We start from the raw sequence: 56,378 nt of genomic DNA on the forward strand, positions 1-56,378 counted from the left end.
CCTCGGCAGTGGAACGGCACAACGGGACGGCCCGGCGTATGAATCCGCACCAAGTCCGCAGAAGCCTCGCGTTTGCGAGGCTTCCCCACGTCCGTCAGACGGTCAGTGATCTGGTCAATGGGATCTATAACTTCTGTCGGGTGAACCGGAGCCTGCGAGTCAAGTTGAATGAACCGGTGGGGCGTCGTCAATATGCGCAACGGACGCCAGCAATGGCCATCGGGATCACGGACACGGTGTGGAGCGTGCTGCGCCTGCTCAGCACCGTGGTCATGAAGAACCCATGTCGGTCATGATTCCAGCCTTCTACCATCTGTTCCCACAGCCCACTTAAACCCGCGTCAGATCCTTCGGCAGCGGCAGGAACTCAATCTCAGGGTGTTGCTCGGCGGTGTACTCCAGATCGTACTTGCTGCGGAACAGCATCACCGGGCGGCCCTGATCGTCCTCCACATGGCGGGCAAAGCGGGCCACACTGCTGGCGTCCCCGGCCAGCCAGCGCACGAGCTGATAACCCGTGATGTTCATTTCCACATCCACGCCGTATTCCTCCTGCAAGCGGGCCTGGAAGACCTCAAATTGCAGGGGGCCGACTGCGCCCAGATACGGGTCACGCGCGCCGTCGGTGGGGAAGAAGGTCTGCACGACGCCTTCCTCGGCCAGTTGGGTCAGGCCCTTCATGAACGCCTTGCGCTTGCCCACGTCCTTGAGGGCCAGCGTGGCAAAGGTTTCGGGCGTGAAGCGTGGGAAGCTGGGCAGCGCGACTTTCGCGTCCAGACTGATCACATCCCCAATCTGAAACACACCGGGGTTGACCAGTCCCACGATGTCGCCGGGAAACGCCTCTTCCACCTTCTCACGGTCCTGGGCAAACAGCGTGTGCGCCTGAGAAAGCCGCAGCTTGCGCCCGCTGCGGGTGTGCGTCACGTCCATGCCGCGCACAAAATGGCCGCTCATCACGCGCATGAAGGCTGTGCGGTCCCGGTGGTGCTTGCTCATGTTGGCCTGCAACTTGAAGATGAATCCGGCAAACGGCGCTTCGGGGTCGCGCTCGCCCAGCGTCGTCTCGGTGGGGCCGGGCGGGGGGGCCAACTCCACGAAATTGCTCAGGAAGTGTTCCACGCCAAAGTTGTTCATGGCACTGCCGAAGAACACCGGGGTCAGCTCGCCCGACAGAAAGCCCGCCGCATCAAATTCGGGCATGGCGGCCTCGATCAGCTCCACATCTTCCTTGAGTTTGGCAGCCAGATCAGCGCCCACCAGCCCGATCAGGCGCGGATCGTCCAGGCCCGCCGTCTGCATCGGGGCGCGGTGCTTGCCGCCGGAAGTGCGCTCGAAGGCCAGCACCTGCCCAGTCTGGAGGTCATAGACGCCCTTGAAATCCGGGCCGTCCCCGATGGGCCACGTCAGCGGCACCGCCGTGATCTGGAGGACATTTTCCAGTTGCTGGAGCAGATCAAAGGGATCCAGTGCCGGACGGTCCATTTTGTTCACGAAGGTCAGGATCGGCGTGTGGCGGTTGCGGCACACCGCGAACAGTTTCTCGGTCTGGATCTGCACGCCACGCGCCGCGTCCAGCACCATCAGGGCGCTGTCAGCGGCGGTCAGGGTGCGGTAGGTGTCCTCGGAAAAGTCCTGGTGACCGGGGGTGTCCAGCAGGTTGATGTGCCGCCCCTCGTATTCAAAGGTCAGCGCTGAGCTGGAAATGGAAATTCCACGTTGCTGCTCAATGCTCATCCAGTCGGACTTGGTGTGGGCGCGGCCTTCCTTGGCCGTCACCGAACCCGCTTCCAGAATCGCGCCGCCATACAGCAGCAGCTTCTCGGTAATCGTGGTTTTCCCGGCGTCCGGGTGAGAGATGATGGCAAACGTCCGGCGGCGGGCAATTTCGGCGTCCAGTGCGGCATTGTGGACCTCGGCGGCCTGTGGTGCGGCAGCCTGGGTCTCCGTCAGATTAGGTTCGGTGGTGGTCATGGGTGGCTCCTGCGGGGGCTTTGTAAAACAGCACCGCTCGTTCTGAGAAGGGGGTAGAACTGGGCGTCCTCGACTCTCGCTAGGGCGGCGGAAGGAGAACGGTCATGCACCTATTCTAGCGCGTCACCGGGGAATCCGTCTGGAGGCGGTACCCGGAAGCATCCCCTGGTGGGTGCCTCCGATTCTGCCCATATCGCTCTGGCCCTGGCTGCGGTATCCTGCGGGTACGTTTCGGGGTTCCTCTATTCCCCTTCGGTTCAAGGCCCCGGCCACTCGCGCACCCGCGCCAGGAGAGTGCCAGCCCTATGTTCCCACCAGAATCCAGTTCACAGCAGGCCCCGGCCACGACCCGTAGTACGGCGCGCGGTGAGGTGGAACGCGCCCGATTGATGAGCGATGTCCGTGATCTGGTCGCTATTCTGCGCCGCCAGCCCAACGAGCTGCTGCCCTTCGAGTGGGTCAAGCATCTGGCCCCGCTGGGCGAACACAGCCTGGGGGTGCAGGCCATCGAGGTGGCCCACATCATCGGCTCGGTGGACCGCTACCGCGAATTTGATCGCCACTATCTGCCCAAGGAAAAGCACCTGGACGAGCGCTGGATCGGCATCCGCAGCGCGCAGCTCCAGGGCAAGGAACTGCCGCCCATCCAGGTCTACAAGGTGGGCGAGCTGTACTTCGTCAAGGATGGTAACCACCGCGTCTCGGTGGCCCGCCGTCAGGGACAGGCATACATCGACGCGCATGTGATCGAGCTGAGCGTGACCGTGCCGCCGGAGGAAAGCGACACCCTGGTGGATCTGATCATCAAGGGGGAGTACGCGCAGTTTTTGCGGGCCACCAATCTGGATGTGCTGGTGCCTGGCCACCGCGAGATCCTGTTCACCACGGCGGGCCGGTACGACAAGCTGCTGGAACACATCCGCACCCGTCAGTATTTTCTGGACCGCAAGCCGGAGCGCGCCGGACTGCCGCCCGTGACCTGGGAGGAGGCGGTGGTCAGTTGGTACGAGCGCCTGTACCTGCGAATCGTGGACAATCTGGACCTGCACCACGTCATGTTCCGTTTTCCGGGCCGCACCGAGGCGGACCTGTACCTGTGGACGATGGACCACCGTTATTTTCTGACCCAGAAGTACGGCCATGACGTGGGCAGCGAGGAAGCCGCCCGCGACTTCGGCAAACGCCACTCGCCCCCGGCCTACAAACGGCTGGGCCAGCGCATGCAACTGCTGCTGCGGGGCAAGCTGGATTCGGCGATGTGATGTATCGGCCCGAATTACGGCAAGCTCTGGCGTTCGCTCCAGAAAGTCTTGAGCTGGGCCACCCGGAAACCGTACCGCTCCAGATTGCGCTGGCTGCCTGAAGCAAAAGCCGTCGTGACTGTAACCAGTTCGCAGGACTGCGCCGCGTTATTCAGGCGGCAGTGGATCAGGGCGGCCTGTAAACCCCGCCCACGGAATTCGGGCAGGGTGGCGGCCCCAGCAAGGTAAGCCACGCCGTTCTGAACGCTCAGGGCAGCAGCAGCGGGTTGCCCGTCTACGCAGGCCAGAAAGCGGCGCACCCCTGCCCCCTCGTTTTCAAGAATCGCCAGCGCCCTCTGGACCGGATCGGTGAAGCCGTAGCCTGCCAGCAGCACAGCATTGAACGTCGCGGTGTCCTCGCCCAGTTTCAATTCGCGCACTTCTACGCCAGCGAACGTGCGGGGCGGTGGAGCCTCTGCCGCCGCGTAAAGCGTCGCGCCCACGCCGACGGGCGTAAATCCCCTGTCAAACAGCGCGGCTCCCAGAGTCGGCGTCAGGTGCGTTGCCCAGACACTGAGGCGAGGGGCAATCCGTTCAGACTGATACACGGACAGCACCTCGTCCAGCTCAGTCAACGTGTCCTGGGTCAGCCCGGAGACCGTGTTGTACCAGGGCAGTTCCGGCAAGGCGCGCACTAATGAGGCCCACAAGCCGCCTCGCCCGTACAGGGTGACGCCGTGCGGATTCCCCTGCAATTTGGAGGCCCGTCGCAATGCGTCCCAGCCCTTCTGGCGAATGGCCGCTTCAAGCCGCTCGATCAGCTCCGGCGTCAGCGGCGGCGTGGCCGTCAATCCTGGCTCTCGCCCGCCAGCACGTATTCCACTAGCGTTCCCACGCCCCACCCCGTCGCCACGTCTTCCTTCGCGGCGTTTCCGGCGATGTCCAGATGCGCCCACGGACGGGTCACGAACTGCTGGAGGAACAGCGCGGCCTTGATGCTGCCCCCGGCGGGGACCATGTCGCTGTTCTTCAGGTCCGCGATGGTGTTCTTGCGGTACGACTTCAGATACGGCTGGTGCAGCGGCAGCTCCCACAGCAGTTCCCCGGCGGCCTCCGCACCTGCCTGTAAGCGGGCCGCCAACGCACGGTCAGAGCTGAACAGCGCGGCCATGTCATTGCCCAGCGCGGCCACCTTCACGCCAGTCAGCGTCGCCAGATCGACAACCTCGGTTGCGCCCTCGTCGCAGGCCACAGCCAGGGCGTCGGCCAGCACCAGACGGCCCTCGGCGTCGGTGTTGGTCACTTCCACCGTTTTGCCGTTGGCGGCGCGGTACACGTCGCCGGGGCGCATCGCGTGCGGCCCCACCATGTTCTCGGCGGCGGCCACGTAGGCGCGGACCTCGGTGCCGTCCGGGATGCTGGCGCGCAATTCGGCCAGGGCGCGGATGGCCCCCAGCACTGCGCCCGCACCGCCCATGTCGTTCTTCATGCCGTACATGCCCGCGCCCGACTTGAGGCTGTAACCCCCGGTGTCGAAGGTGATGCCCTTGCCCACCAGCGCGATAATCCGGGTGGCTTTCCCCTGCGCGGGCAGGGTCAGGCGAATCAGGCGTGGCCCCGTCACGCTGCCCGCCGCCACCGCTGCCAGCAGGCCCATGCCCCGTGCCTCGATGCCACCGCCGTCCCAGACCTCTACCTCGACGCCATGCCCGGAAAGCTTCTGCGCCTCGCGCGCCATCGTCGCCGGATTCAGGTGGTTGGCGGGGGCGCTGACCAGTTCGCGGGCGAAGGTCACGCCTGCCGCCATGCCCCGGATGCGCGCCAGGGCAGCGGCGTCCAGCCCCTCCACCTGAAGCTGAACCTCGTCTTTCTGATCGTCCCCACCCTTGTACCGGCGGTCCTCCCAGCCTGCGGCCAGCGTCGCGGAAGCCAGCGCGGCGGCGTGGTCCGTCGCGGTCACCTTCACCGTCTCGGCTTTCAATTCGCGCGCCAGTTTCGCCAGGGCCGCGCCCAGTTCGCGGGCGTCCTGCGCGTCTGCGGGGGCCAGAGCAAGGGCCGTATCCCCATTCTCGCCGCGCGAGATCAGTCGCACCTCGCCCGCCTCCAGGCCACGGGTCAGGCGTTCGGGCCAGTTCTTGCCAGTCCAGTCCGCGCCCGTCCCGGCGAAGGTCAGCGAGAGGTCGGGGCGCTCCAGCGAATCCACGAGTTGCATGGGGGAAGTAAAGCACGGGTGGGCGTTCTGCGGGAGGCGAAGCACTGGGCCTGAGCATGGTTTCCGCCCACATGTTTGCCGTGCTGGCCGCGCCGTAATGCCTCCGTAATGCTGCTCCCTCACTCTTGCGGGCATGGAGGAACAACATGCTGGTCCATGAGTTAATGAGCGCCCCAGTCGTCGTCGCGCCGCCCTCGCTGCCTTTGCCCGACGCGGCGCACCTGATGAAATCGCGCGGGATTCGCCGCCTTCCGGTGGTGGACGGGTCCCGGCTGGTGGGCATCGTCACAGACCGCGATCTGCGCGAGGCCCTGCCCAGCAAGGTCAGCAGCCTCTCGCCGTGGGAGGCCACCACCCGTCTGGCCGCCGTGAGCGTGCAGGACGTGATGCGCCGCAGCGTGCTGACCACCACGCCCGACGCGGACGCCCGCGACGCCGCCTATACCCTGCTGCACCACCGTGTGGGGGCCTTGCCCGTCATCGACGACGCGGGGACCGTGGTGGGCCTGCTGACCGTCAGCGACGTGCTGCGCGACTATGCCCGCCCGTCCGAAAGTCAAAACGGCACTGAGGCCAGACCATGACCCGCGAAAGCCCCGAAGTCGTGAAAATCCAGGTCCGTGAAGAAGCCCTGCCCCCACAGGAGCCGGAAACGCGCGGCCCGGCCCCCATCGGCACGCTGGTCGTGGTGGCGGTGGTGGTCCTGTCGATCATCTGGCTGTGGATGCTGGTGCTGGGCATTCAGCAGGGGCGGGCCTAGGTGTCGGCTCCGCGTCCAGCCGGCCCACGTCCGGTGAATCAGCGGCTGGACCACCACACGCTGGAAAAGTACGAGAACATCTGGTTCGGCATCGCCACCGTCATGGCGCTCTTTCTGTTCGTGACCGTGCTGGCCAGCTTTTTCAGCGGCACCTATCCGTCCTTGACTGGGGAGGGCGGCCATCACATCACGGGCGTCAAGAACGGGCGGCTGAACCCCAAGAACTTCGCGGCCACGCCGTTTGCCACCCCCGGCCTGCGCCAGAACGCCGACGGCACGTATGAAGCCTTCGTGGTGGCCAGAGCCTTCCAGTTCGAGCCTGCCGTGCTGAAAGTGCCCGTCGGCAAACCCATCACCATCCACGTCACCTCGGCGGACGTGCTGCACGGCTATTTCATTGAAGGCACCAACATCAACACCACCGCCATTCCAGGGCAGGTGTCCAGCTTCACCACCACCTTTCGCCGCCCCGGCACCCTCAACGTGATCTGCAACGAGTACTGCGGGACCGGGCACCACAACATGATCAACGGCGTGAAGGTCGAGGTTCAGGAGCCGTGAGCGGGTCTAAGGGTCAAGGGTCCAGGGGTCTGAGAAAAGACCCTCTGTTCAGCGTTTCCCGCAACCTTCCGAAGGAGCATTCTTTGTGACCACATCTCCGATTTATTCGCCTCACGCCGCGCGCGAAACGCCTGTCATCTCGGACGCGGCGTATCTGGCGAGCCTCAAGAAAGTCACGCAGTATTACATCGTCACCGCGTTTCTGGCTCTGTTTATCGGCGTGCTGATCGGGCCGCTCCAGGCGCTGAACTACGGCGGCATCAACGTCTATGACACGCCCATCATCAAGGGGCTGCTCAAATCGTATTACCAGGGCCTGAGCCTGCACGGCGTCCTGAATGCGCTGGTGTTCACGCAATTTTTCATCAGCGGCTTCCTGTTGTACCTGCCCGCGCGCGATCTGGGGATGCGGATCAACATGAAGTTTGCGTGGTTCACGTACATCCTGATGACGGTGGGATTGCTGACCGCCGCCGTGCCGCTGCTGACCAACAACGCCACGCTGCTGTACACCTTTTACCCTCCGATGGAAGGCAGCCCGGTGTTCTACATCGGCGCGGCGGTCATGGTGGGATCGAGCCTGCTGGTGGTGGGGCAGGTCGTGCAGATGTGGATGCGCTGGAAACGCGCCAATCCGGGCCGCGTGACCCCGCTGGTGGCCTTCATGTCCGTCGCCACCTGGATGATGTGGGCCGTGGCCTCGCTGGGTCTGGTCATTGAAGTCGTGTTCCTGCTGATTCCCTGGTCGCTGGGCTGGGTGGCCGGAGTGGACCCGCTGATCTCCAAGACGCTGTTCTGGTGGACCGGGCACGCCATCGTGTACTTCTGGGTGCTGCCCGCCTACATCGCGTGGTATGCCTTCCTGCCCAACCACGCCGGGGGCCGGATCGTCTCCGAGCCGCTGGTCCGGCTGACCTTCGTGATGTTCCTGCTGAACTCCACGCCCGTCGGGCTGCACCACCAGTACGCGGACCCCAACATCTCGGCCACCTGGAAGACCATGCACATGTTCCTGACCTTCCTGATCGCCATTCCCAGTCTGCTGACCGCCTTCAGCGTGGCCGCCTCGCTGGAAGACGCGGCACGGGCGCGGGGTGGGCGCGGATTGTTTGGCTGGATGCTGAAGCTGCCCTGGGGCAAGCCCACCTTCAGCGCCCCGGTGCTGGCGATGGTCTCGTTCATCCTGGGCGGGGCAGGGGGCATCGTCAACGCCAGTTCCACCTTCGCGCCCGTCATCCACAACACCGCCTGGATTCCCGGCCACTTCCACATCACCGTGGGCACGGCCACCACCCTGACCTTCATGGGCATCTCGCTGTGGCTGATCCCGCACCTGACCGGCAAGCGCATGCCCAGTGTCCGCCTCGCCTCGGCAGCGGTCTGGACGTGGTTTATCGGCATGATGGTCTTTGCGTTGGGGATGCACTGGGAGGGGCTGGTCGGCGTGCCGCGCCGCGCCCTGATCAGCGCCACCGCCCAGAGCGTGTACCGCGACATGCCCATCCAGATTCCGCAGATGCTGACGGCTATCAGCGGCGTGATCCTGCTGGTCAGCGCCGTGATGTATTTCTACGTGCTGTTCCGCATGCTGCTGTCCAAGCGCGTGGATGACGGTGAGGTCACCTCCCCGATTCCCTACAGCGAGGTGATCAGCCCCGCCGGACAGAATCTGGCCGGGGCCAGTGCGCTGGTGCGCTTCACCGAGCCGCTGCTGGCGCTGTGGGGCGTGGCGCTGCTGCTGGTGCTGCTGATGTACGGCCCGGTGATCGCCCGCCTGTTCGCCAACGCTGAACTCGTTCCCGGCTGGAGGCTGTACTGATGTTAGAAGCACTGCTGTTGAGGACAGACAGATGAGCGAGATCAGCAACGAGCGCGGATTTTCAGGCCGCGAGATTACCGCCGCCGTGGTGTTCGTGGTGCTGGCGGGCGTGATCGCCTTTACCTCCTTCAACACCGGAATGGGCATGTCCGGCGGTGCGGGTGCGGGTGAGATGACGGCGTCAGTCGCCAGCGCCCCGGTGAACGGCCAGTCGCTGTACGCCAGCAATTGCGTGGGCTGCCACGGCGCGAATGCGGTGGGCGGCATCGGCCCGGCGCTGGGCGTGACCGCCGCCTGGACGCCCGCCGAATTTGCCGCAGCGGTGTTGCACGGTCAGGCTCCGGGGGGCCGCGCCCTGGCTCCGGTCATGCCGCGCTTCGCCGAGTCGGGCTTCGGCGGCGAGACGGCCACCGACGAGCAGGTGGAGGCGATCCACATGTATGTGAAAAGCCTGCAATAGAGCGGGGCCTGGGATGGGGGGCAAAGAGTGGACGGCTCTCTGCCCCCCGATCTATACTGGTTCAAACAAAACACGGCGGGGCTGGTCCAGGCATGCGGGTGTATGGGAAGCTGGGCCTAGCCCCCCGAACGGGCGGTTCTGGCCTTACTCTCGGAAGCATGACAACTGACAATTTTCCCAAAAGGCTTCTGGTCACGGGTGGCTGCGGGTTTATCGGCAGCAACTTCGTGCGCTACTGGCTGGGCCAGCATCCTGAAAGCCGCGTGGTGGTGTACGACAAACTGACCTACGCGGGCCGCCGTGAAAACCTGGCCGATCTCTGGGATAGTCCCAATCTCTCGCTGGTGGTGGCCGACATTGGTGACATGGACGCGTTACGCCGGGCCTGCAAGGAAAACCAGATTGATCTGATCGTCAATTTTGCTGCTGAAACCCATGTGGATCAGTCGATCCTGGGACCGCTGGTCTTCACCGATACCAACGTGCGTGGCACGCATGTCCTGCTGGAAGTGGCCCGCCAACTGGGCATCCGCCTACATCACATCAGCACCGACGAGGTCTACGGGCACATCCGTGATGATCATCAAAGTGTGGAAACAGATGAACTTGCCCCGCGTAGCCCCTACGCCGCCAGCAAGGCCGCTGCCGATCAACTGGTCCAGGCGTATGCCATCACCTATGACCTGCCGGTGACCATCACGCGCGGGGCCAACAACGTTGGCGCCTATCAGTATCCCGAAAAAGCCGTGCCCCTGTTTGCCACCAACGCCATTCTGGGCGAGGCCATCCCGGTCTACGGCGACGGGTTGCAGATGCGTGACTACGCCCACGTCCATGACCATTGCACCGGCATCGAGACCGTGCTACTGCACGGCCAGATCGGCGAGGTGTACAACGTCGGCACCGGGCGCGAGATGACCAATCTGGAGATGGTAGACATCGTGCTGGACACGCTGGGTAAAGATCATTCGCTGGTCCGACATGTCACGGACCGCCCTGGCCATGATCGCCGCTACAGCATGAACGTGGACAAATTGAAGGCCCTGGGCTGGCAGCCAAAATACGATCCGAAGGAAGCTGTCGCTGAGGCGGCGAAGTGGTATGCCGAGAATCAGGCCTGGTGGGAGCCGATCCGCAGCGGCGAGTTCCGCGAGTACTACGAAAAGCAGTATGCCGAGCGACTGGCTGGAACGCCATCGTGACTGTTCCTATGTCCAGTCGTCGGGGGATCATTCTGGCCGGGGGCAGTGGCACGCGGCTGTATCCGGCGACGCTGGCGGTCAGCAAGCAACTGCTGCCCATCTACGACAAGCCGATGATCTATTACCCGCTGACCACCCTGATGCTGGGCGGCATCCGCGAAATTCTGATTATTTCCACGCCCGAGGACACCCCACGCTTCAAGCAGCTCCTGGGCGACGGCTCGCAGTGGGGGCTGAGCCTGGAGTATGCCGTGCAGCCTGAACCCGGTGGGCTTGCCCAGGCATTCCTGATCGGGGAAGACTTCGTGCGGGGCCATGACAGCGCGCTGATTCTGGGTGACAACATTTTCTACGGCAATGACCTGTCGGACCTGATGACCTTGGCCAGCCAGAAGGCCGAGGGGGCCACGGTGTTCGCCTATCAGGTCAGTGATCCAGAGCGCTACGGTGTGGTGGACTTCGACGCCTTGGGCCGTGCCCTGTCCATTGAGGAAAAGCCCGCGCATCCCAAATCCGACTTCGCCGTGACCGGCCTGTACTTTTACGATGAGCGGGTCACGGAACTGGCGCGGCGCATCCGGCCCTCGGCGCGCGGTGAGCTGGAAATCACGGACATTAACAACCTCTATTTGCAAGAGGGGCTGCTGGAGGTACGAATGATGCGGAGGGGCTTCGCGTGGCTGGACACGGGCACGCACGAGAGCATGCTGGAGGCCAGCCTGTTTATCCAGACCATCGAACACCGCCAGGGCCTCAAGGTGGCCGCGCCCGAGGAAATCGCCTGGAGATCGGGCTGGATCAGCACCGGGGCACTGCTTGAACAGGCCCACAAACTCGCCAGGAACCGCTATGGTCAGTACCTTCTCAAGCTCGCCCAGGAAACACGGAGCCGCCCATGATCGACCTGCCTGACCGTCCCGAGCTGGCCATTCCGCTGGTCACGTCCGTTCTGGAAGCCCTGACCTTCGAGACTTATCCTGCCGCCCCGCAGATTGACGGCGTGTGGGTCCAGGCCCTGAAGAAAAACCGCAGTGAGAACGGCGCGTTCATGGAATACCTGCGCGTGGGTGAATCGGGTGTTCAGGGCCTGCCCGGCCTCCTGACGCCGCGCCAGATCAGCGTGTCGTGGGCCGCAGCGGGCCGGGTCAATGCCTTTCATATTCACGTCAGGGCCGAGCAGAACGAAATCTGGTGTGTGCTGGGCGGGCAACTGGTGGTGTGGCTGGTGGACTGCCGGGTTAACAGTTCCACCACAGGCGTCAGGCGCAGGCTGGTCCTCAGCGGCGAGCAGCCCATGCTGGTGCATATCCCCAGCGGTGTGGCCCACGGCTATGGGGCCGGGCCAGACGGCGCGACGTTGCTGTACACGATGGACGCGCAGTTCGATGCGGATGATCCCAACGAGGGCCGCCTGCCCTGGGATCACTTCGGGGCTGAACTATGGGCCGAGGACCGGGGATGAAAGTGCTGCTGACCGGTGGTGGGGGCCGGCTGGGCACCGAACTGCGCGCCTTGTTGCCGGGGCTGGGAGCCGAGACCCTGGCCCCCACGTCTGCGGAACTGGACATCACCGACGGCGTGCAGGTCATGGACGTGGTACGCCGCGAACGTCCCGACGTGATCGTCCACGCGGCGGCGTATACCGACGTGGGTGGCGCGGAGAAGAACCGCGAACGCTGCTGGGCTGTGAATGTGGAGGGCACCCGCAACATGGCGCACTCGGCCAACACAGTGGGCGCGAAGTTGGTCCAGATCAGTACCGATTATGTGTTCAGCGGCGACAGGGGCAATTATCACGAGGACGATACGCCCGGCCCCGTTGTCAATTTCTACGCCCTGAGCAAGCTGGTGGCCGAGGAAGCCGCCCGCGCCGCACAGCGCCATCTGATCCTCCGCACCAGCTTTCGCCCACGCGAATTCCAGTATCCGGTGGCCTACAGCGACGTGTTCACCGGGCAGGATTACGTGGACATCATCGCGCCGATGATTGGGCTGGCGGTGCGCCATTCCCTGGAAATCGAGAACAGGGTGCTGCACATCGCCACCCAGCGCAAGAGCGTCTACGAACTGGCGCTGCGGCGCAGGCCCGATGTGCGGGAGGGCACGCGTGCTGAGGCGGGGGTGATGTTGCCGGGAGACGTGAGCCTGAACACCGGGCGCTGGGAGCGGCTGCGGCGTCAATGGTCTGCGGAGCCTGTGCGCTTTTAGAGCATTTGACAGAAAAGATGCACCGTCCTGAGTGAAGCTGAAGTGTTTGGGTACGCTCTTCGGAACGCCTCAGCTTCGCCCAGTTCAACAATTATTCCGACAAATGCTCTAGGCGCTGTTTCTTCTCTAGGGCATTTGCTGGAAAAGGTGTTCAATGCTGGCTGGACGAAGTGAATGAATTTTACTGGGCATCTGAGACTGGCACAGTTCCACTCGGGCATACGTCCTGAACCGGAGTGAAAATGACGACGCCGCTAGACCTCTGGCCCACGCTGAGTCAGACCTCTGCTTCTCTGACTGCCCGCAGGACGAAGTGGCCCCGTACCGTTCTGCGAAGCCACTCCATCTCCTTTATCTTCCTGACCAAATTTTCAGACTATTCCACCGTCACACTCTTCGCCAGGTTCCTCGGCTTGTCCACGTCCTTACCCAGCGCCGTGGCCGTGAAGTAGGCCAGCAGTTGCATCGCCACTGCATTGACCACCGGGCTGACCATCTCGTGGGCGCGCGGCACGTAGATCACGTCGTCGCCGTGGCGGGCGTTCTCGGTGTCGCCGTCACTGAGGAACAGGATGACTTTGCCCGCGCGGGCGCGCACTTCCTGCACGTTGCTGATGGTCTTTTCCAGCAGGCGGCTCTCAGTGGCGATCACGGCCACGGGGAGGTTGGAATCGATCAGCGCAATCGGCCCGTGCTTCATCTCGCCTGCCGCATACGCCTCGGCGTGGATGTAGCTGATTTCCTTGAGCTTCAGCGCGCCCTCGTAGGCGGTGGGGCTGTTGACGCCGCGCCCCAGGAACAGGTAATCGCGGGCGTGGGCGTACTTCTCGGCCACGACCTTGATCGCCTCCACGCGCTCGGGGGCCAGCGCTTCCTCCACCAGACGGGGCAACTCGCGGGTGGCCTTGAGCAATTCCGCGCCCTGCTCCTCGCTTAACGTGCCGCGCGTCCGGCCCAGCCACAGCGCCAGCATCACGAAGGCGCTGACCATCGAGGTGTACGCCTTGGTGCTGGCGACGCCAATTTCCGGCCCGGCGTGGATGTACAGCGTGTCGTCCAGCTCGCGGGTCATGCTGCTGCCCTTGGCGTTGATCACACCCAGCGTTTTCGCGCCGTGTTTCTTGGCCTCGCGCAAAGCTTCGAGCGTGTCAATCGTCTCGCCCGACTGACTGACCACAATCGCCAGCGTGTTCTCGGACACCAGCGGGTTGCGGTAGCGGTACTCGCTGGCCACGTCCACCTCCACCGGAATGCGCGCCAATTGCTCGATCAGGTACTCGCCCACCAGCCCGGCGTAAAAGGCCGTGCCGCAGGCGATGATGCTGATGCGTTTGAAGCTGCTGGGATCGAGGTTGATGTCCAGATTGACTTCACCGGTATCGTCGTGCAGGCGGCCAATCAGGGTGTTGGTCAGGGCGGTGGGCTGCTCGTAGATTTCCTTGAGCATGTAGGTATCGTACCCGCCCTTCTCGGCGGCCTCGGCGTCCCAGTCGATGTGTTCGATCTCGCGCTGTTGCTCGTTGCCGTCCAGGTCAGTGATGCGGAAGCCGTCGTCGTTCATGACCACCATGTCGCCGTCGTGCAGGAAGACCATGTTGCGGGTGTAGGCCAGCAGTGCGGGCACGTCGGAGGCCAGGAACATCTCGCCCTCGCCGACGCCCATCACGAGCGGGCTGACCGTTCGGGCCGCGACGATCTCACGGTGATCCACATGCGTGACCACGATGCCGTATGCGCCGCGCACCTGTCCCAGCGCCGTGCGAACTGCCTCGTACAGGTCGCCGCTGTAGGCTTCCTCGATCAGGTGGGCCAGCACCTCGGAGTCGGTCTCGCTCTTGAACTCGTGGCCGCGCGACATCAGGGCCTCTTTCAGCTTCAGGTAATTCTCGATGATGCCGTTGTGGATGATGACGATCTTGCCGTCCTCGGTGGCGTGCGGGTGCGCGTTGGTGTCGTTGGGCAGCCCGTGGGTGGCCCAGCGCGTGTGCCCGATGCCCAGCGTGCCCGTCAATGGGCGGCCTTCCAGTTCCGCTTCCAGGTTGGCCAGCTTGCCCGCCTTCTTCTTTACGGCAATGCACGCGCCGTCGCCAATCGCCACGCCCGCGCTGTCATAGCCCCGATATTCCAGCTTGGAGAGGCCCGAAATTAAGACTTCCTGGGCCTGACGCCCGCCGATATAACCCACGATTCCGCACATAAGGACTCCTGCCCGCCTCCTTCGCATAAAAAGACGGGAATGCCTATTTGATTTTTTGTGACGGGTCCGGCCTTATTCCCGCGTTGCCGCTGGGGTTTATCGCTGGACTTCCCGCACCTCTTCTGACGGAGACGCGGCGGGTAGGTGTCGCCCACACCTGGAGGCATCCGCAGAAAACTCGCTGACCTCCACCTCGTTTCCCACCCAGACTGTGCGGGTGGGCCTTGCGCTGCCCTGTTGGTGCAAAGTCCCCCGGCATGAGAAGGGTTTGCCGCCAGATCATAACACCCACCCGCTGCCTCTGCTGAGCAAGTTGCTCAGATGACGCTGGGGGGGGTGGGCGTCGGGGGTAAGCCAGACGGCAGTGAGACAGCCGCCCGTTTGTCCCCGGCTGTGCTTGCTAGGCTGTGTCTGTAAGTCTGTGCCTGCTGTCAACCTGGGCCTGCTAGCCTGTGCGCGCAGGAGCAACGCCCCCCGCGCAATCCTGATCCCCCGATCTCGCCCACCTCTGCCCCAAGGAACCTCTGCCCATGCCCACCTACCTGTACAAGAACATCGACACCGGAGAAATCTACGAGTTGCGCCAGAGCATGCGCGACGACGCCTACACCGCGCATCCCGACAGCGGCGTGCCGGTCAAGCGCGTGCTGGCGCGGCCCAGCATCGCCTTTAAAGGCAGCGGCTTTTACGCCAACGACTCGCGCCCCCGCGAGAAGTCCGAGGGCGGTGGCAGCGAGAGCAAGCCTGCGCCCAAGGCCGAGAGCGGCGGCAAGAGCGAAAGCAAGGGCGGCGGCGAGGGGTGAACGCCGCGCGCGTTCTGGGAGCGGCGCTGCTGCTGAGCGCGGCGGTGGCGGGCGCGTATGTCTCGGGCCGGGTCAGTGCCCAGCGCGCCCTGGTCACGCCGGATGAGATCAACACCGTGGAGGTCACGCAGAACGCCCTGCAAGCGGTGGTGCGGATCGACAACCGCCTTCAGCGCGATCAGTTGCAGCCCGGCGATGATCCCATCGAGACCGGCACCGGCTTTTTCTACAAGAAAGACCTGATCGTGACCAATTACCACGTCATCGAGTTTCAGGACTCGCTGAGCGTCACGCTGTACAACGGGCGCAAGGTCTCGGCCAAGATCGAGGGCGTCGATCCGGGCATCGACATCGCCATTCTGCGTGTGACCGGCGTGACTGCGCCCAAAACCCTGGGCTTCGGCAGCAGCGCCCGCCTGATTCCGGGGCAGAAGCTGACCGCGATGGGCACGCCCCTCAAGATTCCCAACTTTGTCAGCACCGGCATCTTCAGCGTGATGGCCAGCGCGGACAATGTGCCGCGCAACGACAATCTGGGCGGCGAGATCGGCGAGTACCTGATGACCACTGCCAGCATCCAGCAGGGCAACAGCGGCGGCCCGATCCTGGATTCGCGCGGGCTGGTGGTGGGCGTGGCCGACGCCAACGCCGCGCCCAACAATCTGGTTCCCGGCGTGATCGGCATTGCCATTCCCGGCGACATCGTCAAGCAGAGTCTGGACGATCTGGAAAAGATCGGGGTTCCGCAGCGCGGCACGCTGGGGGCCACGCTGGTCAATCTGGACACCCTGCCCCCGGCCCTGCGCCAGCTCGCGGGCCTGTCCAGTTCCGAGGGTGCACTGGTCATGGACGTACCTGCCGGAAGCGCCGCCGCCCGCGCGGGCCTGCGCGGCAGCCTGCGCAACAGCAGCGATCAGTTGCTGGCCCCGCTGGGCGACATCATCGTGGCGGTGGACGGCGTGCGCGTGACCAATTCCTTTGACGTGACCCGGCTGGTGGCCGCCAAACGCCCCGGCCAGACCGTCAACCTGCGCGTGTGGCGCAACAAGAAGAGTGTGGACGTGAAGGTCACGCTGCTCAAGCGGACGCTGCAACAGACCGGACGCTAGAGATGGAAACAGGGGAGACGGGGTGCTGAATGGCCCCGTCTTTTCTGCCGTTTCTGGCCGCAGGAAAGCTGCCCGTGTTGCCCTGGCCTGCGCGCTCAGGTTGACCGGGAACTTTCCATCCTCACCCTCGTATCAGAGTGATATCACCCTGAGAGGAGGGAGCTGAGATGAGCGAACTGAATAAAGTGCCCGAAGTTGTTGGACCGGAAGGTGGAATCTCCACACGCAATGGCGTGGCGAGCGTGGAACGTGCCGCTTTCGGCTTGCCGGGCGTGCCGATCTTTCTGCTGTGGCTGGTGCTGGTGGCGGCGGCAGTGTGGCTGCTGGTGGCTGGGCAGTTCCTGCTGGGTGTGGGGCTGGGCGTGCTGCTCTTGTTCGCGGTTATCGGGTTTTTCATCGTGCAGCCCAACCAGGCCAAGGTGCTGACCCTGTTCGGGCGCTACGTGGGCACCGAGCGGCGCAACGGCATGTACTGGACCAATCCGCTGACGATCCGCAAGAACGTGTCGCTGCGAATCCGCAACTTCAATTCCGAGCGCCTGAAGGTCAACGATCTGTCGGGCAACCCCATTGAGATCGCCGCCGTGATCGTGTGGCGTGTGGTGGATTCGGCGCGGGCCACCTTCGATGTCGAGGATTACGTCGAATTCGTCGCCATCCAGTCCGAGACCGCCCTGCGTCATCTGGCCTCGCAGTACCCCTACGACAACTACGAGGAAAGCGGTAAGAGTCTGCGCGGCAACGCCGACGAGGTGGCCGAGGCGCTGGGCCGCGAACTGGCCGCCCGCCTGCGACACGCCGGGGTTGAGGTGCTGGAAGCCCGCCTGTCGCATCTGGCCTACTCGCCGGAAATTGCCGGGGCCATGCTCCAGCGCCAGCAGGCCAGCGCCATCATCGCCGCCAGGGCGCAGATCGTGCAGGGCGCGGTGGGCATGGTGCAGATGGCCCTGCGTGAGCTGGCCGAACAGAACATCGTGGAACTGGACGAGGAACGCAAGGCCCAGATGGTCAGCAACCTGCTGGTGGTCCTGACCAGCGAGCGCGGCACGCAGCCCATCGTGAACGCCGGAAGCCTCTACTAGAGCATTTGTCAAAAGAGTCGTTCACTTTTGACCGAACGGAGTGAGTGAATTCCGCTAAGCATTTGGGAGAATGGAAGCGTCAGGAGTCTCTTTTCCTGATGCTGTAATTCGGACAAATGCTCTAGCGCGCCCCATCTGGCAACAGGAGGCACGCATGGCAAGGAAGAACTACCCACTGCGGATCAGCCCCGAACTGTACGCGGCGCTGGAACGCTGGGCCGCCGATGACCTGCGAAGCGTCAATGCCCAGATCGAATATCTGCTGACCCAGGCGGCGCGGGAGGCGGGGCGGCTGAAGGCGGCGGCGGAACGGGACGAGAAGCTAGAATCTCAGGACTGAAGAAATCCAATATTGACCCCTCCCACTCTGGAGGGGCTTTTTGATGCTTCTTCTGCTGGGGCGGCTGCTTTTCCCCTGTGCGTGAGAAAACCGCAGACTCAGGAAGCGCCGGGGATTCGTGGTGAACGTGATGTTGCGCTCAGCGGCTCCCGTACCGCCGCGCAATTACCACCCGCCGCACGATGCGGTCTGCCAGTCCCGGCAGCAGGCTGTCCAGCAGTGACACGGCGCGGTAAATCCCCGGCACGGTCACTTCCCGGCGCGGACGCTCCAGCACCCCGGCCACGGCGCGGGCCACCACTTCCGGCCCCGGCATGGGCATGCGGGCGCGAGCGGTCATCTCGCTTTTCACGAAACCGGGAGAGATTAGGCTGACGTCCACGCCGCTGCCCAGCAGCTCTCGCCGCAGCCCCAGCGAAAACCCGCGAATGCCGAATTTGCTGGCGCTGTACATGCCGTTGGTGGCCGCCCGCCCCGCCACCGAGCCGATATTGACGATGTGCCCGCTGCCCCGCGAACGCATTTCTGGCAGCACCAGCCGCACCAGTTCGATGGGCGCTTCCAGATTCACTCGCACCACGCGCAGCGGATCGGGATCGTCCCACCACCAGCCCTGCTCTACCGTGACCCCGGCATTGTTGATCAGCACGTCGATGCGCCCGAAGTGCGTGTGCGCGGCGTCAATCAGGGCCTGCCGGGAAGCGGCGTCGGTCACGTCGGTAGGCACGGCGATCACGCGCGAGCTGCGGGGATCGAGTTCGCGGGCCAGCGCGACCAGTTGATCCTCGCGGCGGGCCGCCAGCACCAGCGTGTGCCCACGCGCCGCCAGCTCGCGTGCCGTCGCCAGCCCGATACCGCTAGACGCACCAGTGAGAACCACCACGCGGCGCTCAGAAGGGGATTTTGGAGTCATGGACCGGATGCTAGCGCCCGCATTGGAATCAGCGCCTCAGCCGGGCATCAGGCACAGGCGGCAGACTGTGCGAGTGAAGCTGTCCCTTCTGACGTTGCCGCTGCTGTGCGCCGCCCTGCTGAGTGTGGGGGGGCAGGCTGCCACACCGGGCAACATTCCCGCGCTGCCGCCGGGGCAGACGTTACCCGTGCCCAAGCCTCCGGCCCCGAAACCTCCAGTCGTCAAGCCGCTCCCAGTCCAGATGCCACCGGCCCAAACACCACCAATCCAGCCGCCTCTGGAAATCGCGCCCGCAACTCCGCTCCGTCCGCAGACCGCGCCTCCGCTGGTGCCATTGCCTGTCGTGCCTCCATCCATCCTCACACCACCCAAACCCGTTGCAGTTCCGCCCGCTGCCTACCGGCCTGCTGACCCCCTGTTCACCCGGCAGTGGGACATGACCACGATTGGCATGCCGCAGGCGTGGGCACTGCTGCCAGAAATTGTGAAAAAGGGTGGTGTCTCGCAAACACCTCCGGTCACGGTGGCTGTGCTGGACACGGGGTTCGTCAACTCGCCGGAACTGGCCGGGCGCGTGGTGAACGGCTACGACTTCGTGCATGACCCCGTGCGGTCCGGGGACGGCGACGGACGCGATACAGACGCCTCCGGGGTGGGCCAGTTGGCTTACCATGGCGAGGTGGTGGCCAACATCATCGCCGCCGCGCACGACGGGCGGGGGATGGCAGGCATCAACCCCACGGCGCGCATCGTGCAGGTGCGCGTGGCGGGCACCGACGGCCTGATCGATCCGCAGGACCTGGCCGATGGGCTGCTCTGGGCGGCGGGCCTTGCGGTGCCAGGGGTGCCTGCCAATCCCAACCCAGCAAAAGTGCTGAACCTGAGCCTGTTCGCGGACTTCATTCCGCTGACCGGCTGCGACGCGCGCATCCAGAACGCGGTCAGTGCCGTGAATGCAAAGGGCGCGCTGATCGTGGTGGGGGCGGCCAACGATGGTGCGGATGCCTCCGGCTACTCGCCTGCGGGCTGCCGCAACGTGCTGACCGTCACCAGCGCCACGCAACAGGGCACGCGCCCCGATTACGCCAACTGGGGCCGCAGTGTCGCCATCGCCGCGCCGGGGGGCGAGACGGGCCACGGCGTTCCCGTCAGCAGCCTGAGTGGGCCGGGGGGCGAACGCAGCCCGAACGGCACCAGCATGGCCGCCCCACATGTGGCCGGAGTCGCCAGCCTGCTGCTGAGTGCGCGCCCTCGCCTGACGCCCACGCAACTGCGCGCCCTGCTGACCCGCACGGCCACCCCGTTTCCCGGCGGGCGCTGTGACCCGGCCCCAGCCCGCACCTGTGGCAGCGGCACGCTGAATGCGGCGGCGGCGGTGCGGGAAGCGCTGGCTTCCAGCCTGGGCAAATGAGCGGGTGGTGCCCGCGCCCCCGACAGTTTGCCCGACAACCCATGTCCCGCGTCCTGAACGCTAGGATGGAGGGTATGAGGTTTCAAGCATGAACGCTCCCGTCTGGCGCGTCTGGCTGGTCACGGCGCTGGTGTGTGGCTGGGGCATCCTGACCATTCGTTTCGTGACCACGAGCAACTGGCCGCTGGCGATTGTCAGTCTGGTGCTGGCCGTCTTCAACGCCTATACGCTGTACCAGTTGACCCGCAAGGGGAAATAGCCAGCGGGCCACTCTGAATCAGAGGGCGGAAATCAGATGGTGGCGGCTCAGCCGATTGCCCCGCTGACGGGCCGCGCGTTTCAAATCGTCCACTGACAGCACCACGCGCGGCGAGTACCAGACCTGTGACGCCTTCTGAAAGGCCCAGCCGCCGCCCAGCGTGACGGCGGCGTGCTGCACCAGACCGTCCGAACTGCGCCACAGCAGAAGCGTTCCGGGTTGATCGTCTTTGCCGCCGGGACGGGTGCGTTCCTGTAAAAACGCCTCGAACGGCTCGCGCTGCATCCATTCGCTTTCAGCGCCAGCCACGCCCGCCGCGCCCATCACCGCGCCGAAGCAATTTGCGCCGCTGTGGGAGGCGAAAGTTCCGGCCAGTTCACGCACACGGGGCAGGCGGGTAGAGGCGGCCTCCCAGACACTCTCCGACACCTGTGCCTTCTGACAGGGCGGATTGCCAGCGCTGACGACACGTTCCAGCACGGCGTCAGTCAGGAGTTCAGGCGTCCAGAGAAATCGGGCCTGTGGTAAGTCGGGCAGCAGATCGGCAAAATCGCGGCGGCGTGGGAGATTGCCCCGGTTGTGCCGGACCTGAAGCGTCAGCAACCCGCGCTGGAGCCTCGGCCCGAGGTTGTACCATTCCTCCAGTGTCAGCCACGCCACCCGGTCCGCTTCTGCCGCAATGCCCCAGACGGCGTTGGTGTCGCGCTTCTCGGGGGTCAGTTTCGCCTCCGCGCGTGGGATGGTGGGGAGGTCGAATGCTTCAGCCTCCGCCGCAGTCAAAAAGAAGGGCTGACGCGCGGGTGCAAGCCAGCCTCTCCAGAGGGTCTGCAATTCGTCCGGGACGGGGACATTCAGAACCCGCACGGCTTCAGCGCAGCAGCGGCAGGCCGAAGCCGTGCGCCTGAATGCGATCGCAGACGTGCCCAAAGGCACCCGGATCGGCCACGAAGTCCAGCTCATCCCCCGGCACTCGCAGCACCGGGCAGGCGTCGAACTCCGCGATCCAGGCGTCGTACAGTCGGTTCAGACCCGCCAGATAGGCGTCGGGAATGTCCTGTTCGTAACTGCGTCCGCGCAGGGCAATCCGGCGGCGCAGGGTGGGCAGGCCCGCGTCGATGTGAATCAGCAGGTCCGGCACGCGCAGGGCGGGCAAAATCCCCTCGTACAGCCCGCAGTAGGTGGCCCAGTCGCGCGCCTCCATCTGGCCGCTCTCGAACAGGTTGCGGGCAAAGATGTTGGCGTCCTCGAACACGGTGCGGTCCTGAATGACGTAGCGCGCCCCCGTGACCAGATTCAGGTGCTGCTCCAGCCGCCGCGACAGAAAGTAGATCTGCGAGTGGAACGAGTAACGCCGCATATCGCGGTAGAAATCTTCCAGATACGGGTTGTCGGCGTAGGGTTCGTAGACGGGCCGCAACCCATACCGCTCGGAAAGCATGCGCGTCAGCGTGCTTTTCCCGCTGCCGATGTTGCCGGAAACGGCGAGATACATCAGCGCTTCCCCTGTGCCAGAAATATCAGGGTCCGGCGCATCAGTCCGCCGCCTGCCCAGCCGTCAGCGCCTCGTGGACGCGGGCCAGGATCAGTTCCTCGTGTTCAGCGTTGCCCACGAAGTCGATGTCCCCGGCCTGCACAGTCAGCAGCGGGTGGTCATAGGTGCGGAAATACTCGTCGTAGCGGGCGGTCAGCTCGGCCAGATAGCCCGCCTGCATGTCCTGCTCGAAGGGGCGGCCCCGGCGGGCAATGCGGCGCAGCAATTCATCCGTATCGGCGCGCAGGTAGACCACCAGATCGGGGGTGGGCAATCTGGGCGACAGGTGCGAGTACAGGTCCTCGTACAGCGCGAATTCGGCGTCCTTAAGGTTCATGGCGGCGAAGATGAAATCCTTGGCGAACAGGTAATCGCTGACCACGTTGCCGCTGAACAGCCCCGGCTGGGCCAGCGCCGAGAGCTGCTTGAAGCGCGACAGCAAGAAGAAGACCTGCACCTGAAAAGCGTAGGCGTCCGGCTGCTCGTAAAAGCGGGCCAGGAAGGGATTTTCCTCCACCACCTCCAGATTCAGTTCCGCGCCGTAGCGTGCCGAGAGCCGCCGGGACAGACTCGTTTTTCCCACCCCGATGGGACCTTCAATCACCAAGTACATAAACAGGAGGGAGCATAGCGCGCTCTGCCGGACGGGAAGGGGCAGGGCGGGGCTTGACTTGACCGGACTTGACCGGGTGCGGGCCGTGCCGGGCGATTAAACTGCGGTCATGTCCCGCAAACCCGCCCGCCTTTCCTTCGAGCTGGCCCTGCAACTGCGCCTGCTGTCGCTGGCGGGGGCGCTGCTGATCTTCACGCTGCTGTGGGCCGGGTTCATCTATCCCAGCCTGATCACCCTGCCCGCCCTGCTGGTCACGCCCGCCCTTTTTCTGCTGCTGGCCGCCGTCGTCAGTCCGCAGTTCGTGGAAACCCGCCCTTGGCTCAGAACCTATCTGCTGCTCAGCGTGGGCCTGAGCGTGGTGTGCTGGGTGTTCATTCTGGTGTGGTTCTCGCGGACGTAGAGTAGAGCTACAGGCAGTCGGTGCGCTGTTCCAGTCAGGAGCGTCCCAGGGCTAGCGCAAAGTCAGGTTTTACGGTAGCTCCCACGATTTAACCCCTCTGCTCCGCAGCTTTGCAAGTCCGCCCCTACGGGGCACCTTCCCTCAGAAGGGAGGCAAGGAGATTGCTGCGTGGCACGATGAATTGTACCTCTTGGCTCCCCTTGAGGGGAGCTGGCTGCGAAGCAGACTGAGGGGTTTGCCTTCCAGCGTGACGCACTCCCAGCCCCTTCACGCTGACTTTGCGGTAGCCCTGAGAAGCGTTCTCAGTCCCGCCCGCCCTCGATCACCGCGCCCGGTACCAGTGCGCCGTACATCAGCAGGCTGAAACGGTCCTGCCAGTCACGCAGCACCTCGCGCTGATCGCGGTGGCCGCCGTGCAGCAGGGCCAACAGGCAGGCGTCCACCAGCAGGGCGCTGAGACCAGCGATATTCACGTCCGGGCGCAGGCGGCCCTGGGCCTGCATGGCCAGCAGCACGGGTTCCACCAGCGCGCCCAGCGTCAGCGCCGTCTTGAGTCCGTCGGCGGGGGCCAGCCGGGCCGGAAAGGACAGCGGAGATTTCGGCTGTTCGTCGCCCGGCCCAGGCCCCGCGCCCAGCACCGCCTGCCCCACCGCGCCCACCAGATGGCGGTAACGCACCCCCAGATCGGCCATGCGGGCCATCACCTTGTCCCAGACCTGTTGCGGATTGGCCCCGGCGTGCAGGCGTTCCAGCGCGTCGTCGCGGCTGGCCTGCACGGCCTTGTCGAAGTGGGCCAGCAGCATGTGGATCTTGCTGGGAAAGTAGCGGTACAGGTTGGTGCGGCTCACGAAGGCCGCGCGGGCGATGTCCTGGGCGCTGGTGGCCTCCAGACCGCTGCGGGCGAACAGCTCGAAGGCGGCGCGGGCGATGCGGTCACGCCGGGCCTCGTCCTGCTCCTGCCGATCCACCTTCATGGGGGCATGATACCGCGCCGGGTGGCTCCAGAATGGTCTGCTCAGCCGCCCTGCTGCGGGTGAGATCTTAACCGTGCTGGGGTATTTCCCTTTTCCTGCCCCGCCCGCTGTTTTCCAGCTCAGCTTTCCATCGCAGCTTTCTGGCCCGGCCCACTGTCGCCCTCCACCATACCCCCAGCGTGGGTGTAGGCGCTATGAAGACTTCGCCGGACAACACCGGGCGGAGCGGGCTACAGTGAGGAGGACCGGAAGGCCACTTTTCACCCTTCCGGGCAAAGGATGGGTGAAAGCTGTGCATATCTACAAACTGTCTGGCCGGAACGTCGACGTCACGGACGCCATGCGCGACTACGTCGAGGAAAAGCTCACGCGACTGGACCGCTACAGCGAATCCATCACCGACGCGCGGGTCACGCTGACAGTACGGGATGTCCGGGACTCCACGCGCCGCAACCGTGTGGAGGTGCAGCTCAACGTTCCCCACGGCATCATCCGCGCCGAGGAACACCACGCCGACATGTACGCCGCCATCGACAAGGCCAGCGACGTGCTGGAGCGTCAGCTCCGCAAATTCAAGACCCGCTACATGAAGGCCAGGCACGAGGCTGCGCCGACGCCCGCCCCCGGTCCCGCCGAGGCGGACGTGAACGCCGGGATGGACGATGTGGGCGAATTCAAACCCGAGATCGTGCGCCAGAAGCGTTTCGATCTGCGCCCCATGAGCGCCGAGGACGCCGTGGTGCAGATGGAAGCGCTGGGACACGACTTCTACGTGTTTGCCAATATGACTTCTGGCCTGACCGGCGTGGTCTACCGCCGCAAGGACGGGCATTACGGGCTGATCGAACCGAGCAACTGAAGCTGCTGAGCCACTAAGCTGTCGGAATTGAACACCAAAGATGAGGTCCGGGCCGCCGCCTGGGCCTCACCTCTAGCTCATGATTGGGACACCCTGGGCCGGGCCTCTGCTACTCTGCGGCGTTGTGATCGTCTACGTGATCAATCCAGGAACCAGCGGGATCAAACTCGCCTGCGCCAGCATCGATCCGAGTCTGAATTCGGCGCTGCCGGGGCAGTTGCGGTTGGCGCTGACCCGTGCCGAGTTGACGCTGGACACTCCGCCCACGGCGGCGGACCTGCCAATGCTGTCGGCAGAGATTCAGAAGCTGACGGCTGACTGGCCCGCCCCGGACGCCATCGTCGGGCGCGGCGGATTGATCGGGCGAGTGGCGGCGGGCACCTACCGCGTCACGCCGGAGATGGCCGAATTTGCCGTGCAGGGCGAGGGCGCGCATTATCCGCCGAATCTGGGCGGCCCACTGGCCCTGGCGCTGGCCGGGGAATACGGCGTGCCCGCCTTCGTGGTGGACCCCCAGAGCGTGGACGAACTGCTGCCCGAGGCGCGTGAAACCGGAGTGAAGGGCCTGCGCCGTCACGCCCAGTTTCACGCCCTGAATGTGCGCGTGGTGGCCCGCCGCGCCGCCTACGACGTGGGCAAGCGCTTGCAGGACGCCCGCATCGTGGTGGCGCATCTGGGGGCCACCACCAGCGTCACCGCCTTCGAGAAGGGCCGCGCGGTGGACACCACCGGGACGGGCACGGACGGCGGCCCGCTGGGCGCGGTGCAGAGTGGCCCGCTGCCCGCCCGCATGCTGCTGAAACTGGTCCGCGAGGAGGGCGAGGCGGCAGCGCTGCGCCATCTGTCCGGCGCAGGCGGCTTCCTGTCGCTGGCGGGCAGTTCCAACCTCAAGGATCTGGAGGCCCGGATGGTCAGCGATCCCGCCGTGCAGGCCGCCGCCGCCGCCTTCGTGCATCAGGTGTGCAAGGCGCTGGGCGAGCAGACGGGCGCACTGACAGGCCGCCCGGACGCGCTGGTGATCACGGGCGGCATTGCCCGCTGGGACGAACTGGTGGACCGCATCGAGCGCCGGGTGGCCTGGATCGCCCCGGTGCTGGTCATTCCCGGCGAACTGGAAGTGGAGGCCCTGGCCGAGGGCGCGGGCCGCGTATTGCTGGGTCTGGACGCGGCCCGCGAATGGCGGCATCCCCAGGCCGTGGCCCCGGAGCTTTGAGCGTCATGGCCCGCCGCCGCGCCGCCCGGTCTGCTTCTGGCCGTTCCGCCGCCGCCGAGCCGATCCGGGCCACCAGCATGTGGCGCGTGGATCAGGTGTTCCTGGCGCGCAAGGGGATGCGGGTGGAGGTCACGTCCTCGCTGGTCAACGATCACGGCGGCCTGCGAAACCTGAGCGTCACCGCGCCCACCGACGATCCGCACGAGGCGGTGCGCCACGCCGCGCGTTTTATCGCTGGCAAGGGCAACGTTAGTGGCGCGCGGCAGGCCCGCGTGCGCTGGACCCGTGAGCAGGCCACCACCGAGCAGGACGCCCTGATCCGGGACCGCCTGCTGGAAGACGAATTCCTGGACGAGTTCGAGGAAACGCTGGCGGCGGTGCGCGACCAGCAGCGGTAAAAGTGGAACGCTACAGCTTCAGCCCCAGCAGCAGAGAACCGCTGGCCTCCCGCGCCAGTTGCTGAAAACCCAGATGGCGGTAAAAGCCGATGGCGCGCGTGTTGCTGCCGCCCACGCCCAGATGCACACCGGGCGAACCCGCTTCCCCTAGAGCCATAAAGAGCCGGTCCAGCATGCGCCGCCCATTGCCGCCGCCCTGTCCGCGTGGTAGCAGATCGATATGCAGGTGCGAGGGATAGGCATCCAGGATGCTCTGCGGGGCGGTGTTCGGGTGGTGAATCAGGCGGGCGAGGCGTTCGTCCGGGGTGCGCTGGGCGGCGGGAATGTCGGTTGTGTCGGCGTACTGGGCGCGCAGGTCCGGCCACCACTCGCGCTCCAGCGTCGCCTCAAAATCGCGCGTGTTCAGCGCGCCGATGACGTAGCCGCAGACGCCCGTTTCATCCTCCAGCACGAAGGCGAAGGCGGGGGCGTAAGCCAGATACGGTGCGGCGTAGATGTGGCCCACCAGCAGCGGATCGCGGTAGATGTGGGTGGCATCCGCGCCGCTGTCCGCCGTTTCCAGGCAGATGCGGTAGAGCGAACCCTGGTCACTGGGCCGGGCGTGGCGGATATCGAACATAGGGGTATTCAAACAGATTGAAGCGGTATATGCAGCAAATCCTGATGGCCTAAAATAAACCATGACCATTACCACCGAGGCCGAACTGGAAGGCATGAAACGTGCAGGAGTCGTGGTGGCCGAGACGCTCCGCACGCTCAAAGCCGCCATTGAACCAGGCGTGACCCCCGCTGAACTTGATGCCCTGGCTGGACAGGTCTTTAGGCAGTACGGGGCCAGCTCTGCCCCGCGCATGACCTACGACGCGCCAGTCAACGTCTTTATCAGCGTCAACGACGACATCGTTCACGGCCTGCCGACGCGGCGTCCGCTGGCCGCAGGCGACGTGGTCAGTATTGATGTCACGCCGTTTGTGGATGGGTACATTGCAGACGCTGCCGTCACTGTGGCGGTTCCCCCGGCTTCGCCTGTCGCCATGCGATTGATTGAATGCACCGAGGCTGCGCTTGAAGCGGCCCTGGCCGCCGCGAAGGCGGGCCATCCGGTCAACACCATCGGGCGGGCCGTGGAAACCGAGGTGAAACGCCGGGGCTTCACGGTGCTGCGGGAACTGTTCGGGCACGGGGTGGGCCGCGCCATCCACGAGGAACCCAACGTGCCGAACTATTACCGTCCGGCAGACCGGAAGAAGCTGCACGAGGGGCTAGTCATTGCCATAGAACCGATGGTGTCCACGGGCCGTTCCCACCGGGTCAAAACTTTGCGTGACGGCTGGACCCTCAGCACCACCGATGGCGGGCTGGCCGCGCATTTTGAACACACGGTCATGATCACTGGGGGCAAGCCGCTGATTCTGACGGCCTGAGCTTCTTCAGCTCTGGAAGAAGATTACCCCCCGCTCAATGCTCCAGCCGGATGCGCGGGAGCCGTTTGTCCAGCCATTCCGGCAGCCACCAGTTCCACTTTCCAGCCAGCTTGAGAAAGGCGGGAACCAGGATCAGGCGCACCAGGGTGGCGTCCAGGGCCACCGCCACCGCCAGGCCCAGGCCGATGCTCTTGGTGGCCACCACGCGCCCGAACATGAAGGCCACGAACACGATGAACATGATCACGGCGGCGCTGGTGATGATCCGCGCGGTGTGGCCTACGGCCAGCACCACGGCCTCGTCGTTGCTGGCCCCGTTCAGGTATTCCTCCTGCACGCGCGAGAGCAGAAAGATCTCGTAGTCCATGCTCAGGCCGAACATCACGGCAAACAGCAGCACGGGCAGGGAGGCGTCCAGCACCCCTACGTCGGCGGGAATGCCCAGCGGCGCGGCCAGAAAGCCGTCCTGCACGATCAGCGTGACCACCCCTACCGCCGCGCCCACCGTCAGGGCGTTCATCACGATGCTTTTCAGGGGAATCAGCAGGCTGCGGAAGGCCACCATCAGCAGCAGGAAAGTGCCGGTAAAGACCACGGCGATCACCCCCGGCAGCGTGCCGATGATTGCGCGGCTGAATTCCTCGCCGCCCACGGGTGCGCCGCCCAGCAGGTAGGCGTAACCGCTGGCGTCCAGAGACTGACGCACACGTTTTTCAAAGGCGGCGATATCCTGGGCGCGCAGGGTGTCGTCCGGCACCACGGTCACGCGCAACAGTTCGCGGTCTGCGCTGAAAGATCGCCGGGTTAGCAAGCTCAGCGCCTCCAGACCGCCCGTCCCTGCCCCAGCCAGATCGGCAGAGGTCAGAAAGGGGCTGATCACGGCCTTCACGTCTGGAAGGGCACGCAGATCGTTCACCACTTTCTGGAACCTGTCCCGGTCTGCTGGGGTGTATTTCTGCCCCTTCAAATCCAGAATCACTTCAAACTGGCTCAGGAGGCCGCCCGCACCCAGCTCACGCACGTCGGTCAGGGCGTCGCGGCTGGGGACGCCGGGGACCAGCCCCCACGCGCCCGCGTAGCCGGTTTTCAGGCCCAGGGCCGGAATCGCCAGCGTCAGCAGAAAGGCGGTGGTCAGCAGCACACCCAGCACCGGGCGGGCCGTCACGCGGCGGGCAAACGCGGTCCACGCCGCCGACGCCGCGCCACTCTGCGCCCAGGTCACTTTCAGCAGGCGTGGGCTGTTGACCCGTTCGCCCAGCAGCGCCAGCAACGCGGGCAGTGCGGTCAGACTCGCCAGCACCGTCAGAATTACCGCCAGCACGCCGCCGATGCCGATGCTGCGGACAAAGGCCACCGGGGGCAGGATCAGGCCCGCCATTGCGATGCTCACGGTCATGCCGCTGAAGGCCACGCTGCGGCCCGCCGTCATCACGGTGCGGGCGGCGGCTGTTCGGCTGTCCGGCTCACGCTTCAATTCTTCGCGGAAGCGGTTGACCATCAGCAGGGCGTAGTCGATGCCCGCGCCCAGGCCCAGCATGGTAATCACGCTCTGGGCGAAGGTGCTGACGGGCATCAGGAAGGTCAGGCCGTACAGGGCGGCCATCGCCACGGAGATGCTCAGCAGGCCCACCGCCAGCGGGAGTCCGGTGGCTACCAGCGCCCCGAACACCAGCAGCAGCAGCCCGCCGATCAGGGGCAGCGCCGTGAATTCGGAGCGCTTGGTGTCGGACTCGGCGAACTCGGTGAAGTCGTCGGCAATCGCCTGCCCGCCCGTCACGCGGATGCTCAGCGCCTCACTCTGGACGCCGCGCACGTACTGGCGCACCGCCGACAGCGCCTCGGTGCCGCCCTCCTGCAAGGGAATCTGGGCCACGGTCAGGGCCAGCACGCCGTCCGCCGCCCGCGTGGGGACCGGGCCGCCCGTGGTGGCCGGAACGACGCGCGACACGCCCGCTACCTTTTCCAGACCATCCACGAACGCCCCGTAAATCTTCTGCCCTTCTGGCGTATTCAGTGGTGGAGTGCTGCGCGTGACCAGAATGGCGGTGTTGGTGTCCCGCTCGCCAAAGCGTTCGCGCAGCATCGCGGAAACCGTGTTGGCCTCCGAGTTGGTCAGCCCCCCTGCCGGATCGGCATTCAACGCTGCCGGGGCGCGGGCGGCCAGCGGCAGGCTCAGTGCGGCGGCGATAATCCACACCGCCAGCACCGCCCAGGGGTGTCGGGACGCGAGACGGGCCAGGAATTGCACGGTTCCGACTGTAGCGGCTGCGGGGCGGGCTGTGGGTGGGCTGGGGTGCGGTGTGGAGGATGCTGGGAGGGTGGGTCCCAACTTAACCCCTCAGTCTGCTGCGCAGCCAGCTCCCCTCAAGGGGAGCCAAGGGGCTTGAATTATCGTCCAGTGCAGCAATCTCCTTGCCTTCCTTTTGAGGGGAGGTGGCCCGCAGGGCCGGAGGGGTTAGGCTGTGGGCCATCTCCAGAACGCAGAACTGGCTCTCCGCGCCGCCCCACCATCTGCTACCCTCCGCGAATGTCTGCTCCCGCTCCCGTTCTGCCCCGCCTGCGTCTGCGCGTGACCCTGGCGGCAGAAGGTTACGTGCGCGCCGGGCATCCCTGGGTCTACGAATCCAGCGTGCAAGAGCAGAACCGTGACGGCGAGGCCGGGGAACTGGCGGTGATCTATGACCGCCGGGACCGCTTTCTGGCGATTGGTCTGTATGACCCGTTTTCGCCCCTGCGCCTGCGCGTGCTGCACGCTGGTCCACCCGTCACGCTGGACGACGCGTGGTGGGCCGCCCATCTGGATCAGGCTTTGCAGAAGCGTGGGGCGCTGGCCGACGCCTCAGACACCGACGGCTACCGCGTCCTCAACGGCGAGTCCGATGGTTTTGGCGGTCTGGTGGTGGACCGTTACGCCCAGGTGTTGGTCCTTAAGATCTATACGGCGGCATGGTTCCCGCATCTGGACCGCATTCTGGGATTGCTCTCGGACCGCTTCCCCGACTCTGCAATGGTTCTGCGCCTCAGTCGCAATATTCAGAGCATCGCGGCAGAGGAGGGACTGTCTGACGGTCAGATCCTGACGGGCGATTTACCAGAAAATCCAGTCGTTTTCTACGAATCCGGTCTGGCCTTTGAAGCCGATGTGTTGCGTGGTCAGAAAACCGGATTCTTCCTGGATCAGCGCGAGAACCGGCAGCAGATAGAGGGGCTGGCGAAGGGCAGGCGGGTGCTGAACGCCTTCTCCTTTTCGGGCGGCTTCTCGCTGTACGCAGCACGGGGCGGCGCAACCGAAGTCGTCAGTCTGGATATCAGCGCCCACGCATTGGCCGGGGCCGAACATAACTTCGCCTTAAATCCGGGACTGATCACGCCGCATGAAACCATTCAGGCGGATGTCTTTGACTGGCTTGCCAGAACCCGCCGCACTTTTGATCTGGTCATTCTGGACCCCCCCTCACTGGCCCGCCGCGAAACCGAGCGGACCGGGGCCATTCGTGCCTACGGCAAACTGGCCGCTGACGGCATCGCCCGGCTGGCCCCCGGCGGCATTCTCCTCAGCGCCTCGTGTTCGGCCCACGTCAGCGCCGACGAATTCTGGGACGCTGTGCGCGGCGCGGCCCAAGCCAGCGGCAGAACATGGAAGGAACTGGGAACGGGCCGCCACGCCCCGGACCACCACGCGACGTTTGCCGAAGCCGAGTATCTGAAGGCGATTTATCTGGAGTTGGGGTAGAAGAAACCCCTCAGTCCGCTACGCGGCCAGCTCCCCTCAAAAGGGAGCCAAGAGTCGCAATTGATTGTGCCACGGCGGAATCTCCTTGCCTCCCTTCTAAGGGGAGGTGGCGCGGAGCGCCGGAGGGGTTAAACCGTGGGGGCAGACCAAAAACACAGCGTTCCGCCTCCCCATCGCATCTGCTACCATGTCCCCCATGAAGACCGTGTGTTGCCTCCGATTGCGGTAAAGCAGCGTTCCGTCTGCCGTCCGCGCCCCGACTTTGCTGTTGAGGCGCGGCTTTTTATTGCCTTTCCCACCCTCAAGGAGTTCTCTATGACTGCCCACGCCCAACCTGACCCCAACATCGTCCTGTACGACACCATGCAGCGCCAGAAGGTGCCGTTTACGCCCACCACGCCGGGGCATGTGGGCATGTACCTGTGCGGTCCCACTGTCTACAGTGACGCGCACCTGGGCCACGCCAGGAAGGAAGTGGCCTTTGACGTGATCCGCCGCGCCTTCATGCACTTCGGTTACGCGGTGCGCTACGTGGCGAATATCACCGACGTGGGCCACCTGCAAGACGACAGCGACGACGGCGAGGACAAAATCGCCAAACGCGCCGCGCTGGAACGCCTGGAGCCGATGGAGGTGGCCGACAAGTATTTCTGGTCCTTCATGGACGACATGGCCGCGCTGAACATCCTGCGCCCCAGCATCAACCCGCGCGCCACCGGGCATATCACCGAGCAGATTGCGCTGATTGAGGAGCTGATTGAACGCGGCCACGCCTACGAATCGGGCGGCAGCGTCTACTTTGACGTGCGGAGCTGGCCCGACTACGGCAAGCTGTCGGGCCGCAAGCTGGATGATCAGGAGGAGGGGACGCGCGAGGCGGTGCGCGGCGACAAGCACGACGCCCGCGACTTTGCGCTGTGGAAGAACGCCGAGGGCGGCCACCTGATGCGCTGGCCCTCGCCGTGGGGCATCGGTTTTCCCGGCTGGCACATTGAATGCAGCGCCATGAGCCTCAAGTATCTGGGCGAGGGCTTTGACATCCACGGCGGCGGCCTGGACCTGGAATTCCCCCACCACGAGGCCGAGATCGCGCAGGCCGAGGCGGCGGGCCACGCCTTCGCCCGCTACTGGATGCACAACAACATGCTGACCATCGGCGGCGAGAAGATGAGCAAGAGCAAGGGCAATTTCACCACCATTGCCGATGTGCTGTCGCGCCATGACCCGATGGTGGTGCGCTTTCTGCTGGTGTCCAGTCACTACCGCTCCATCACCGAATTCAGCGACGCTGCTTTTGAATCCGCGAAGAACGGCTACCGCCGCCTGAGCGAGAGCCTGCACGAGATAGAGCGCCGTCTGGGAGACGTACCGGACGGGGGAGACGCCGCGCTGGACCGCAAAATTGAGACACATGTTCAGGCGTTTGAAGCCGCTATGCGCGACGATTTCAACACTCCTAAAGCGGTGGCGGCGCTGTTCGGCCTGAGCGGCGACATGAACTCCGCGCTGGCGGCGGGCAGGGTTGGGCGGGCCACGCTTGAGCGGGCGCGGGACGCCTTCCACACGCTGGGCGGCGACGTGCTGGGCCTGTTCGCCGGGGGCAGCGCGGCGCAGGAGGACAACTCGGAAGTGGTCGGCACGCTGATGCAACTGGTGCTGAGAGCCAGGCAGAATTACCGCCTGAACAAGCAATACGCCGAATCTGATGAGCTGCGCGACACGCTGGCGCAGGTGGGAGTGACCGTCGAGGACACCAAGGACGGCCCCCGCTGGCGGCGCTGACCAGAGAAGGGAGATCAGGAGAGACAGGGCGTGATTCGCAAGCCTCTCCGCCAGTGTTCAGATTCATCTGTCAGGAAAATGTGAGGGTGCGGAACTAGGATTGATCCTGAGAGGTGCAACACACCCCTCGTCCTTCCCTCCCTTGGACACGTCACCCCCCCCGGCGTGTCCTAACTTTTTGCCTTGACGTGCCGACAGTCAGGCTGGCGCAGGCCCCGATGATGCAGGCCCTGGCGATGTGCAGACCCCAGCGAAGGTGAACGCCTGCCCACCTTTCGGCTCATGCGCGGCCCCCCTGCCGGAGTACACTCGCCCTATGTTGCCCCCGCTGGTCAAGCAGGTCCTCGACAACTTTAATTTCGACATCGATCCGGGGCTGAGCCGCGAAGAGAACGCCGATGAGGTCATCAAGAGCGCGGCGCTGCTGTCGGGCGCGGTGGCCATCGAGCCGATTCCCTTTGCCGATATTCTTGTGATTACCCCGGTGCAGGCCAAGATGGTGCTGCACATCGGCAAGATCTACGGCTTCGATATTTCGCCTGAGCGGGCGCTGGAGATCGTGCGCGAGCTGGGCGTGACCATCGCTTACGGCATGGCGGCGCGTCAGTTGATGCGCGGTCTGGCAAAACTGGCGCTGCCGGTCATCGGCGGCATTATCACCGCGCCCGCCGTGTACGGCTGGACCTTTGCGCTGGGCCGGGTGGCGCAGAGCTACTTCGAGCGCAAGCAACTGGGCCTGCCCGACAGCCGCAAGGAACAGGTCAAGGTGATCCAGGAGGCCAAGCAGCAGTCCCGCAAGGTGCTGCCCAACGCCCAGGATTTCACCGATCTGGCCAGCGAGCTGCGCCGACGCGCCGACGAGAAGAACAAGAGCCAGGGTGGCCCGAACGGAATGAATTGAGAATCGGGTTTAACAAAGCGGTGGGGCCTGACCTCCGCCGCCTTTTTCTATCCTGAACAGGCAGCACTCACTCCCTGGGCCAACTGAATACCCGTCCGTCCTTGAGGGTCAGTTTCACGGTGGCAGGCCCCTCTCCCGGATCGCGGATGACACAGCTCGCGGTTTCGGGCGGCGGATCGCCAATGCCGCTCTCGAAGCCGCTGACGCTCCGGCAGGGGCCGCTGGCGTCCTGCTGGCCGTCACCGATCACGTCGGCGGCGAGGGCCACCTGACGCACGTATTCCTCGAAACGCACCGGATCGGAGGCCATCAGGCGCTGCGCCTCGGCCAGCCGCGCTGCCTCGGCAGTCTGGCGCTGGCGTTCGGCCCCGGCCTCGCGGATGGCGGGAACGGCCCACAACGCCCCCAGCAACAGCACAACCAACACCAACGCGGGCCACAGGCGGCGAACAGAACGAAACACGCCTGTCATCCTAACGAAACCGCTACTCTTGGGGGCGTGAAGCGCAAAACCTTTGACCTCCGGCCCTGGGCGCGGGTCACGCAGTCCACCCAGACGGCGCTGGCCGTGCCGGGCTACGTGATCGTGGATTTCACGGCCCAGACCGTGATTCGCCCGCTGGAAGTGTCCAGATCAGGATCAACCCTCCGCCACCTGATCCTCGACGACGGCTACCGCTGGATTCGCTGTCATCCCACTGGCGCGGGCGAGGGGGTCATGGGCGCGGCCCTGACCGTCCAGATAAACGCGGCGGGCCAGCCCGTGCAGTTCTACGTGGATATCCACGGCGGTGAGGGCGTGTACGAGGACGGCCTGCCGTGGCACGATGACCTGTACCTGGACGTGGTGGGCGATCCCGATGAAACGGCGCGCTGGACTGTGGCCGCCACCGAAATCATCGACGCCGACGAACTGGAAGAGGCGGTAGAGGCCGGGCTGGTCACGCCGGACCTGGCCGCGCGGACCTGGGACCATGCCCGCCAGATCGAGGCGGAACTGCGGGCCGGAACATACGCGCCTGTGGGCGTGCTGCGGCGCTATGTGGAAGACCCGTATACTTGACCGCAGAACTTGAACCCGGTTCAAAATCCAATCCTCAGAGGTCTTCTATGCCCCAGCCCACAATCCCACAGCCCACGCTGCAAGCCCCCCTGCCCCCGCAAGCTGTCCAGGCGGTCAAGGCTGCCCTGCACAACATTCCCATGAACGCCACCGTGGGCGTGACCATCACCGATGTCGGCGTGGGCTGGGCCACCGGGGAATGCCCCGATACGCCCGCCTTTCAGAACCATCTGGGGACCATCCACGCCGGGGCGCAGTTCCTGCTGGCCGAGGCTGTCAGCGGAGCAGCGTTCGGTGGGGCCTTCGCCGCCCATTTTGCGAGCGCGGTGCCCCTGATCGAGCGGCTGGACACCCATTACGTGGGCCGGGCACGCGGCGGCCTGACGGCCAGAGCCGAGGCCCGCGCTGCGGAACTGCCCGCCGCCCTGGAAGCCTACAAGACAGAGGGCAAGGCGCGTCTGGTGATCGATGTCAGCGTCCGCGACGGCGACAACAAGGAAGTGATGCGGGCGGTGGCGCACTGGTATCTGCGTTCGATGGCGACATTGCGGAGCAAGTAAGACTGGTGTGTGCTGTCGGAATACGGAGAGGCCGACAGCTCTGAAATCCGTGCGAAACAGTAAAAAAGCCTCCCGATCTGGCGCAGAGGCTGGTCTTTCCTGGTTCCGCAGCTTCTAAAAACCCATGCGGCCCTGCATCACCTCTTCCAGGCTGGGCAGGCGCACCAGCCCGCGCCAGTAGGCCCGGATGGTTTCCAGCACATGCATGTATTCCTGGTAATTGCCCGGCTTGACCACGTACCCGCTGACCTGCCCCTCGTAGGCGCGGTGGATGTCGCTGGAATGCTCGGAGGTGGACAGCACCAGTACCGGGATGGATCGCACTTCGGGCAGGGACTTGACGCGCTCCAGAAACTCGTGACCGTTCATGATCGGCATGTTCAGGTCCAGCACGATCAGATGGGGCCGGGGGCCGGGGGCCGGCTCGCACAGGTAGTCGAGGGCTTCCTGGCCGTTCTGGACGTGATGCACCGTGATTTCCTGATCCTGCTCGGAAAGCATGTCCTGGAAGAGCAGGGCGTCGGCCAGCTCGTCCTCGACCAGCAGCAGATGAAAGGGTGGGGAACTCACCAAAACAGATTAATAATCGGGTGAGGGTCCAATCGTTATCCAGTTGACAATCCTGCGTCCCAGAAAGAAAAAATTAAGATCAGATGGAAGAATGGTGACCCCGGCGCGGGTGTTACCCTGAAGGCCATGTTGCCGGAATCGCCGCCCGAACGTTTTGCCGTGGCGGCTTTTGATGCTTTGCTGGCCCATATCGCCATCGTCGGTGCGGACGGCGTGATCGTCGCCGTCAACCACGCCTGGACCGCCTTCGCGCGCAGCAATGGCGGGATGGGCAACGATGTGGGTCTCAATTATCTGTCCATCTGCGACGGGGCGCAGGGCCAAGACGGTCAGGACGCCCGCGCCACCGCACAGGGCATCCGCGCGGTGATGGCCGGGGAGCAGCAGGTGTTTGAGCTGGAATACCCCTGCCACACGCCCACCGAGCAGCGTTATTACGTGGCCCGCGTGACCCGTTTCACGCAGGACGGCGCGCACTACGCGCTGGTGGCCCACGAGAACATCACCCGCCGCAAGCTGGCCGAGCTGGAGGTCACGGCGCTGAACGCCTCGCTGGAACGGCGGGTGCAGGAGCGCACCGAGGCGCTGGAGGCCAGCGAGGCGGCCCTGCAACGCCTGAACGGCGAGCTGATGGACCGCAACGAGGAACTCTCGCAGTTCGTGTATGTGGCCAGCCACGATTTGCAGGAGCCACTGCGGACGCTGGGGGCCTACGCCGATATCCTGCGCCAGCGCTACCGGGGCAAGCAGCTCGACGAACGCGCAGATGTCTACCTGGGCCACATCACCGAGCAGGTGGGCCGCGCCCGCAGGCTGGTCCGCGACGTACTAGCCCTGTCCACCGTCAGCGAGGAAGCCCCGCGTGAGGCCACCGATCTGGGCGCACTGTGCCGCGAGGTGCAGGCCGAACTGAGCTGGCCCCCGGACGCCGAAGTGCAGGTGGCCGCAGTCCCGCCCGTGTGGGCCAACCCGCCCCAGATGCGCCAGTTGCTGGGCAACCTGCTGGGCAACGCCCTGAAGTTCCACGCGGAGAGCCAGTTGCGGGTGGAATTGAGCGGGGAACCAGACGACGATCTGATTCACCTCACCCTGCGCGACAACGGCATCGGCATTGCGCCGGAGTACGCCGACAAGGTTTTTGGGATGTTCCAGCGCTTGCACGGACGCACGCCCACCGGGGGCAACGGCATCGGGCTGGCCGTGTGCCGCCGCATCGTGGAAAAGCATGGCGGGCGCATCTGGATCGAGGCCGCGCCGGGCGGCGGGACCGCCGTGCATTTCACGCTGCCCAATGTTCAGGACACGGGAACTCAGGCCACTGGGATCTGAAGACATGAAAAAACCCTCTCTGGGAAAGAGAGGGGGGTTCAAGGGTTCTTTTCTAGCTGAACAGCGTGCTGACACTCGCCCCGGTGTGGATGTTGGCAATCGCGCTGGCAAACAGCGGGGCCACGTCCAGCACGGCCAGCTTGCCCCCTGCCGCCTCGATCTTTTCCTCGGAGACGTACACGGTGTTGCAACTGGCCACCTGGGTCACGTCCAGACCCGCGATGCGCTGGATGGCCGGGCCGCTGTAGACGCCGTGGGTGACGGCCACATACACGTCCCTGGCCCCCATGCTGCGGGCGATGTTGACCGTTTCCACCAGACTCCCGGCGGTGCTGATCTCGTCGTCCACGATGAAGACAGTCTTGCCGTCCACCTCGCCGATCAGGGCGCGCGGCACCACCTCGGTATCGGAAACGCGCTCCTTGTCGATCATCGCCAGCCCGCAGTTCAGCAGGCGCGAGATGCGGCTGGCCCGCTTGATGCTGCCCGCGTCGGGGGCCAGGACCACGCCCTCGTGGGCGTTGGCGACGCAGCCCTGGAAGTGTTCGGACAGCACGAGGTCCGCTGACAGGTGATCGACAGGCACCTTGAAAAAGCCGTGGACCTGCGGGCTGTGCAGGGTCATGGTCAGCACCCGGTCCGCCCCTGCCGCCTGGATCAGATCGGCCACCAGACGGCCCGCGATGGAAATGCGGGGGCTGTCTTTCTTGTCGCTGCGGGCGTAGCTGTAATACGGGATCACGGCGGTCACACGGCCCGCGCTGGCACTCTTGGCGGCGTCGATCATCAGCAGCAGTTCCATGATCGAGTCGCTGACCGGGTTGCTGAAGGACTGCACGATGAACACGTCCGCCTCGCGCAGCGACTGCTCGTAATGCACGATCAGGTTGTCGTTGGTGAATTTCTCGGTGATGCTGTGGCCCAGCGTCACCCCCAGGTGTTCGCAGATGGCCAGCGCCAGTGGGCGATTGCTCTGGCCGGAAAAGACCATCAGGGGCGAGCGGCGACTTTCCAGCAGGGCAGTGGACAGGCGTGACGGGACAGGCAAGGGAACATCCTCCGGGGATTGAGGTTTGGGCTACAGGAATCGGCTCTAAATCGCCCGAAGCATACCTGTCCGGCATGTGGGATGTCAGGGCCATGTGATGTCTCCAGAGTAGAAACAGCCACGGGAGGACACGGCGTCCGGCTGATTTGGACGACAGACCCGCCGCAATGCAGGCACTAGCATGTACTCATGACCCTGGACGCCCTGATCGTCGGCGCTGGCCCCAATGGCCTCTCGGCGGCCCTGACCCTGGCCCGCGCCGGACTGCGGGTGCAGGTGCTGGAAGCCCACGGCACGGTGGGCGGCGGAATGCGCAGTCTGCCGCTGACCCTGCCCGGCTTTGTCCACGATTACGGCAGCGCCATTCACCCGCTGGCTGCCGCCAGCCCCGCTTTTCGCAAGTGGCCGCTGCACGCCTTTGGCCTGGACTGGGTGCAGCCCGGCGCGCCGGTCACTCATCCGCTGGGAGGCGGCTTGGTCACGCTGGAGCGCAGTCTGGAGGCCACCGCCGATGCACTGGGCGCAGACGGCCCCGCCTGGACCGCCCTGATGCGCCCCCTGCTGAACGACTGGGAGGGCCTGCTGCACGACATCCTGCGCCCGCTGCCGCGCGTGCCGTCGCATTTCTTCACGCTGGCGCAGTTTGGCATTCGCGGGCTGCCGCCTGCCGGGGCGCTGGGCAAACTGCTGTTCCGCACCCCGGAGGCCCGTGCGCTGTGGGGAGGTCTGGCCGCGCATACCGTGCTGCCCTTCTCGGCCCCCGGCACCTCGGCCATGACGCTGGTGCTGGCGCTGCTGGCCCACGCGGTGGGCTGGCCCTTTCCGCGCGGTGGGGCGCAGGCCATTCCCGACGCCATGCGGGCGTATCTGGAATTCCTGGGCGGATCGGTCATTACGGGCGTCCAGGTCAGTTCCGCCGCCGATCTGCCCCCCGCCCGCGTGACGCTGGTGGACAGCAGCCCCGGCGTGTTGCTGAATTTACTGGGTGACCGCGCCCCCACCGCCTACCGCGCCGCGCTGGAGCGTTACCGCTACGGCCCCGGCATCCAGAAGCTGGATTACGCGCTGAGTGGCCCGGTGCCCTGGGCAGACCCGCGCGTGGCCCGTGGCGCAACGGTGCATATCGGCGGCACGCTGGACGAGGTGGCCCGCTCGGAGGCCGCCACCCCCACCCACGTCTCACAGCATCCCTACGTGCTGGCCGCGCAGCACACTCTGTTCGACTCCAGCCGCGCCCCCGCCGGGCAGCACACCTTCTGGGCCTACTCGCACGTCCCCAACGGCAGCGATGAAGATATTCAGGACCGCATGGAAGACCAGATCGAGCGCTACGCCCCCGGCTTCCGCGATCTGGTGCTGGCCCGCCACCGCACCACCGCGCCCATGTTGCAGGCGTACAGCCCGGTTTTTGGCGGCGGCGACGTGAACGGCGGCAAGGGTGATCTGTGGGGGCTGCTGGCCCGCCCGGTGCTGACCTCTACCCCCTACCGCACCCTGGTCAGGGGCTTCTACCTGTGTTCCAGCAGCACACCCCCTGGCGGCGGCATTCATGGCATGGCGGGCTACCACGCCGCGCTGGCTGCGTTGAAAGACGAGTTCAGTATTCAGGATTCGGAGGATTGAGGCAGGCCAGACCAGACGGTTCCTAGCGCGCGAACAGCAGAGGCGACACCCCGATCAACTGGATAATCAGCGCGGGCAGCAGGGGCAGCAGCGTGCCCATGACCGCCTGAATGGGTTTGTCGGTCAACTGGCGCATGGCGGCGTACACGAAGCCGAACTGTGCTGCCGTCCCCAGCAGCGTGACCATCACCAGTGCAAATCCGGCAGAGGTCTGGAAGGTCTGGGCCAGGGCCGCCCGCTCCAGCACGCGCGGATCGCTGCCCAGCCCAGCCACGCTGGCCGCGTCGGGCAGGAAGGCGGCGGCTGGGGTCAGCAGCGTGACCACAATCACCAGCAGGTACAGCGGCGGCATCAGCGCGAAGCTGGCTCCGTAGACCTCGGCGGCGCGGCCCTTGAACCCGGCCCCCACCCGGCCAAAGCCCCACATCAGCACGAAGATGAACACGCTCAGGAAGGTGGTGCCCAGAACGTTGACCGCGTAGGTGGCGAAGTTGGGGGCTGCCGTTTCACTGTTGGCCGCCGCGAAAGCCGCCGCGTGGCGCACCAGCAGCGTGTAGGCCAGTCCGCCCAGCAGCCCGGCCACGCCCGCCACCCAGATGTAGCGCCACCACACCAGATCAACCTCCTGCAACTGTCTGACGAAGCTGCGCGGGCTGACCAGCAGCGTGGCGGGCGTGGGCGGGTCTGGCAGCGGGGAGTGTGGCAGGGGAGCTGACGCGGATTTGCGCGGCGTGGGTGGCCGGGGGGCGGTCCTGCTGGCATTGGAATTGCTGGTGCTGGATTTGCCGGGCTTGGATTTGCGGGGAGAGGCCATAAACCCCGCCATGCTAGCGGCTGGGGCGGGGGACAGAAGGCGGGGATCAGAACAGCGCGCTTCTCAGGTCTGTAAACCACAGTCCCACCTGCGGAAAGGTCAGGGCCACCGCCACCACGCCGAACAGCACGATGACCACGTAGGCGAGGCTGAGCCACGGGCCGGGGGCGCTGCGCTCCTGCACGTCAGGTTTGGGCGTCAGCCACAGGTGCAGGACCACCATCACCACGCCCCCAAAGAAGAGTGCGCCCAGCCCCAGCGGGATTTTCAGGGCCGGGTTGCTCAGCGCTTCGGCGGCCTGCGCGGGATCGCCCAGATTCTTCCCGACCAGGAACGCGCCCAGGCCCACCGCCAGCGTGTTGTTCAGCGCGTGGACGATCACGCTGTTCCACAGGCTGCCGCTGTGCTGAACAAGTCGCGCCAGCACGTAGGCCAGCGGCAGAATGCCCGCAATACTGGCTGGAACGCCGTGCGCCACCGAGAACGCGAAGGTGGAGGTCAGCGCCGCCACCGTGAAGCCCGCCGCCCGTTCGTGGCCGCGCATCAGCAGACCCCGGAAAGCGACTTCCTCGGCAAAGGGGATCAGCAGACCCGCCGCCAGCAGCAGCGCCCACACGTCCGGCCCGCTGCTCAGAAACTGCGGCACCGAATCTGCCGCGCTGGGGAAGAAGGTGAGGTACGCCAGCGCGAAGGCGCGGGAGGCCAGAAACGCCAGCGCGAAGGCCGCCAGTGCCAGCCCCCACGACGGCGGCGTGCGCCAGCGGGTGTCTGCGGCCAGCGCCCGCACGGTGGGCCGGAAGAAGATGAAAGCGGCGGCCACCACCACCGCGAACGAGCCGAGCAGCGCCGTTCCCAGCGGGACACGCTGGGCGATCAGCAGCGCCGAGACCACGTTCTGGATGATCAGCAGGCCCAGTGCGGCGCGATTGCCGTCCACTGCCCGGATCCCCGCAGGAGGTTTGGGTGCGTGCGTCTCATCGGGCCAGGGCTGGGGCGTGGTGGGGGAATCCGGCGCGGTCATGGTTCAGAGGGTACTGCGCCGCCCACGGGACACGCCTCCGCTGAAAGGGGGAGGGGGCTTGATGGAGCAGTAGGGCCGCCTGCGGCGTCCACCCCCCTCCCAGCCTCCCCCGCAGGGGGGGAGGAGCCAAAAGCCCACGTTTTACGCGCCCGTCAAAACGGCAATTGCCTTCGCCAGCGCCTCATCCCCAGTCTGGTGGTGCAACACGAAGCGCACCGAATCCGGCCCCAGGGCACTGGCCAGCACGCCCTGCTCAGCCCACTTCGCCACCTGTTCGGCAGCGTTCGGCAGCGTGGCGTAAATGATGTTGGTCTGCACGGCAGCGAGGTTCACGTCAAAACCCGCGTTTGCCAGGGCATCGGCCAGTTCACGGGTGCGGCGGTGGTCTTCCTTCAGAAGTGCGGGGCCGTCGCGCAGGGCCACCAGAGCGGCTGCGGCCAGAACTCCGGCCTGACGCATTCCGCCGCCCAGCATCTTGCGGTAACGGTGCGCTCCCTGCATGGCGGCGGCGCTGCCCACCAGCACGCTGCCCACGGGTGCGCCCAGCCCCTTGCTCAGGCACACGCTGACCGTGTGGAAGTGCTTCGTGATCTCGGCGACAGGCACGTCCAGCGCCGCCGCCGCATTGAAGACCCGCGCGCCGTCCAGATGCAGGGGCAGACCCTCGGCATCGGCCACCGCGCGAATTTGCTCAATCACCTTCAGGGGAATAACGGTTCCGCCCGCCTTGTTGTGGGTGTTTTCCAGGCTGATCAGTCCGGTAGGCGACTGGTGGATGCTGTGGCGCACGGCCAGCCGCACCTGTTCGGGGTCCGTCACGCCCAGCGGCGCGGGCACGAAACGCGGCACCACGCCGGAAAAGGCGGCCATCATGCCCAGTTCCCACTCGTAGATGTGGCTGCCCTCGGCGCAGACGACTTCCTCGCCCCGGCGGGTGTGCAGGGCAATCGCCACCTGATTGGTCATGCTGCCGGACGGCATGAACAGGCCCGCCTCGTGTCCGGTCAGGCGGGCGACTTCGGCCTGCAACTCGTTGACGGTGGGGTCCTCGCCGTACACGTCGTCGCCCACCGCCGCAGACGCCATCGCGGCGCGCATTTCGGGGGTGGGCGTGGTGACGGTGTCGGAGCGGAGATCGGCAATTGGTTGGGACATGGGGAGGATGCTACGCCAGCGCGGCTCAGCCTGCCGCCACCTCCGCCCTTCTTTCCTCAATAATCTTCTTCGCCAGATGGTCCGGCACGTCCTGATACCCATGCGGCTTGACGGAAAAGCCCCCCCGGTCTCCGGTCAACGAGCGCAAGTCGGCGCTGTAATTCTGCAACTCGGCTTGCGGCACCACGGCGCTGATGGTAATCACCGTGCCGCCCGTGTCCATGCCCTGCACGCGGGCGCGGCGCGTTTGCAGGTCGCTGATCAGGTCGCCCGTGAACGAGGCGGGCGCACGAACCTTCAGCAGCACGGCGGGTTCCAGCAGGCCGGGCCGAGCGTTTTCCAGCGCGTTCTTGAGGGCCTGACCTCCCGCCATGCGAAAGGCAATGTCCGAACTGTCCACATCGTGGTAACTGCCGTCCAGCACGGTCACCCGCACGTCTTGCAGCGGGTAGCCCGCCAGACTGCCCTTGATCATGGCCTCCTGCACGCCCTTTTCTATGCTGGGAATGTACTTGCCGGGAATCGCGCCGCCCACCACCGCACTCCTGAATTCAAAATCCTCGCCGGGTTCAATGCGAATGGTGCAATCGCCGTATTGCCCGTGGCCGCCGCTCTGTTTCTTATGCTTGCCCTGCGCCTCGGCAGCGGCGTGGATGGTCTCGCGGTACGCAATTTGCGGCACAGATGTGGTCACGGTCACGCCCTGCGCAGCCAGTTTCTCGGCGGCAATCGTCAGGTGCATGTCGCCCATGCCGCTCAGTAGTTGTTCGCCGGTCTGCGGATCACGCCGGAAGTGCAGCGTGGGGTCTTCTTCCATCAGGCGGGTCAGCGCCGCCCCCAGCTTGTCCTCGTCCTGGCGTGTAGCGGGGTGCAGGGCCACCGTATGCGCCGGATCGGGCAGCCACAGCGCGTCGTACTGGATGGGGTGTTCGGGATCGGCTAGCGTGTCCCCGGCGTGCAGGTCGGTCAGTTTGGTCAGCACGCCGATCATCCCGGCACTCAGCTCCGGCACCTCGGTCAACTCCTTGCCGTTGATCAGGTAGAGGTGGGCAGGCTTCAGCTCGGTATGGTCACGCGAGGTATTGACCACGGTGTCGCCGGGCTTGAGGGTGCCGCTGTAGACCCGGATATACGCCAGCTTGCCCACGAAGGGATCAATGCTGACCCGCCATACGCGGGCGCTGAAGGGCGCGTCGGACGTCGGTTCGCGGTTCTGGCCGTCCTGCCCGGTGGTGGGGCCACGCTCGCGGGCACTGCGGAGGCCCGACACCAGCAAATCCAGCAGTTGTGGAATGCCGATGCCTGTTGTGGCACTGACCGGAATCACCGGGTACAGCGTCCCCGCGTGAACGGCCTTCAAGAAGGTGGCGTGCAGGTCATCCACGCCGATCTTCTCGCCCTCCAGAAAGCGTTCCATCAGGCCGTCGTCGGATTCAATAATGGCGTCGGTCAGGCTGTCGCGCGCTTCCTTCAATACTGAGCGCATGTCGGAAGGAACTTCGCCGCCGCCACCCACTTCCCCGGTCAGGACGTTGACTACGCCCCGGAACTCTGGCCCCTCGCCCATCGGCAGGAACAGCGGCGCGACATTGCCCGGCAGGCTGGAGCGCAGATCGGCCAGCACGGCGGAAAAGTTGGCCCGCTCCCGGTCCATCTTGTTCACAGCAATGAGCCTGGGCATGTTGAAACGGTCTGCCGTGGCCCACACGCGCTCGGTGCCCACCTCTACGCCGCTCACACCGCTGACCACCATCAGCGTGGCGTCGGAGGCACGGATGCCCCCGCGAATCTCGCGCACGAAGTCGGCGTAACCAGGGGTGTCCAGCACGGTGATGTCGGTGCCGCCGTGGTTCAGGCGCACGACTCCGGTGGTGATGGAAAAGCCGTGCGCCTTCTCGGCGTCGGTGTGATCGCTCTGGGTGGTGCCGTCTTCCACCTTGCCAGGACGTGAAATGGCCCCACTGTGGTGCAGCAGAGCTTCGCAGAGCGTGGTTTTCCCAGCGCCGCTGTGCGCGGCGAGACTCACAATACGAACGGGCATTCTTGGACCACCGATCCTTTTTTATGAAAAAGAGGGGGCGGGGCGAACGGCCACCAGCGCGGACAGGATTTTGGTGGGGGCAGTTTACACCTGATCTGGAGAGGGGGCGAAAAGAAACCCCTCAGTCGGCTTCGCCGCCAGCTCCCCTCAAAAGGGAGCCAAGGAGCGCAGAAGACCGTGCCACACGCAATCCTCTTACCTCTCTTCTAAGGGGAGGTGCCCCGAAGGGCCGGACTCGCAGAGCTGCGAAGCAGAGGGGTTAAGCGGGCAGGGCAATCCCACAACCCCTCCGCCATTTCCCCTATTTCCCCCAACCCGCACCCGCCCTAAACTCCCCCCATGACCATCACTTCCCCTCAGACCGTGATGACGCGAATGTCCCCGCGCCCCTGAGCGGCTGTGTTCAGTCAAAACAGGGGGTTTTCAGGCGGGGTGTAACTCTTCAACGGGATGCACCCCGCCCCCGTTTTTCCTGGCCATTTTTTCCGTATCCTGTACCGGTTGTCCGCCCCGCCTCTCATCAGGGCGCTGCATCTCTACGATGCCGGGTGGAAAGGAAGGCAAACCATGACCGACACCACGCAAAGCAACGAATTTATTATCACCACCGCCATCGACTACGCCAACGGCGAGCCGCACATCGGGCACGTCTACGAGAAGATTCTGGGCGACGCTATCGCGCGCTATCAGCGGCTGGCTGGGCGCGACGTGACCTTCGTGATGGGCACCGACGAACACGGCGAGAAGATCAGCAAGGCCGCCGCCAAGGCCGGGGTCACGCCGCAGGAACTGGTGGACGATCTGAGTGACCGGGCTTTCCGGGGGCTGTGGGACCGACTGGAAATCAGTTACGACGCCTTTATCCGTACCACGGCTCAGCGCCACAAGAAGTTTGTGCAAGACGTCTTGCAGCGCGTGTACGACGCCGGGGACATCTACTTTGCCGAGTATGAGGGGCTGTACTCGGTGGGCGCGGAACGCTACGTGACCGACAAGGAACTGGTGGAGGGGCCGGACGGCGTGCGCCGCTACCCCGGTGACCCCCAGCCGCCCGAACTGCGGCGCGAGGCCAACTACTTTTTCAAGATGGAGAAGTATCAGGACTGGCTGCTTGACACCCTCAAGACCAACCCGACGCTGATCCAGCCCGCCGGCTACCGCAACGAGGTGCTGGAAATGCTCTCCGAGCCGATTGGCCCCCTGAGCATCAGCCGCCCGAAAAGCCGTGTGCCGTGGGGAATAGAGTTGCCGTGGGACGCCGATCACGTTACCTACGTCTGGTTTGACGCGCTGCTGTCCTACCTGACCCCCTTCGTGGCCAGTGGGCGTGATCCGGCGACGGTCAGCGGGCTGGCGTGGCACGTCATCGGCAAAGACATCCTCAAGCCGCACGCGGTGTTCTGGCCCACCATGCTCAAGGCGGCGGGCTATCCGCTGTACCGCAAACTGGTGGTTCACAGTCACATCCTGGCCGAGGACGGGCGCAAGATGGGCAAAAGCCTGGGCAACGCGATTGACCCGCAGCAACTGGTGAGCGACTTTCCGGTGGACGCCATCCGTTACACCCTGCTGCGCGAGGCGTCGCTGGGCGCGGACAGTCCCTACGGCGAGGGCATTCTGGTGTCGCGCCTGAACAGCGATCTCGCCAACGATCTGGGCAACCTGCTGTCGCGCACGGTCAGCATGATCCACAAGTACCGGGGCGGCGTCCTGCCCGCCGCACACGAGCCGAACGAGCGTGAGCGCGAGATAGAGGCGGCGGCGCTGGCCCTGCCCGGTCAGATTCTGGGCCTCGTGGATGACCTCAAGATCAACATGGCGATTGAAGCCGCCATGAACTTCGTGCGTGACCTGAACCGCTACATCGCGGAGAGTGCGCCGTGGAATCTGGCGAAGTCCGATGAAACTGCCCGCCGTCTGGATACCGTGCTGTACACGGCTGCCGAGGGGTTGCGTGTCGCCTCGGTGTGTCTGGAAGCGGTGATTCCCGGCAAGGCCCGCGAACTACGCGCCCAACTGGGCCTGGGTGGACAGACCTATGCCCTGGCCGGAGCCTGGGGCCTGATTCCAGCCGGAACGCGTGTGCCGGGCGGCCCCATCCTCTTCCCAAAGCCGGAGCAGGAGGAAGGCAAGGAGAAGTCGGTCAAGCCGCAGAAGCCTGTCCAGAAGGAGAAAAAAGTCGTGGCTCAAGTGGCCGAACCCATCGCGCCCGTCGCCACCTCTACGCCTGCCGAGACCGAAGCCCTGATCTCCATTGACGATTTCGCCCGCATTGACCTGCGCGTGGCCGAAGTGATCGCCTGCGAGGCGGTGGCGAAGGCCGACAAGCTGCTGAAACTGACGGTGAAAATGGGCGAGGAAACGCGCACGGTGGTCAGCGGGATTCGCAAGTGGTATGAGCCGGAAGCGTTGGTGGGCCGCAAGGTGATTCTGGTGGCTAACCTCAAACCCGCCAAGTTGCGCGGTATTGAATCCCAGGGCATGATCCTGGCCGCCGAAGACGATGCGGGCAATCTGGATCTGGTGGGATTGGGTCTGGATTTGCCGAGTGGGACGAAAGTTCGCTGAGAGAGATGCATCAAAAAGCTGCCGGAGGTCAACGCGCCTCCGGCAGCTTTAATTTTGGATGGACGTTTATGGAATCAGGTAGGTGATGGCCAGGGTGGGCTTGTCGGTGGCGCTGTCGCCCGATCTCAGGTAAGCGATGTCGGCGTTGCCGTCCCCGTCGGTCAGCTTGGCGAAGCGCAGGCGGTACTGCGAGCGCACGCGGCTGTTGGTCCGGTCATCCTTGAGGGCGCTCAGGACAGACTTGGTGTAGTTGCCGAGAGTGGGGGTGCTGATGATGTCGCCCTGGTTGCTGTACACCGTGGGATCGAAGTCGGTGGCGGTCAGTGAGGTGCCGTAATTCACATGATCCAGAATCAGGTCGCTGGCCCCCACATCCAGATCGGTATAAGGATTGCCAGCCACCACATACTGGTTGACGGTCAGGTTCGCGGCCAGAATGTTGGCGCTGGTCAGGGCGGCGGGCAGGCCAGCCAGGTCGAAGCTCAGATAGCTGCGGTAGGTGGCATTTCCAACCGAGGCGCTGTCGCCGATATACAGGGTGTCGTCGTTGGTCACCACCTCTCCGTCCGAACGCACCCGCCCGTCCAGCGCTGGCGTGCTGTTGATCGTGGTGGTGAGCTGCTTGAAGGTCTTGAAGCTGCTGTTCGTGGCGGGCAGCGCGTTGCCCGCGAGGTCCGTGGCCGTGGTGCTGAGGCTGAAGCTGTATGTCTTCCCCAGAGCGGTGTAGGCGAGGTCCGCATTGGGATTGATGGTGAGCTGGGTGCCGTCGGCGTTCCAGCTAAAAGTCACACTCGCGGCGGGCAGATCGGTGGACTGGTAGGCCGCCTGCGTGGCCGCCTGATTCATCTTCTCACTGAAGGTCACCACGATATTGGCGTCCTTGGCAACCCCGGTGGCCCCGCTGGCAGGCGTGATCGATACAGTGGACGGCGGCGTGGTGTCCGGTGTGGGGGCGGGGGTGCCTCCGCCTCCGCAGGCGGCGAGGCTCAGGGCGGTGGTCAGCAGCAGGGCAATATTCAGTGGTTTCATGGTCTTCTCCTTCTGGGCGCAGGAAGCTCTGCCAACCGCTGGCCGAGTGCCTTTCCTTCGCATGACCACACCTTAAAAAACGCACCGTGACCAGACCATGATCAACCGTGATCAGGATGGACTTGCGCCATGATCGGCAGCCCACCATGCCTTCCACGCATCCCCTTACGCCCGAAGGTCACGCCAGCCCGAGTAGACTGGACCGTATGCCGTTTATCGTGGTTTCGGGTTTGTCGGGCAGTGGCAAGAGTACGGTTCTGCGCACGCTGGAGGACGCGGGCTTTTTCACCACCGACAACCTGCCGCCCGAGTTGTGGGGGGCCATGCACGATCTGGCCGAGGCTCGTGGTCTCAAGCGGGTGGCCATCAGCACCGACGCGCGCACCCGCGACTTTCTGGGGGCACTGGAATCCAGTTACGAACGTCTGTCGCGCCGCCGTGAGGACCTGCGGGTGCTGTTTCTGGAGGCCACGGCGGACGTGCTGCTCAAGCGTTACAACCTGACCCGCCGCGAACACCCGCTGGGCGACACCCTGCTGGTGGACTTTGCCCGCGAACGCGAACTGCTCGCGCCGCTGCGCTCGATTGCCGATACCGTGATCGACACCACCGACCTGAGCGCCAAGGAACTGTCCGAGCGGGTGCTGAAGCTGTATCGTCTGGAACGCGATTTTCACCTGCGGCTGGTGTCCTTCGGCTTCAAGCATTCGCCGCCGCGCGACGTGGATCTGGTGCTGGACGTTCGGACCCTGCCCAATCCTTTCTACGACCCGGAACTGCGGCCCCGCACGGGTCTGGAAAAGGACGTGGCCGACTACGTGTTCCAGAACGAGGACGCGCAGGAGTTTTACGCCGAATTGCGCGGCTTCGTCCGCACCGCCGCCGAGCGGGCGCGGGCCAGCGGGCGGCATGGGTACACGGTGGGCATCGGCTGCACGGGCGGACAGCACCGCGCTGTGGCCGTGACGGACCGGCTGGCGGGTGACCTGAAAGACCTGAACGTGGAGGTGGCCGATCACCGCGACATGAAGCTGGAGGCGGGTTGAGATGGGCGCACGGCGATGAGCGATCCGCCCCTGCGTGATTCGTCCATGCGCGACCCGTCCATGCAGGGTGACCGCCCCCTGATTCCGTCGGGCCGGGCCAGTGCCGTGCGGCGGCGGGCGGTGCGGGGCGGGCAGTACGCCAGCCGCCGCGCCCGCGTGTGGCTCGCGCCGGGCATGGGGGTCAAGCGCTGGCTGATCCTGTTCATGGTCTGCACGCTGGTGGGGGCGGTAGGTTTCCTCCACTTCACCTGGACCGGGCCGCTGCACTTTGCCGCCACCCGCTGGATTCTGTACCTGAATACGCTGACCGATCCAGGACTGGTGCCGCTGCACGTCACCGGCATGGTGGTCATGGCACTGGCACTGATCGGGGCTTTTTTCAGCATCGCCATGCTCAACCGCTCCATCCTGCGCGGCACCGGTACGGTTCCCGGCACGGCGCTGGATCTGATCTACGAGCGGCGCAACCTGTCACGCGGCCCCCGGATCGTGGCGGTGGGCGGCGGCACGGGGCTGTCCAACCTGCTGAGTGGCCTGCGCGCCCACACCAGCCACACCACCGCCATCGTGACCGTTTCCGATAATGGCGGCAGCAGCGGGCGGCTGCGCGAGTCGCTGGACATGATCGCCCCTGGTGACCTGACCGACTGCTACGCGGCCCTCAGCGACAGCCCGGTGATGGCCCGGCTGCTGCTGCACCGCTTCACGCGCGGAGACGGGATCAAGGGCCACACCTTCGGGAATCTGATGCTGGCCACCCTCAGCGAGGAGGAGGGCGGGCTGGCGGTGGCCATGAAGGACATCCACGAGGTCCTGCGGATTCGTGGACAGGTCTTTCCGGCCACCACCGCGCCCGCCACCCTGGTGGCCCATCTGGAGGACGGCGGCGTGATCCGGGGCGAGAGCCAGTTTGCCGAATCGGTGGGTCACGCCCGCATCCGGCAGGTCAGCCTCGATCCCCCGGATCTGCCCGCGCTGCCCCCGGTGCTGGACGCCATCCGCGACGCCGACCAACTGGTGCTGGGGCCGGGCAGCCTGTTTACCAGCATCATTCCCGCGCTGCTGGTCCCCGAGATTGCCCGCGCCGTGCGTGAGTCTGCGGCCCCGCTGATCTACGTCGCCAGCCTGATGACCGAACCTGGCGAGACCGACGGCCTGAGCCTGGAAGACCATGTGCGCGCCATCACCTGCCACCTGGGCCGCACCCCCGATTGCGTGCTGGTCAACAGTGCCAGCCTGCCCCCCGAAGTGGTCGAGCGGTACGCCGAGGCGGGCGCGCATCTGCTGAACCTGGATGGGGCCAGCCGTCATCTGAGCGGCTGCGCTATCGCCCTCCCCCTGCTGCAACCCGGTCAGGCCCGCCATGATCCGGTGGCGCTGGCGCAGGCACTGTTGATCCAGGCCCCACGCCGCCGCCTCCAGAACTGAACCCACCAGAGACCGCGCTGCACCAGAGGCGGCGCTGAACTAGAGGCGGACCGCATCCGCCGTCTCACCGCCTGTTACGCTGGGCGGCATGACAGCGCTGCAAGACACGGCAACCAGCATCCGCGAGATGGGCGTGCGGGCAAAAGCGGCGGGCCGGGTGTTGCGTTCCCTGCCCACCGCGCGCAAGGTAGAGGCGCTGCGGGCCATCGCTGCCGAGCTGCGTGCCCGCGAAGACGGGATCGTGCGGGCCAACGCCCAGGATGTGCTGGCCGCGCAGGAAGCCGGTCTGCCCGAACACATGATCGCCCGCCTGCGCCTGGACGCTGCCGCGCTGAGAACGGTGGCCGCCGACGTGGAGGCCGTCTTGCGCCTGCCCGATCCGGTGGGGGAGACCACGGGGGCGCAGACCCAGCCCAGCGGCATTCAGGTTTCGCAACGGCGCGTGCCGCTGGGCGTGCTGGGCGTCATTTACGAGTCGCGCCCCAATGTGACCGTGGACGTGGCGGCGCTGGCCCTGATGAGCGGTAACGCAGTGATTCTGCGCGGCGGCAAGGAAACGATCCACAGCAACGCGGCGCTGGAAGGGGCGATTCGCGCGGCTCTGGAAGCCCAGAACCTCCCTGCCGACGCCGTGCAGGTCATCCACGATCCGGCCCGAGAGCGGATGCGCGAATTGCTGCGGCTGGACGATCTGGTGGACGCCATCATCCCGCGCGGCGGGGCCGGGTTGCACCGCTACTGCGTGGAGAATGCCACCGTCCCCGTGATCGTGGGCGGCATCGGCGTGGTGCATATCTATCTGGATGCCAGCTTCACCCGTGACCCGCAGGACGTTCAGCGGGCTGCCGAGATCGTCGTGAATGCCAAGGTTCAGAAACCCAGCGCCTGCAACGCCTTGGACACGCTGCTGATTGACCGGCAAGCTTTGCCTGCCCTCCCCGACATTGCCCGCGCTTTACTGGAAAACGGCGTGGAAGTGCGCGCCGACGCCGAGGCGTGGGGCGCGTTGCAGGACGCGGGGATCGTGGTCACACCCGCTGACGCCGCCGACTACGGCACCGAATTCCTGGCCCTGACTGCCAGCCTGAAAGTCGTGTCTGGTCTGGAGGAAGCGCTGGACTTCATTGCCGCCCACGGCAACCACACCGATGTAATCCTGACGCGTGACACGGCGCAGGCCGAGCGCTTCGTTCAGGATGTGGACAGTGCCGCCGTGATCGTCAACGCCAGCCCCCGCTTCAACGACGGTGGGCAACTGGGTCTGGGCGCGGAAGTCGCCATCAGCACGCAGAAGCTGCACGCGCGCGGGCCGATGGGCCTTCGGGAACTGACGACGACGAAATGGGTGGTGGTGGGAGAGGGACAGATCAGGGGCTAGATCAGAAGAAGGGGGAAACAGTTTTGACGCTGCTTCCCCCTTCTCACCGATTGCTTCAGACGCCCAGCGGCACATCCACCCCAAGCTCGGCCAGCACGGTGCGGATCGCCTGCGCGTCGATTCCGGCGCGGGCGTGGACACTCTCGGTGGTGGCGTGGTCCTGGAAGGCGTCGGGAATGCCCAGCATCCGTACTGGAACACTGAGGCCCATGCTGTTCAAGGCTTCCAGCACGGCGCTACCGAAGCCGCCCACCAGCGTGTTGTCCTCCACGGTAATGATCGTGCGGGCGCTCCCAGCCAGTTCGCGCAGCATGTTCAGGTCCAGCGGTTTGACGAAGCGGGCGTTCACCACACCGACACCCGGCAGATCGCCTGCCGCCGCCTGCGCGTATTCCAGCGCCTTGCCGCCCGCCAGGATCACGGCATCTGAGCCGTCCCTGACGCGCTCCCAGGTGCCCCATTCCAACTTGGGCCACGTTCCCTCGGGTACCCTGGGGGTGTTGCCACGCGGGTAACGGATAGCGAAGGGGCCGTCGTGTTCCTGCGCGTACTTCAACATGCCGCGCAGCTCGTTCGCGTCTTTGGGCAGGCCGATCCGCACATTCGGAATGCTGCGGAGGTAGCTCAGATCGAACACGCCGTTGTGCGTCGAGCCGTCCGCCCCCACGATCCCGGCGCGGTCAATGGCGAAGGTGACATTCAGATTTTCAATCGCCACGTCATGCAGCACCTGATCGTAGGCGCGTTGCAGGAAGGTGGAATAGATCGCCACGATGGGCCGCAGACCCTGCAAGGCCATCCCGGCGGCGGTGGTCACGGCCACGTCCTCGGCGATGCCCACGTCCAGATAACGGTGCGGGTGCGCCTTGCTGTAGCCCACCAGTCCGCTGCCCTCGCGCATGGCGGGGGTGATCACGAAGGTACGCGGGTCAACCTTTGCCAGTTCGGTCACGGCGTCACCGAATGCGGCGCTCCACGAGTAGGCGTTGCTGGCCTTGAAATCCCCGGTGTCCGGGTCGAATTTGCCGGGGCCGTGCCAGTAGATCGGGTCGGCCTCGGCATAGCTCAGGCCCTTGCCCTTGCGGGTGACCACGTGCAGGATCGTGGGGCCGTCCAGATCCACCAGCCGTTCCATCAGCCAGACCAGTTCCTGAACGTTGTGGCCGTCCACCGGGCCAACGTAGCGCACGCCCATCATGGCGAAGGGGTTGACGCTGGCCGGATCGAAGAAGTGGCGGGTGCTGCTCTTGGCGCGGCTCATGAAATCGGCCAGCGGCTTGCTCAGGGACTGGACGGCTTTTTTCCCGGCCCCCTCGCCCTCCTGAAACCACTTCTGGACTTGCAGCCCGCGCATGAATTTGTTGATCGCGCCCACGTTCTCGGAAATGCTCATCTCATTGTCGTTGAGGACGATCAGCATCTTGCGGCGCAGGTCGCCGATGGTGTTCAGGGCGGCCAGGGCCATCCCTCCCGTTAGAGAGCCGTCACCGATCACGGCGGCCACCTTGTAATCCTGACCCAGCGCGTCGCGGGCCATCGCCATGCCCAGTGCGTTGGCGAGACTGGTGCTGGCGTGGCCCACGGTGATCGCGTCGTGTTCGGACTCGCTGACCTTGGTAAAGCCGCTCAGGCCGCCTTCCTTCTTGACGGTCGCCATCTGCTCACGCCGCCCGGTCAGCATCTTGTGGGCGTACGCCTGATGCCCCACGTCAAAGAGAATCCGGTCGCGCGGGCTGTTCAGCACGTAATGCAGCGCCACCACCAGATCGGTGGCCCCCAGCGAGGACGCCAGATGCAGGCCGCCCACCGAGCAGACCCGCACGATCTCGTCGCGCAGTTCCTGGCTCAGTTCGGGCAGTTGATCGCGCGAGAGCTTCTTGAGGTCATCGGGTCCAGCGATCCGGTCCAGTAGCGGCGTGAGCCTGTGGTCAAGATCTATTGCATCCGCCTTTTTGAGTTCGGTCATCAGCGCCCTCCCTTGAAGTTGCGTCCCACCAGCAGTAAGCCTTCAGGTGTGCGGACCTCGCCCACATACGGCGTGAACCACAGTTGTTGCGTGGCTGGAAACAGGCCGCCCACGGTATCGCTGACCTGACGGGTGACCACCCAGACCTCGAACTTTCCGGCGGGCGTGTCCTGCTGCCGCTGTTCCTGCACCGTGTAGCTGTAATTCAGCGTGCCCTGCGCCTGCACCTTGCCGTCGTCGCCGCTGATGGCGATATTGCTCACGCCCTGCCACGTCAGGCCCACCTTCCAGGCACTTTCTGCCGGGGATTCCAGCCACGGCGGGTCCAGTCGCACGTTCACGCCGGGTTTGCGGAGGCCCAGCAGTTTGACGCCGTCTGCCGAGAAGGTCCGGTACCAAGTCTGGTCCGCGCCGCGCCCGGTCAGTTGCAGCGCCTGCACGGTCTGCCCGGCATAGATGCTTGGCCCCAGCGCCCGCAGCACGTAGGGCACCGCCGAGGTCGGCTCACCTTCGGGCAGGTAGGACCACGCCAGCCCGGCCTGACTGGGGTAAAAGGACACCGTATTGACTGGCGTGCTGGTCTGCACCGTGGGGCCGGGGCCGCCCGTGGTGGGCGTGCAGGCGCTCAGGCCCAGCAGCAGGGCCGGAACGAGGGCGAGAAAGGGGGTGGGGCGCATATTCCCCAGAGTAACGTGATGCATTGACCGCATTCTGTCAGTTAAGAGCAAGTCACGCGTCCTGCTTTTGGGGGATAAGGAGGATAGAGGGCGTGTGGGAGGGCATGGAGGGGGGATTTATAAGGGTGGGTTTATGGATTTGGACGAGGCGGTTAGATTTTGTTGCTCTTTTGCAAATTGCAGCGCCGACACAGCAGCTGAAGATTGTTCTCGGTACTCGCTCCGCCCAAACTGTGGGGGATGACGTGATCGTATTCCAGATAGTTGTTGTCCCCGCACTCTACGCATTTCCCCTGATCCCTCTGCCACACAGCGATTTTGACGTTCTGTGGAATGCTGCGGCTTGCCCGTTCAGTCTGCGGCATCAGCAAGAGCCGCTTATGCAGCCGCACTAAAGCGTCCAGAGTGGCGCTGAGAATCAGGGGTTTGGTGACGTGGTGATAGGTGCCGCTGCCCTTCTTGACCGACAGTTCGAGATTCACGCCATCCGAGCGTTCCTCAATCCGAAGAATTTTGCCGTACTGCACGTTCCAGCCGCCCTCGCCCGCACCGCCGATGAAATAAATCTGACGATTGGTCACCACCATGCGTCCAACGATGTCGCGGCTGCGGGTGGCGGTGACATGCCGGAAGGTGGCGGGCACTTCCAGATGGGCCACTTCGCCCGCATCCAGAAGAACCGT

Annotated in this window: 54 protein-coding genes and 1 pseudogene (1 of these 55 running past the window's edge); 33 read left to right on the forward strand and 22 right to left on the reverse strand. The window is 65.1% G+C overall.

Features of this window, described 5'->3' with window-relative positions:
* Positions 1-296: pseudogene (locus tag BOO71_RS26770) on the forward strand (IS1 family transposase); the annotation flags it as partial.
* Between the two features lie 34 nt (positions 297-330).
* On the opposite strand, the gene BOO71_RS05155 reads toward BOO71_RS26770, so the two are convergent.
* Positions 331-1,974: a peptide chain release factor 3 gene (locus BOO71_RS05155; RefSeq protein WP_254843031.1), complete on the reverse strand. Its 1,644-nt coding sequence runs from the start codon at positions 1,972-1,974 to the stop codon at positions 331-333.
* A 305-nt stretch (positions 1,975-2,279) separates the two neighbouring features.
* Here BOO71_RS05155 and BOO71_RS05160 point away from each other — a divergent pair, with 305 nt between their 5' ends.
* Positions 2,280-3,236 carry a transcriptional regulator gene (locus tag BOO71_RS05160; RefSeq protein WP_075830898.1) on the forward strand — a complete coding sequence of 319 codons (957 nt, stop codon included), beginning with the start codon at positions 2,280-2,282 and terminating at the stop codon, positions 3,234-3,236.
* A 14-nt stretch (positions 3,237-3,250) separates the two neighbouring features.
* Here the strand turns inward: BOO71_RS05160 and BOO71_RS05165 are convergent, their stop codons facing one another.
* Both BOO71_RS05165 and BOO71_RS05170 read right to left on the reverse strand, forming a co-directional pair.
* Positions 3,251-4,066 (reverse strand): GNAT family N-acetyltransferase, encoded by an 816-nt coding sequence (locus tag BOO71_RS05165; protein WP_075830899.1) that lies wholly within the window; start codon positions 4,064-4,066, stop codon positions 3,251-3,253.
* On the reverse strand, positions 4,063-5,427 hold the full coding sequence (locus BOO71_RS05170) for a M17 family metallopeptidase (protein WP_075830900.1): 1,365 nt from the start codon (positions 5,425-5,427) through the stop codon (positions 4,063-4,065). Before BOO71_RS05170 ends, BOO71_RS05165 begins: the two co-directional genes overlap by 4 nt.
* A 146-nt stretch (positions 5,428-5,573) precedes the next feature.
* Here BOO71_RS05170 and BOO71_RS05175 point away from each other — a divergent pair, with 146 nt between their 5' ends.
* The 9 genes from BOO71_RS05175 (at position 5,574) to BOO71_RS05215 (ending at position 12,437) form a co-directional block, all read left to right on the forward strand.
* Positions 5,574-6,011: a CBS domain-containing protein gene (locus tag BOO71_RS05175; protein WP_075830901.1), complete on the forward strand. Its 438-nt coding sequence runs from the start codon at positions 5,574-5,576 to the stop codon at positions 6,009-6,011.
* Positions 6,008-6,187 (forward strand): hypothetical protein, encoded by a 180-nt coding sequence (locus tag BOO71_RS05180; RefSeq protein ID WP_051654967.1) that lies wholly within the window; start codon positions 6,008-6,010, stop codon positions 6,185-6,187. The genes BOO71_RS05175 and BOO71_RS05180 overlap by 4 nt, the downstream gene beginning before the upstream one ends.
* Entirely contained in the window at positions 6,188-6,748 is a 561-nt protein-coding gene (locus BOO71_RS05185) for a cytochrome c oxidase subunit II (RefSeq protein WP_254843032.1), read from the forward strand.
* Positions 6,749-6,833: 85 nt separating this feature from the next.
* Complete coding sequence (locus BOO71_RS05190) at positions 6,834-8,567, forward strand: b(o/a)3-type cytochrome-c oxidase subunit 1 (protein WP_083653028.1); 1,734 nt, start codon at positions 6,834-6,836, stop codon at positions 8,565-8,567.
* A gap of 31 nt (positions 8,568-8,598) precedes the next feature.
* On the forward strand, positions 8,599-9,027 hold the full coding sequence (locus BOO71_RS05195) for a c-type cytochrome (RefSeq protein WP_254843033.1): 429 nt from the start codon (positions 8,599-8,601) through the stop codon (positions 9,025-9,027).
* A 158-nt stretch (positions 9,028-9,185) separates the two neighbouring features.
* Positions 9,186-10,229, forward strand: coding sequence for a dTDP-glucose 4,6-dehydratase (gene rfbB / locus BOO71_RS05200; RefSeq protein ID WP_075830902.1), 1,044 nt, complete (start codon positions 9,186-9,188; stop codon positions 10,227-10,229).
* Complete coding sequence (rfbA, locus tag BOO71_RS05205) at positions 10,226-11,128, forward strand: glucose-1-phosphate thymidylyltransferase RfbA (RefSeq protein ID WP_439823017.1); 903 nt, start codon at positions 10,226-10,228, stop codon at positions 11,126-11,128. The genes rfbB and rfbA overlap by 4 nt, the downstream gene beginning before the upstream one ends.
* Positions 11,125-11,691: a dTDP-4-dehydrorhamnose 3,5-epimerase family protein gene (locus tag BOO71_RS05210; RefSeq protein WP_075830904.1), complete on the forward strand. Its 567-nt coding sequence runs from the start codon at positions 11,125-11,127 to the stop codon at positions 11,689-11,691. The genes rfbA and BOO71_RS05210 overlap by 4 nt, the downstream gene beginning before the upstream one ends.
* Positions 11,688-12,437 (forward strand): SDR family oxidoreductase, encoded by a 750-nt coding sequence (locus BOO71_RS05215; RefSeq protein ID WP_139322759.1) that lies wholly within the window; start codon positions 11,688-11,690, stop codon positions 12,435-12,437. The genes BOO71_RS05210 and BOO71_RS05215 overlap by 4 nt, the downstream gene beginning before the upstream one ends.
* 376 nt (positions 12,438-12,813) lie before the next feature.
* Here the strand turns inward: BOO71_RS05215 and glmS are convergent, their stop codons facing one another.
* A complete protein-coding gene (gene glmS / locus BOO71_RS05220) occupies positions 12,814-14,634 on the reverse strand; it encodes a glutamine--fructose-6-phosphate transaminase (isomerizing) (protein ID WP_075830906.1) in 1,821 nt (606 codons plus the stop codon).
* 530 nt (positions 14,635-15,164) lie between these two features.
* Here glmS and BOO71_RS05225 point away from each other — a divergent pair.
* The 4 genes from BOO71_RS05225 (at position 15,165) to BOO71_RS05240 (ending at position 17,968) form a co-directional block, all read left to right on the forward strand.
* A complete protein-coding gene (locus tag BOO71_RS05225) occupies positions 15,165-15,437 on the forward strand; it encodes an FmdB family zinc ribbon protein (protein WP_075830907.1) in 273 nt (90 codons plus the stop codon).
* Complete coding sequence (locus BOO71_RS05230) at positions 15,434-16,546, forward strand: S1C family serine protease (protein WP_075830908.1); 1,113 nt, start codon at positions 15,434-15,436, stop codon at positions 16,544-16,546. Before BOO71_RS05225 ends, BOO71_RS05230 begins: the two co-directional genes overlap by 4 nt.
* A 167-nt stretch (positions 16,547-16,713) precedes the next feature.
* Positions 16,714-17,628 carry an SPFH domain-containing protein gene (locus BOO71_RS05235; RefSeq protein ID WP_083653032.1) on the forward strand — a complete coding sequence of 305 codons (915 nt, stop codon included), beginning with the start codon at positions 16,714-16,716 and terminating at the stop codon, positions 17,626-17,628.
* Positions 17,629-17,782: 154 nt separating this feature from the next.
* Entirely contained in the window at positions 17,783-17,968 is a 186-nt protein-coding gene (locus BOO71_RS05240) for a hypothetical protein (RefSeq protein ID WP_075830909.1), read from the forward strand.
* A 139-nt stretch (positions 17,969-18,107) separates the two neighbouring features.
* Here BOO71_RS05240 and BOO71_RS05245 read toward each other — a convergent pair whose 3' ends face one another.
* Positions 18,108-18,881, reverse strand: a complete 774-nt coding sequence (locus BOO71_RS05245; protein WP_075830910.1) for an SDR family NAD(P)-dependent oxidoreductase — start codon at positions 18,879-18,881, stop codon at positions 18,108-18,110.
* Positions 18,882-18,954: 73 nt separating this feature from the next.
* Here BOO71_RS05245 and BOO71_RS05250 point away from each other — a divergent pair, with 73 nt between their 5' ends.
* Positions 18,955-20,292: a S8 family serine peptidase gene (locus BOO71_RS05250; RefSeq protein WP_254843034.1), complete on the forward strand. Its 1,338-nt coding sequence runs from the start codon at positions 18,955-18,957 to the stop codon at positions 20,290-20,292.
* An 88-nt stretch (positions 20,293-20,380) separates the two neighbouring features.
* Positions 20,381-20,551 (forward strand): hypothetical protein, encoded by a 171-nt coding sequence (locus BOO71_RS27645; RefSeq protein WP_175607371.1) that lies wholly within the window; start codon positions 20,381-20,383, stop codon positions 20,549-20,551.
* Between the two features lie 18 nt (positions 20,552-20,569).
* Here BOO71_RS27645 and BOO71_RS05255 read toward each other — a convergent pair whose 3' ends face one another.
* Genes BOO71_RS05255 through BOO71_RS05265 form a run of 3 tightly spaced genes read right to left on the reverse strand, consistent with a single transcriptional unit; the run spans position 20,570 to position 22,695 of the window.
* The gene (locus BOO71_RS05255; protein ID WP_075830911.1) at positions 20,570-21,415 is read right to left on the reverse strand and encodes a hypothetical protein; all 846 of its coding nucleotides are present in this window, start codon (positions 21,413-21,415) and stop codon (positions 20,570-20,572) included.
* A 4-nt stretch (positions 21,416-21,419) separates the two neighbouring features.
* Positions 21,420-22,043 carry a deoxynucleoside kinase gene (locus BOO71_RS05260; RefSeq protein WP_075830912.1) on the reverse strand — a complete coding sequence of 208 codons (624 nt, stop codon included), beginning with the start codon at positions 22,041-22,043 and terminating at the stop codon, positions 21,420-21,422.
* 40 nt (positions 22,044-22,083) lie between these two features.
* A complete protein-coding gene (locus BOO71_RS05265; RefSeq protein ID WP_075830913.1) occupies positions 22,084-22,695 on the reverse strand; it encodes a deoxynucleoside kinase in 612 nt (203 codons plus the stop codon).
* A 109-nt stretch (positions 22,696-22,804) separates the two neighbouring features.
* On the opposite strand from BOO71_RS05265, the gene BOO71_RS05270 reads away from it, so the two are divergent.
* Positions 22,805-23,095, forward strand: coding sequence for a hypothetical protein (locus BOO71_RS05270; protein ID WP_075830914.1), 291 nt, complete (start codon positions 22,805-22,807; stop codon positions 23,093-23,095).
* Positions 23,096-23,397: 302 nt separating this feature from the next.
* Here the strand turns inward: BOO71_RS05270 and BOO71_RS05275 are convergent, their stop codons facing one another.
* On the reverse strand, positions 23,398-24,069 hold the full coding sequence (locus tag BOO71_RS05275) for a TetR/AcrR family transcriptional regulator (RefSeq protein ID WP_075830915.1): 672 nt from the start codon (positions 24,067-24,069) through the stop codon (positions 23,398-23,400).
* Positions 24,070-24,361: 292 nt separating this feature from the next.
* Here BOO71_RS05275 and hpf point away from each other — a divergent pair, with 292 nt between their 5' ends.
* The 3 genes from hpf to BOO71_RS05290 all read left to right on the forward strand — a co-directional run bounded on the left by hpf (position 24,362) and on the right by BOO71_RS05290 (position 26,539).
* Entirely contained in the window at positions 24,362-24,928 is a 567-nt protein-coding gene (hpf, locus tag BOO71_RS05280) for a ribosome hibernation-promoting factor, HPF/YfiA family (RefSeq protein ID WP_075830916.1), read from the forward strand.
* Positions 24,929-25,052: 124 nt separating this feature from the next.
* A complete protein-coding gene (locus BOO71_RS05285) occupies positions 25,053-26,141 on the forward strand; it encodes a butyrate kinase (RefSeq protein ID WP_075830966.1) in 1,089 nt (362 codons plus the stop codon).
* A 5-nt stretch (positions 26,142-26,146) separates the two neighbouring features.
* Positions 26,147-26,539, forward strand: coding sequence for a hypothetical protein (locus BOO71_RS05290; protein ID WP_075830917.1), 393 nt, complete (start codon positions 26,147-26,149; stop codon positions 26,537-26,539).
* Between the two features lie 10 nt (positions 26,540-26,549).
* Here the strand turns inward: BOO71_RS05290 and BOO71_RS05295 are convergent, their stop codons facing one another.
* On the reverse strand, positions 26,550-27,158 hold the full coding sequence (locus BOO71_RS05295) for a GNAT family N-acetyltransferase (RefSeq protein WP_075830918.1): 609 nt from the start codon (positions 27,156-27,158) through the stop codon (positions 26,550-26,552).
* A gap of 61 nt (positions 27,159-27,219) precedes the next feature.
* Between BOO71_RS05295 and map the strand changes: the two genes are divergently transcribed.
* Positions 27,220-27,963: a type I methionyl aminopeptidase gene (map, locus tag BOO71_RS05300; RefSeq protein ID WP_075830919.1), complete on the forward strand. Its 744-nt coding sequence runs from the start codon at positions 27,220-27,222 to the stop codon at positions 27,961-27,963.
* A gap of 34 nt (positions 27,964-27,997) precedes the next feature.
* Here the strand turns inward: map and BOO71_RS05305 are convergent, their stop codons facing one another.
* The gene (locus BOO71_RS05305; protein WP_075830920.1) at positions 27,998-30,211 is read right to left on the reverse strand and encodes an MMPL family transporter; all 2,214 of its coding nucleotides are present in this window, start codon (positions 30,209-30,211) and stop codon (positions 27,998-28,000) included.
* A gap of 279 nt (positions 30,212-30,490) precedes the next feature.
* Here BOO71_RS05305 and BOO71_RS05310 point away from each other — a divergent pair, with 279 nt between their 5' ends.
* The 3 genes from BOO71_RS05310 (at position 30,491) to BOO71_RS05320 (ending at position 34,379) form a co-directional block, all read left to right on the forward strand.
* Entirely contained in the window at positions 30,491-31,696 is a 1,206-nt protein-coding gene (locus BOO71_RS05310; protein WP_075830921.1) for a 23S rRNA (cytosine(2499)-C(5))-methyltransferase, read from the forward strand.
* 315 nt (positions 31,697-32,011) lie between these two features.
* Entirely contained in the window at positions 32,012-33,478 is a 1,467-nt protein-coding gene (cysS, locus tag BOO71_RS05315) for a cysteine--tRNA ligase (protein WP_075830922.1), read from the forward strand.
* Between the two features lie 316 nt (positions 33,479-33,794).
* On the forward strand, positions 33,795-34,379 hold the full coding sequence (locus BOO71_RS05320; RefSeq protein WP_075830923.1) for a YcjF family protein: 585 nt from the start codon (positions 33,795-33,797) through the stop codon (positions 34,377-34,379).
* Positions 34,380-34,446: 67 nt separating this feature from the next.
* Here the strand turns inward: BOO71_RS05320 and BOO71_RS05325 are convergent, their stop codons facing one another.
* Positions 34,447-34,842, reverse strand: a complete 396-nt coding sequence (locus tag BOO71_RS05325; RefSeq protein ID WP_075830924.1) for a hypothetical protein — start codon at positions 34,840-34,842, stop codon at positions 34,447-34,449.
* A gap of 36 nt (positions 34,843-34,878) precedes the next feature.
* Between BOO71_RS05325 and BOO71_RS05330 the strand changes: the two genes are divergently transcribed.
* Positions 34,879-35,442, forward strand: a complete 564-nt coding sequence (locus BOO71_RS05330; protein WP_075830925.1) for a DUF402 domain-containing protein — start codon at positions 34,879-34,881, stop codon at positions 35,440-35,442.
* A 47-nt stretch (positions 35,443-35,489) separates the two neighbouring features.
* A complete protein-coding gene (locus tag BOO71_RS05335) occupies positions 35,490-36,002 on the forward strand; it encodes a PaaI family thioesterase (protein ID WP_075830926.1) in 513 nt (170 codons plus the stop codon).
* Between the two features lie 114 nt (positions 36,003-36,116).
* Here the strand turns inward: BOO71_RS05335 and BOO71_RS05340 are convergent, their stop codons facing one another.
* Complete coding sequence (locus BOO71_RS05340; RefSeq protein ID WP_075830967.1) at positions 36,117-36,572, reverse strand: response regulator; 456 nt, start codon at positions 36,570-36,572, stop codon at positions 36,117-36,119.
* A 126-nt stretch (positions 36,573-36,698) separates the two neighbouring features.
* Here BOO71_RS05340 and BOO71_RS05345 point away from each other — a divergent pair, with 126 nt between their 5' ends.
* Positions 36,699-37,901 (forward strand): PAS domain-containing sensor histidine kinase, encoded by a 1,203-nt coding sequence (locus BOO71_RS05345; RefSeq protein ID WP_075830927.1) that lies wholly within the window; start codon positions 36,699-36,701, stop codon positions 37,899-37,901.
* A gap of 52 nt (positions 37,902-37,953) precedes the next feature.
* Here BOO71_RS05345 and BOO71_RS05350 read toward each other — a convergent pair whose 3' ends face one another.
* Positions 37,954-38,892 (reverse strand): ribose-phosphate diphosphokinase, encoded by a 939-nt coding sequence (locus BOO71_RS05350; RefSeq protein ID WP_075830928.1) that lies wholly within the window; start codon positions 38,890-38,892, stop codon positions 37,954-37,956.
* A gap of 246 nt (positions 38,893-39,138) precedes the next feature.
* Here BOO71_RS05350 and BOO71_RS05355 point away from each other — a divergent pair, with 246 nt between their 5' ends.
* Complete coding sequence (locus BOO71_RS05355) at positions 39,139-40,572, forward strand: phytoene desaturase family protein (RefSeq protein ID WP_075830929.1); 1,434 nt, start codon at positions 39,139-39,141, stop codon at positions 40,570-40,572.
* A 22-nt stretch (positions 40,573-40,594) separates the two neighbouring features.
* On the opposite strand, the gene BOO71_RS05360 is transcribed toward BOO71_RS05355, so the two are convergent.
* The 4 genes from BOO71_RS05360 to BOO71_RS05375 all read right to left on the reverse strand — a co-directional run bounded on the left by BOO71_RS05360 (position 40,595) and on the right by BOO71_RS05375 (position 45,603).
* On the reverse strand, positions 40,595-41,386 hold the full coding sequence (locus BOO71_RS05360; RefSeq protein WP_139322760.1) for a hypothetical protein: 792 nt from the start codon (positions 41,384-41,386) through the stop codon (positions 40,595-40,597).
* 46 nt (positions 41,387-41,432) lie between these two features.
* Positions 41,433-42,407, reverse strand: coding sequence for a CPBP family intramembrane glutamic endopeptidase (locus tag BOO71_RS05365; protein WP_075830930.1), 975 nt, complete (start codon positions 42,405-42,407; stop codon positions 41,433-41,435).
* Between the two features lie 141 nt (positions 42,408-42,548).
* Positions 42,549-43,562, reverse strand: a complete 1,014-nt coding sequence (locus BOO71_RS05370; protein ID WP_075830931.1) for a threonine aldolase family protein — start codon at positions 43,560-43,562, stop codon at positions 42,549-42,551.
* Positions 43,563-43,587: 25 nt separating this feature from the next.
* Positions 43,588-45,603 carry an elongation factor G gene (locus tag BOO71_RS05375; protein ID WP_075830932.1) on the reverse strand — a complete coding sequence of 672 codons (2,016 nt, stop codon included), beginning with the start codon at positions 45,601-45,603 and terminating at the stop codon, positions 43,588-43,590.
* 567 nt (positions 45,604-46,170) lie between these two features.
* Here BOO71_RS05375 and metG point away from each other — a divergent pair.
* A complete protein-coding gene (gene metG, locus BOO71_RS05380; RefSeq protein ID WP_075830933.1) occupies positions 46,171-48,171 on the forward strand; it encodes a methionine--tRNA ligase in 2,001 nt (666 codons plus the stop codon).
* Positions 48,172-48,237: 66 nt separating this feature from the next.
* Here metG and BOO71_RS05385 read toward each other — a convergent pair whose 3' ends face one another.
* A complete protein-coding gene (locus BOO71_RS05385) occupies positions 48,238-49,200 on the reverse strand; it encodes an Ig-like domain-containing protein (protein WP_075830934.1) in 963 nt (320 codons plus the stop codon).
* Positions 49,201-49,406: 206 nt separating this feature from the next.
* On the opposite strand from BOO71_RS05385, the gene rapZ reads away from it, so the two are divergent.
* From rapZ to BOO71_RS05400, 3 genes are all read left to right on the forward strand, one after another.
* Positions 49,407-50,246 carry an RNase adapter RapZ gene (rapZ, locus tag BOO71_RS05390; protein WP_075830935.1) on the forward strand — a complete coding sequence of 280 codons (840 nt, stop codon included), beginning with the start codon at positions 49,407-49,409 and terminating at the stop codon, positions 50,244-50,246.
* 15 nt (positions 50,247-50,261) lie between these two features.
* Positions 50,262-51,674: a gluconeogenesis factor YvcK family protein gene (locus BOO71_RS05395; RefSeq protein WP_254843035.1), complete on the forward strand. Its 1,413-nt coding sequence runs from the start codon at positions 50,262-50,264 to the stop codon at positions 51,672-51,674.
* Positions 51,675-51,762: 88 nt separating this feature from the next.
* Positions 51,763-53,052, forward strand: coding sequence for a glutamate-5-semialdehyde dehydrogenase (locus BOO71_RS05400; RefSeq protein WP_075830936.1), 1,290 nt, complete (start codon positions 51,763-51,765; stop codon positions 53,050-53,052).
* Positions 53,053-53,107: 55 nt separating this feature from the next.
* Here BOO71_RS05400 and dxs read toward each other — a convergent pair whose 3' ends face one another.
* The 3 genes from dxs to BOO71_RS05415 form a co-directional block, all read right to left on the reverse strand.
* Positions 53,108-55,018, reverse strand: a complete 1,911-nt coding sequence (gene dxs, locus BOO71_RS05405; RefSeq protein ID WP_075830937.1) for a 1-deoxy-D-xylulose-5-phosphate synthase — start codon at positions 55,016-55,018, stop codon at positions 53,108-53,110.
* Complete coding sequence (locus BOO71_RS05410) at positions 55,018-55,695, reverse strand: hypothetical protein (protein WP_075830938.1); 678 nt, start codon at positions 55,693-55,695, stop codon at positions 55,018-55,020. The genes dxs and BOO71_RS05410 overlap by 1 nt, the downstream gene beginning before the upstream one ends.
* 152 nt (positions 55,696-55,847) lie before the next feature.
* Positions 55,848-56,378, reverse strand: partial view of a TerD family protein gene (locus BOO71_RS05415; protein WP_075830939.1) — the end only. The gene runs 1,077 nt beyond the window's last position; only the last 531 of its 1,608 coding nucleotides appear in the window; its start codon lies beyond the right edge, outside the window; it ends in the stop codon at positions 55,848-55,850.

Origin of the sequence: Deinococcus marmoris, assembly GCF_001949125.1 — a bacterium.
Lineage (GTDB): Bacteria > Deinococcota > Deinococci > Deinococcales > Deinococcaceae > Deinococcus > Deinococcus marmoris_A.

Excerpts from the sequence above, each read along its gene's own strand:
- BOO71_RS05345 (WP_075830927.1), top strand. The coding sequence starts at position 36,699 with ATGTTGCCGGAATCGCCGCCCGAACGTTTTGCCGTGGCGGCTTTTGAT.
- BOO71_RS05335 (WP_075830926.1), top strand. The coding sequence starts at position 35,490 with ATGCCCCAGCCCACAATCCCACAGCCCACGCTGCAAGCCCCCCTGCCC.
- BOO71_RS05375 (WP_075830932.1), bottom strand. The coding sequence starts at position 45,603 with ATGCCCGTTCGTATTGTGAGTCTCGCCGCGCACAGCGGCGCTGGGAAA.
- BOO71_RS05260 (WP_075830912.1), bottom strand. The coding sequence starts at position 22,043 with ATGTATCTCGCCGTTTCCGGCAACATCGGCAGCGGGAAAAGCACGCTG.
- BOO71_RS05275 (WP_075830915.1), bottom strand. The coding sequence starts at position 24,069 with ATGAAGGTGGATCGGCAGGAGCAGGACGAGGCCCGGCGTGACCGCATC.
- BOO71_RS05310 (WP_075830921.1), top strand. The coding sequence starts at position 30,491 with ATGTCTGCTCCCGCTCCCGTTCTGCCCCGCCTGCGTCTGCGCGTGACC.
- rapZ (WP_075830935.1), top strand. The coding sequence starts at position 49,407 with ATGCCGTTTATCGTGGTTTCGGGTTTGTCGGGCAGTGGCAAGAGTACG.
- BOO71_RS05225 (WP_075830907.1), top strand. The coding sequence starts at position 15,165 with ATGCCCACCTACCTGTACAAGAACATCGACACCGGAGAAATCTACGAG.
- BOO71_RS27645 (WP_175607371.1), top strand. The coding sequence starts at position 20,381 with ATGAACGCTCCCGTCTGGCGCGTCTGGCTGGTCACGGCGCTGGTGTGT.
- map (WP_075830919.1), top strand. The coding sequence starts at position 27,220 with ATGACCATTACCACCGAGGCCGAACTGGAAGGCATGAAACGTGCAGGA.
- BOO71_RS05320 (WP_075830923.1), top strand. The coding sequence starts at position 33,795 with ATGTTGCCCCCGCTGGTCAAGCAGGTCCTCGACAACTTTAATTTCGAC.
- rfbB (WP_075830902.1), top strand. The coding sequence starts at position 9,186 with ATGACAACTGACAATTTTCCCAAAAGGCTTCTGGTCACGGGTGGCTGC.
- BOO71_RS05235 (WP_083653032.1), top strand. The coding sequence starts at position 16,714 with ATGAGCGAACTGAATAAAGTGCCCGAAGTTGTTGGACCGGAAGGTGGA.
- BOO71_RS05155 (WP_254843031.1), bottom strand. The coding sequence starts at position 1,974 with ATGACCACCACCGAACCTAATCTGACGGAGACCCAGGCTGCCGCACCA.
- glmS (WP_075830906.1), bottom strand. The coding sequence starts at position 14,634 with ATGTGCGGAATCGTGGGTTATATCGGCGGGCGTCAGGCCCAGGAAGTC.
- BOO71_RS05385 (WP_075830934.1), bottom strand. The coding sequence starts at position 49,200 with ATGAAACCACTGAATATTGCCCTGCTGCTGACCACCGCCCTGAGCCTC.
- BOO71_RS05295 (WP_075830918.1), bottom strand. The coding sequence starts at position 27,158 with ATGTTCGATATCCGCCACGCCCGGCCCAGTGACCAGGGTTCGCTCTAC.
- BOO71_RS05245 (WP_075830910.1), bottom strand. The coding sequence starts at position 18,881 with ATGACTCCAAAATCCCCTTCTGAGCGCCGCGTGGTGGTTCTCACTGGT.
- BOO71_RS05395 (WP_254843035.1), top strand. The coding sequence starts at position 50,262 with ATGAGCGATCCGCCCCTGCGTGATTCGTCCATGCGCGACCCGTCCATG.
- BOO71_RS05265 (WP_075830913.1), bottom strand. The coding sequence starts at position 22,695 with ATGTACTTGGTGATTGAAGGTCCCATCGGGGTGGGAAAAACGAGTCTG.
- BOO71_RS05365 (WP_075830930.1), bottom strand. The coding sequence starts at position 42,407 with ATGACCGCGCCGGATTCCCCCACCACGCCCCAGCCCTGGCCCGATGAG.
- BOO71_RS05355 (WP_075830929.1), top strand. The coding sequence starts at position 39,139 with ATGACCCTGGACGCCCTGATCGTCGGCGCTGGCCCCAATGGCCTCTCG.
- BOO71_RS05210 (WP_075830904.1), top strand. The coding sequence starts at position 11,125 with ATGATCGACCTGCCTGACCGTCCCGAGCTGGCCATTCCGCTGGTCACG.
- BOO71_RS05175 (WP_075830901.1), top strand. The coding sequence starts at position 5,574 with ATGCTGGTCCATGAGTTAATGAGCGCCCCAGTCGTCGTCGCGCCGCCC.
- BOO71_RS05350 (WP_075830928.1), bottom strand. The coding sequence starts at position 38,892 with ATGGTCTTTTCCGGCCAGAGCAATCGCCCACTGGCGCTGGCCATCTGC.
- metG (WP_075830933.1), top strand. The coding sequence starts at position 46,171 with ATGACCGACACCACGCAAAGCAACGAATTTATTATCACCACCGCCATC.
- BOO71_RS05270 (WP_075830914.1), top strand. The coding sequence starts at position 22,805 with ATGTCCCGCAAACCCGCCCGCCTTTCCTTCGAGCTGGCCCTGCAACTG.
- BOO71_RS05290 (WP_075830917.1), top strand. The coding sequence starts at position 26,147 with ATGGCCCGCCGCCGCGCCGCCCGGTCTGCTTCTGGCCGTTCCGCCGCC.
- BOO71_RS05360 (WP_139322760.1), bottom strand. The coding sequence starts at position 41,386 with ATGGCCTCTCCCCGCAAATCCAAGCCCGGCAAATCCAGCACCAGCAAT.
- BOO71_RS05195 (WP_254843033.1), top strand. The coding sequence starts at position 8,599 with ATGAGCGAGATCAGCAACGAGCGCGGATTTTCAGGCCGCGAGATTACC.
- BOO71_RS05160 (WP_075830898.1), top strand. The coding sequence starts at position 2,280 with ATGTTCCCACCAGAATCCAGTTCACAGCAGGCCCCGGCCACGACCCGT.
- cysS (WP_075830922.1), top strand. The coding sequence starts at position 32,012 with ATGACTGCCCACGCCCAACCTGACCCCAACATCGTCCTGTACGACACC.
- BOO71_RS05370 (WP_075830931.1), bottom strand. The coding sequence starts at position 43,562 with ATGTCCCAACCAATTGCCGATCTCCGCTCCGACACCGTCACCACGCCC.
- BOO71_RS05215 (WP_139322759.1), top strand. The coding sequence starts at position 11,688 with ATGAAAGTGCTGCTGACCGGTGGTGGGGGCCGGCTGGGCACCGAACTG.
- dxs (WP_075830937.1), bottom strand. The coding sequence starts at position 55,018 with ATGACCGAACTCAAAAAGGCGGATGCAATAGATCTTGACCACAGGCTC.
- BOO71_RS05180 (WP_051654967.1), top strand. The coding sequence starts at position 6,008 with ATGACCCGCGAAAGCCCCGAAGTCGTGAAAATCCAGGTCCGTGAAGAA.
- BOO71_RS05240 (WP_075830909.1), top strand. The coding sequence starts at position 17,783 with ATGGCAAGGAAGAACTACCCACTGCGGATCAGCCCCGAACTGTACGCG.
- BOO71_RS05410 (WP_075830938.1), bottom strand. The coding sequence starts at position 55,695 with ATGCGCCCCACCCCCTTTCTCGCCCTCGTTCCGGCCCTGCTGCTGGGC.
- BOO71_RS05170 (WP_075830900.1), bottom strand. The coding sequence starts at position 5,427 with ATGCAACTCGTGGATTCGCTGGAGCGCCCCGACCTCTCGCTGACCTTC.
- BOO71_RS05400 (WP_075830936.1), top strand. The coding sequence starts at position 51,763 with ATGACAGCGCTGCAAGACACGGCAACCAGCATCCGCGAGATGGGCGTG.